This is a genomic window from Streptomyces sp. NPDC057307 (genome assembly GCF_042667665.1).
Lineage (GTDB): Bacteria > Actinomycetota > Actinomycetes > Streptomycetales > Streptomycetaceae > Streptomyces.
Genome location: NZ_JBHUZM010000005.1, coordinates 1 through 54,874 on the forward strand (window position 1 = coordinate 1; position 54,874 = coordinate 54,874).

The 54,874-nt window shown below is 71.2% G+C and carries 56 protein-coding genes (1 of these 56 cut by a window edge); 24 read left to right on the forward strand and 32 right to left on the reverse strand.

Features of this window, described 5'->3' with window-relative positions; genetic code table 11:
- Positions 1-39: 39 nt before the first annotated feature.
- The 7 genes from ACFUN8_RS03140 to ACFUN8_RS03170 all read right to left on the reverse strand — a co-directional run bounded on the left by ACFUN8_RS03140 (position 40) and on the right by ACFUN8_RS03170 (position 7,577).
- Positions 40-1,797 (reverse strand): DoxX family membrane protein, encoded by a 1,758-nt coding sequence (locus ACFUN8_RS03140; protein ID WP_383630575.1) that lies wholly within the window; start codon positions 1,795-1,797, stop codon positions 40-42.
- Between the two features lie 209 nt (positions 1,798-2,006).
- Positions 2,007-2,957: a 23S rRNA (guanosine(2251)-2'-O)-methyltransferase RlmB gene (gene rlmB / locus ACFUN8_RS03145; protein WP_383630577.1), complete on the reverse strand. Its 951-nt coding sequence runs from the start codon at positions 2,955-2,957 to the stop codon at positions 2,007-2,009.
- A gap of 158 nt (positions 2,958-3,115) precedes the next feature.
- A complete protein-coding gene (gene cysS / locus ACFUN8_RS03150) occupies positions 3,116-4,537 on the reverse strand; it encodes a cysteine--tRNA ligase (protein WP_383630579.1) in 1,422 nt (473 codons plus the stop codon).
- A 221-nt stretch (positions 4,538-4,758) separates the two neighbouring features.
- Positions 4,759-5,166: a PPOX class F420-dependent oxidoreductase gene (locus ACFUN8_RS03155; protein WP_383630581.1), complete on the reverse strand. Its 408-nt coding sequence runs from the start codon at positions 5,164-5,166 to the stop codon at positions 4,759-4,761.
- A gap of 178 nt (positions 5,167-5,344) precedes the next feature.
- Positions 5,345-5,863, reverse strand: a complete 519-nt coding sequence (gene ispF / locus ACFUN8_RS03160) for a 2-C-methyl-D-erythritol 2,4-cyclodiphosphate synthase (RefSeq protein ID WP_383630583.1) — start codon at positions 5,861-5,863, stop codon at positions 5,345-5,347.
- Complete coding sequence (gene ispD, locus ACFUN8_RS03165; protein WP_383630585.1) at positions 5,853-6,599, reverse strand: 2-C-methyl-D-erythritol 4-phosphate cytidylyltransferase; 747 nt, start codon at positions 6,597-6,599, stop codon at positions 5,853-5,855. The genes ispF and ispD overlap by 11 nt, the downstream gene beginning before the upstream one ends.
- Positions 6,600-7,094: 495 nt before the next feature.
- On the reverse strand, positions 7,095-7,577 hold the full coding sequence (locus tag ACFUN8_RS03170) for a CarD family transcriptional regulator (protein WP_003953493.1): 483 nt from the start codon (positions 7,575-7,577) through the stop codon (positions 7,095-7,097).
- Between the two features lie 573 nt (positions 7,578-8,150).
- On the opposite strand from ACFUN8_RS03170, the gene ACFUN8_RS03175 reads away from it, so the two are divergent.
- The gene (locus ACFUN8_RS03175) at positions 8,151-8,888 is read left to right on the forward strand and encodes a DUF461 domain-containing protein (RefSeq protein WP_383630587.1); all 738 of its coding nucleotides are present in this window, start codon (positions 8,151-8,153) and stop codon (positions 8,886-8,888) included.
- A 149-nt stretch (positions 8,889-9,037) separates the two neighbouring features.
- Here the strand turns inward: ACFUN8_RS03175 and ACFUN8_RS03180 are convergent, their stop codons facing one another.
- Complete coding sequence (locus tag ACFUN8_RS03180) at positions 9,038-9,718, reverse strand: response regulator transcription factor (protein WP_189110519.1); 681 nt, start codon at positions 9,716-9,718, stop codon at positions 9,038-9,040.
- A complete protein-coding gene (locus tag ACFUN8_RS03185) occupies positions 9,715-10,977 on the reverse strand; it encodes a sensor histidine kinase (RefSeq protein WP_383630589.1) in 1,263 nt (420 codons plus the stop codon). The genes ACFUN8_RS03180 and ACFUN8_RS03185 overlap by 4 nt, the downstream gene beginning before the upstream one ends.
- 277 nt (positions 10,978-11,254) lie before the next feature.
- Between ACFUN8_RS03185 and phoU the strand changes: the two genes are divergently transcribed.
- Both phoU and ACFUN8_RS03195 read left to right on the forward strand, forming a co-directional pair.
- Positions 11,255-11,935 carry a phosphate signaling complex protein PhoU gene (phoU, locus tag ACFUN8_RS03190; RefSeq protein WP_383630591.1) on the forward strand — a complete coding sequence of 227 codons (681 nt, stop codon included), beginning with the start codon at positions 11,255-11,257 and terminating at the stop codon, positions 11,933-11,935.
- 244 nt (positions 11,936-12,179) lie between these two features.
- A complete protein-coding gene (locus ACFUN8_RS03195) occupies positions 12,180-12,329 on the forward strand; it encodes a hypothetical protein (protein ID WP_203233579.1) in 150 nt (49 codons plus the stop codon).
- A 115-nt stretch (positions 12,330-12,444) separates the two neighbouring features.
- Here the strand turns inward: ACFUN8_RS03195 and ACFUN8_RS03200 are convergent, their stop codons facing one another.
- The 3 genes from ACFUN8_RS03200 to ACFUN8_RS03210 all read right to left on the reverse strand — a co-directional run bounded on the left by ACFUN8_RS03200 (position 12,445) and on the right by ACFUN8_RS03210 (position 14,267).
- A complete protein-coding gene (locus ACFUN8_RS03200; protein ID WP_383630593.1) occupies positions 12,445-12,768 on the reverse strand; it encodes a hypothetical protein in 324 nt (107 codons plus the stop codon).
- Entirely contained in the window at positions 12,765-13,280 is a 516-nt protein-coding gene (locus ACFUN8_RS03205; protein WP_383630596.1) for a DUF6232 family protein, read from the reverse strand. The genes ACFUN8_RS03200 and ACFUN8_RS03205 overlap by 4 nt, the downstream gene beginning before the upstream one ends.
- Positions 13,281-13,505: 225 nt before the next feature.
- Positions 13,506-14,267 carry a phosphoglyceromutase gene (locus ACFUN8_RS03210; RefSeq protein ID WP_382561368.1) on the reverse strand — a complete coding sequence of 254 codons (762 nt, stop codon included), beginning with the start codon at positions 14,265-14,267 and terminating at the stop codon, positions 13,506-13,508.
- Between the two features lie 157 nt (positions 14,268-14,424).
- Between ACFUN8_RS03210 and ACFUN8_RS03215 the strand changes: the two genes are divergently transcribed.
- Positions 14,425-15,777 (forward strand): MDR family MFS transporter, encoded by a 1,353-nt coding sequence (locus ACFUN8_RS03215; protein ID WP_383630598.1) that lies wholly within the window; start codon positions 14,425-14,427, stop codon positions 15,775-15,777.
- Between the two features lie 26 nt (positions 15,778-15,803).
- Here ACFUN8_RS03215 and ACFUN8_RS03220 read toward each other — a convergent pair whose 3' ends face one another.
- The 3 genes from ACFUN8_RS03220 to mshA all read right to left on the reverse strand — a co-directional run bounded on the left by ACFUN8_RS03220 (position 15,804) and on the right by mshA (position 19,567).
- A complete protein-coding gene (locus ACFUN8_RS03220) occupies positions 15,804-17,504 on the reverse strand; it encodes a glycosyl hydrolase family 28-related protein (RefSeq protein ID WP_383630600.1) in 1,701 nt (566 codons plus the stop codon).
- A 100-nt stretch (positions 17,505-17,604) separates the two neighbouring features.
- Entirely contained in the window at positions 17,605-18,231 is a 627-nt protein-coding gene (locus tag ACFUN8_RS03225) for a YbjN domain-containing protein (protein WP_383630602.1), read from the reverse strand.
- The gene (gene mshA / locus ACFUN8_RS03230; protein WP_383630604.1) at positions 18,224-19,567 is read right to left on the reverse strand and encodes a D-inositol-3-phosphate glycosyltransferase; all 1,344 of its coding nucleotides are present in this window, start codon (positions 19,565-19,567) and stop codon (positions 18,224-18,226) included. The genes ACFUN8_RS03225 and mshA overlap by 8 nt, the downstream gene beginning before the upstream one ends.
- Before the next feature lie 261 nt (positions 19,568-19,828).
- On the opposite strand from mshA, the gene ACFUN8_RS03235 reads away from it, so the two are divergent.
- The 3 genes from ACFUN8_RS03235 (at position 19,829) to ACFUN8_RS03245 (ending at position 23,610) form a co-directional block, all read left to right on the forward strand.
- On the forward strand, positions 19,829-20,725 hold the full coding sequence (locus tag ACFUN8_RS03235; RefSeq protein ID WP_383630606.1) for a class I SAM-dependent methyltransferase: 897 nt from the start codon (positions 19,829-19,831) through the stop codon (positions 20,723-20,725).
- A 155-nt stretch (positions 20,726-20,880) separates the two neighbouring features.
- Positions 20,881-22,056: a C40 family peptidase gene (locus tag ACFUN8_RS03240; RefSeq protein ID WP_383630608.1), complete on the forward strand. Its 1,176-nt coding sequence runs from the start codon at positions 20,881-20,883 to the stop codon at positions 22,054-22,056.
- A 276-nt stretch (positions 22,057-22,332) separates the two neighbouring features.
- Positions 22,333-23,610, forward strand: coding sequence for a PP2C family protein-serine/threonine phosphatase (locus ACFUN8_RS03245; protein ID WP_383630611.1), 1,278 nt, complete (start codon positions 22,333-22,335; stop codon positions 23,608-23,610).
- 82 nt (positions 23,611-23,692) lie between these two features.
- Here the strand turns inward: ACFUN8_RS03245 and ACFUN8_RS03250 are convergent, their stop codons facing one another.
- From ACFUN8_RS03250 to ACFUN8_RS03265, 4 genes are all read right to left on the reverse strand, one after another.
- Positions 23,693-24,040: a DUF2516 family protein gene (locus tag ACFUN8_RS03250; RefSeq protein WP_383630928.1), complete on the reverse strand. Its 348-nt coding sequence runs from the start codon at positions 24,038-24,040 to the stop codon at positions 23,693-23,695.
- 139 nt (positions 24,041-24,179) lie between these two features.
- Positions 24,180-24,815, reverse strand: a complete 636-nt coding sequence (locus ACFUN8_RS03255) for a hypothetical protein (protein ID WP_383630614.1) — start codon at positions 24,813-24,815, stop codon at positions 24,180-24,182.
- Between the two features lie 17 nt (positions 24,816-24,832).
- Entirely contained in the window at positions 24,833-25,309 is a 477-nt protein-coding gene (locus ACFUN8_RS03260) for a helix-turn-helix domain-containing protein (protein WP_383630617.1), read from the reverse strand.
- A gap of 491 nt (positions 25,310-25,800) precedes the next feature.
- Entirely contained in the window at positions 25,801-26,658 is an 858-nt protein-coding gene (locus ACFUN8_RS03265; RefSeq protein ID WP_383630620.1) for a helix-turn-helix transcriptional regulator, read from the reverse strand.
- A gap of 85 nt (positions 26,659-26,743) precedes the next feature.
- On the opposite strand from ACFUN8_RS03265, the gene ACFUN8_RS03270 reads away from it, so the two are divergent.
- Together ACFUN8_RS03270 and ACFUN8_RS03275 are read left to right on the forward strand one after the other, a co-directional pair.
- A complete protein-coding gene (locus ACFUN8_RS03270) occupies positions 26,744-27,529 on the forward strand; it encodes an SDR family NAD(P)-dependent oxidoreductase (protein ID WP_383630623.1) in 786 nt (261 codons plus the stop codon).
- 185 nt (positions 27,530-27,714) lie between these two features.
- Positions 27,715-29,316 (forward strand): FAD-dependent monooxygenase, encoded by a 1,602-nt coding sequence (locus ACFUN8_RS03275; RefSeq protein ID WP_383630931.1) that lies wholly within the window; start codon positions 27,715-27,717, stop codon positions 29,314-29,316.
- Here the strand turns inward: ACFUN8_RS03275 and ACFUN8_RS03280 are convergent.
- Positions 29,282-30,859 carry an MFS transporter gene (locus ACFUN8_RS03280; protein ID WP_383630626.1) on the reverse strand — a complete coding sequence of 526 codons (1,578 nt, stop codon included), beginning with the start codon at positions 30,857-30,859 and terminating at the stop codon, positions 29,282-29,284. The genes ACFUN8_RS03275 and ACFUN8_RS03280 overlap by 35 nt on opposite strands.
- 133 nt (positions 30,860-30,992) lie before the next feature.
- Here ACFUN8_RS03280 and ACFUN8_RS03285 point away from each other — a divergent pair, with 133 nt between their 5' ends.
- Positions 30,993-31,607: a helix-turn-helix domain-containing protein gene (locus ACFUN8_RS03285; RefSeq protein ID WP_383630629.1), complete on the forward strand. Its 615-nt coding sequence runs from the start codon at positions 30,993-30,995 to the stop codon at positions 31,605-31,607.
- On the opposite strand, the gene ACFUN8_RS03290 is transcribed toward ACFUN8_RS03285, so the two are convergent.
- On the reverse strand, positions 31,604-32,650 hold the full coding sequence (locus ACFUN8_RS03290; protein ID WP_383630632.1) for an NAD(P)/FAD-dependent oxidoreductase: 1,047 nt from the start codon (positions 32,648-32,650) through the stop codon (positions 31,604-31,606). The two genes, ACFUN8_RS03285 and ACFUN8_RS03290, sit on opposite strands and share 4 nt — an antisense overlap.
- 92 nt (positions 32,651-32,742) lie before the next feature.
- On the opposite strand from ACFUN8_RS03290, the gene ACFUN8_RS03295 reads away from it, so the two are divergent.
- From ACFUN8_RS03295 to ACFUN8_RS03305, 3 genes are all read left to right on the forward strand, one after another.
- Positions 32,743-33,321, forward strand: a complete 579-nt coding sequence (locus ACFUN8_RS03295) for a helix-turn-helix domain-containing protein (RefSeq protein WP_383630635.1) — start codon at positions 32,743-32,745, stop codon at positions 33,319-33,321.
- Between the two features lie 168 nt (positions 33,322-33,489).
- The gene (locus ACFUN8_RS03300; RefSeq protein WP_383630638.1) at positions 33,490-34,386 is read left to right on the forward strand and encodes a class I SAM-dependent methyltransferase; all 897 of its coding nucleotides are present in this window, start codon (positions 33,490-33,492) and stop codon (positions 34,384-34,386) included.
- Positions 34,387-34,452: 66 nt separating this feature from the next.
- Positions 34,453-34,935 carry a DUF6228 family protein gene (locus ACFUN8_RS03305; RefSeq protein WP_383630641.1) on the forward strand — a complete coding sequence of 161 codons (483 nt, stop codon included), beginning with the start codon at positions 34,453-34,455 and terminating at the stop codon, positions 34,933-34,935.
- 47 nt (positions 34,936-34,982) lie between these two features.
- On the opposite strand, the gene ACFUN8_RS03310 is transcribed toward ACFUN8_RS03305, so the two are convergent.
- Together ACFUN8_RS03310 and ACFUN8_RS03315 are read right to left on the reverse strand one after the other, a co-directional pair.
- Positions 34,983-35,900: a slipin family protein gene (locus ACFUN8_RS03310; protein ID WP_383630644.1), complete on the reverse strand. Its 918-nt coding sequence runs from the start codon at positions 35,898-35,900 to the stop codon at positions 34,983-34,985.
- Positions 35,901-36,003: 103 nt separating this feature from the next.
- The gene (locus tag ACFUN8_RS03315) at positions 36,004-36,774 is read right to left on the reverse strand and encodes an SAM-dependent methyltransferase (RefSeq protein WP_383630646.1); all 771 of its coding nucleotides are present in this window, start codon (positions 36,772-36,774) and stop codon (positions 36,004-36,006) included.
- 140 nt (positions 36,775-36,914) lie between these two features.
- Here ACFUN8_RS03315 and ACFUN8_RS03320 point away from each other — a divergent pair, with 140 nt between their 5' ends.
- Complete coding sequence (locus ACFUN8_RS03320) at positions 36,915-37,481, forward strand: DUF2199 domain-containing protein (RefSeq protein WP_383630649.1); 567 nt, start codon at positions 36,915-36,917, stop codon at positions 37,479-37,481.
- Positions 37,482-37,485: 4 nt separating this feature from the next.
- Here the strand turns inward: ACFUN8_RS03320 and ACFUN8_RS03325 are convergent, their stop codons facing one another.
- Positions 37,486-37,836 (reverse strand): hypothetical protein, encoded by a 351-nt coding sequence (locus tag ACFUN8_RS03325; protein ID WP_383630652.1) that lies wholly within the window; start codon positions 37,834-37,836, stop codon positions 37,486-37,488.
- 15 nt (positions 37,837-37,851) lie between these two features.
- Here ACFUN8_RS03325 and ACFUN8_RS03330 point away from each other — a divergent pair, with 15 nt between their 5' ends.
- A complete protein-coding gene (locus tag ACFUN8_RS03330) occupies positions 37,852-38,181 on the forward strand; it encodes a hypothetical protein (protein WP_383630655.1) in 330 nt (109 codons plus the stop codon).
- Positions 38,182-38,274: 93 nt separating this feature from the next.
- The gene (locus ACFUN8_RS03335; RefSeq protein ID WP_383630658.1) at positions 38,275-39,405 is read left to right on the forward strand and encodes a DUF4037 domain-containing protein; all 1,131 of its coding nucleotides are present in this window, start codon (positions 38,275-38,277) and stop codon (positions 39,403-39,405) included.
- Here the strand turns inward: ACFUN8_RS03335 and ACFUN8_RS03340 are convergent.
- Positions 39,395-40,666 carry an epoxide hydrolase family protein gene (locus ACFUN8_RS03340; RefSeq protein WP_383630661.1) on the reverse strand — a complete coding sequence of 424 codons (1,272 nt, stop codon included), beginning with the start codon at positions 40,664-40,666 and terminating at the stop codon, positions 39,395-39,397. The two genes, ACFUN8_RS03335 and ACFUN8_RS03340, sit on opposite strands and share 11 nt — an antisense overlap.
- A gap of 71 nt (positions 40,667-40,737) precedes the next feature.
- Between ACFUN8_RS03340 and ACFUN8_RS03345 the strand changes: the two genes are divergently transcribed.
- Both ACFUN8_RS03345 and ACFUN8_RS03350 read left to right on the forward strand, forming a co-directional pair.
- The gene (locus ACFUN8_RS03345; RefSeq protein ID WP_383630664.1) at positions 40,738-41,619 is read left to right on the forward strand and encodes a polysaccharide deacetylase family protein; all 882 of its coding nucleotides are present in this window, start codon (positions 40,738-40,740) and stop codon (positions 41,617-41,619) included.
- 43 nt (positions 41,620-41,662) lie between these two features.
- Positions 41,663-42,445: a GNAT family N-acetyltransferase gene (locus ACFUN8_RS03350; protein WP_383630667.1), complete on the forward strand. Its 783-nt coding sequence runs from the start codon at positions 41,663-41,665 to the stop codon at positions 42,443-42,445.
- Here the strand turns inward: ACFUN8_RS03350 and ACFUN8_RS03355 are convergent.
- Positions 42,424-42,942, reverse strand: a complete 519-nt coding sequence (locus ACFUN8_RS03355) for a GNAT family N-acetyltransferase (RefSeq protein WP_383630670.1) — start codon at positions 42,940-42,942, stop codon at positions 42,424-42,426. The genes ACFUN8_RS03350 and ACFUN8_RS03355 overlap by 22 nt on opposite strands.
- Positions 42,943-43,080: 138 nt before the next feature.
- On the opposite strand from ACFUN8_RS03355, the gene ACFUN8_RS03360 reads away from it, so the two are divergent.
- Complete coding sequence (locus ACFUN8_RS03360; protein ID WP_383630673.1) at positions 43,081-43,506, forward strand: cytidine deaminase family protein; 426 nt, start codon at positions 43,081-43,083, stop codon at positions 43,504-43,506.
- On the forward strand, positions 43,506-44,432 hold the full coding sequence (locus tag ACFUN8_RS03365; protein WP_383630934.1) for an aminoglycoside phosphotransferase family protein: 927 nt from the start codon (positions 43,506-43,508) through the stop codon (positions 44,430-44,432). Before ACFUN8_RS03360 ends, ACFUN8_RS03365 begins: the two co-directional genes overlap by 1 nt.
- A 28-nt stretch (positions 44,433-44,460) precedes the next feature.
- Here the strand turns inward: ACFUN8_RS03365 and ACFUN8_RS03370 are convergent, their stop codons facing one another.
- Both ACFUN8_RS03370 and ACFUN8_RS03375 read right to left on the reverse strand, forming a co-directional pair.
- Positions 44,461-46,527: a HelD family protein gene (locus tag ACFUN8_RS03370; protein WP_383630676.1), complete on the reverse strand. Its 2,067-nt coding sequence runs from the start codon at positions 46,525-46,527 to the stop codon at positions 44,461-44,463.
- Between the two features lie 43 nt (positions 46,528-46,570).
- Positions 46,571-47,278 (reverse strand): TetR/AcrR family transcriptional regulator, encoded by a 708-nt coding sequence (locus tag ACFUN8_RS03375; RefSeq protein ID WP_383630679.1) that lies wholly within the window; start codon positions 47,276-47,278, stop codon positions 46,571-46,573.
- Positions 47,279-47,378: 100 nt separating this feature from the next.
- On the opposite strand from ACFUN8_RS03375, the gene ACFUN8_RS03380 reads away from it, so the two are divergent.
- Both ACFUN8_RS03380 and ACFUN8_RS03385 read left to right on the forward strand, forming a co-directional pair.
- Positions 47,379-47,867 carry a MarR family winged helix-turn-helix transcriptional regulator gene (locus tag ACFUN8_RS03380; RefSeq protein WP_383630682.1) on the forward strand — a complete coding sequence of 163 codons (489 nt, stop codon included), beginning with the start codon at positions 47,379-47,381 and terminating at the stop codon, positions 47,865-47,867.
- 125 nt (positions 47,868-47,992) lie between these two features.
- Complete coding sequence (locus ACFUN8_RS03385) at positions 47,993-49,486, forward strand: MFS transporter (RefSeq protein ID WP_383630685.1); 1,494 nt, start codon at positions 47,993-47,995, stop codon at positions 49,484-49,486.
- Here ACFUN8_RS03385 and ACFUN8_RS03390 read toward each other — a convergent pair.
- Genes ACFUN8_RS03390 through ACFUN8_RS03400 form a run of 3 tightly spaced genes read right to left on the reverse strand, consistent with a single transcriptional unit; the run spans position 49,467 to position 52,378 of the window.
- Positions 49,467-50,000 (reverse strand): GNAT family N-acetyltransferase, encoded by a 534-nt coding sequence (locus ACFUN8_RS03390; RefSeq protein WP_382561449.1) that lies wholly within the window; start codon positions 49,998-50,000, stop codon positions 49,467-49,469. The two genes, ACFUN8_RS03385 and ACFUN8_RS03390, sit on opposite strands and share 20 nt — an antisense overlap.
- 21 nt (positions 50,001-50,021) lie before the next feature.
- A complete protein-coding gene (locus tag ACFUN8_RS03395) occupies positions 50,022-51,560 on the reverse strand; it encodes a carboxylesterase/lipase family protein (protein WP_383630689.1) in 1,539 nt (512 codons plus the stop codon).
- Positions 51,557-52,378, reverse strand: coding sequence for a TetR/AcrR family transcriptional regulator (locus ACFUN8_RS03400; protein ID WP_383630692.1), 822 nt, complete (start codon positions 52,376-52,378; stop codon positions 51,557-51,559). The genes ACFUN8_RS03395 and ACFUN8_RS03400 overlap by 4 nt, the downstream gene beginning before the upstream one ends.
- A 122-nt stretch (positions 52,379-52,500) precedes the next feature.
- Here ACFUN8_RS03400 and ACFUN8_RS03405 point away from each other — a divergent pair, with 122 nt between their 5' ends.
- The gene (locus ACFUN8_RS03405) at positions 52,501-53,487 is read left to right on the forward strand and encodes an ATP-binding cassette domain-containing protein (protein WP_383630695.1); all 987 of its coding nucleotides are present in this window, start codon (positions 52,501-52,503) and stop codon (positions 53,485-53,487) included.
- Positions 53,488-53,497: 10 nt separating this feature from the next.
- Positions 53,498-54,268, forward strand: a complete 771-nt coding sequence (locus ACFUN8_RS03410) for an ABC transporter permease (RefSeq protein ID WP_383630937.1) — start codon at positions 53,498-53,500, stop codon at positions 54,266-54,268.
- A 3-nt stretch (positions 54,269-54,271) separates the two neighbouring features.
- Here ACFUN8_RS03410 and ACFUN8_RS03415 read toward each other — a convergent pair whose 3' ends face one another.
- Positions 54,272-54,874 carry the 3' portion of a phosphotransferase family protein gene (locus ACFUN8_RS03415; protein ID WP_383630698.1) on the reverse strand. The gene runs 1,581 nt beyond the window's last position, so the window shows 603 of its 2,184 coding nt (coding positions 1,582-2,184); its start codon lies beyond the right edge, outside the window; the stop codon is at positions 54,272-54,274.

Genomic DNA, 54,874 nt, shown 5'->3' on the forward strand with positions numbered 1-54,874 from the left:
GTCATGCGGGGTGGCCGCCCTCGTACGTGCTCCCGCGCGTCAGCCGAGCAGGCCGCCGATCGGGTTCTTGGCCCCGCCACCGCCGCCGGTGGACGAGCCGCCTCCGCCGCCCGTGGTGCCGCCGCCGTCGCCTCCGCCGGTCGTGCCGCCGCCCTGGCCGCCTCCGCCGCCCGTCGAACCACCGCTCGTCGCGGGGCCCTGGCTGCTCGACGGCGGGGGTGCCTGCTCCGACGTCTGCGGGGGTGCCTGGCCGGTGCCCTGGGACTGGCTGGGCCGGCCGCCCGTGCCGGTGCCGCCCGGCTTGCGGGCCGGGTCCTGGCCCGGCTTCGCCCGCTCGGCCGCCGGGCCGCTGGTCTGGCCGGCCGTCGGCGCCGTGCTGCCGCCGTTCTGCCGGGCCTCGCCGGTGGGCGTGCCGGATGCGCTGCTCTTGCCGGGCTTCTGCGGGAGCGGCGATCCGGGCAGCTGGTTGACCGGGTTGTTCGGTCCGGGGACGGTCACCATCTCCGTGGACCGTACGGCTCCGCCGAGCATGGAGCCGATCAGCAGCGTCAGACCGATGACGACGGTCGCGACGACCGCGCCCCGGCGCAGGACACGCCGCCGCAGGTCCCTCAGGGGAGAGCGCGGACCGAGCTTGCGCCAGGCCTCGCCCGCCAGTCGCCCGTCCATCGAGTAGACGGGGGCGCCCGCGATGATCAGCGGGGACCAGGCGGCCAGGTAGATGATGTCGGGCGCGTCGTACGCGGGGACGGTGCGCCAGCTGACGGTGAGGATCAGCGCGGCCGAGAGCAGCGCCCCGAAGGAGGCGGCGAGCCGCTGCCAGAGGCCGAGGACGGTGAGCACACCGGCGACGACCTGGAGGAACGCGACGCTGAGCCCGGCGCCGACGGGGTGCGAGAGCGCGAAGTCGCGCAGGGGTTCGGCGAGGGCCCACGGCTGCAGCGAGGTGAGCCAGGCGACCATGGAGCCGCGCTTGCCGCCGTCGAAGTAGACGGGGTCGCAGAGCTTGCCCATGCCGGCGTAGATGGAGATGAGACCGAGGAAGACGCGGAGCGGCAGCAGCACCACTCCGAGGTTCATACGGCGGCCGGGGTAGTAGGCGTGCCGTACGGCGGCCTCGGAGGCCGCGATGTCGTAGCGCCCCTCGCGCCGGTCGCCGTCGTAGCCGCGGCCGTCGCCGTCCCGGTCGAAGTCGCGCTCGTACTCGCGGTCGTCACGGTCGTCGTGTCCGCCGCGGTGGCGTGCGCCGCCCGCGCCGTACGGGTCGGCGGGGTCGCCGTACGTGTCGTACTCCGGGGCGTCGTACGCGCCCACGGCCTGCCGCATGGGCGGCAGCAGCGGGGTGTCGGACCCCGCGCCGCCGGCGCGCTGCGGTACGCGGGGCGTCGGCATGGTGTCGTCGCCCAGGTCGATCCGCGGGATGACCTGGGTGGAGCCGCCGGCCCCCGTGTCGTACGGGCCGCCCGGCGCTTCGGCGAGGGCCGCGCCCGCCGCTCGCGCGGAGGAGTTCCGTACGGCCTGGAGGAGCCCGGTGGCTCCGAGGTCGCCCGGTTCCGACCTGCCGCTCCAGACGACGGGGGCCCGGCGGCGTGCCGCACCTCCGCCGCCGCTCATCGCGGGGATCCGCGCGGTGTCCGCCGTGGCGCGTGCGGGGCTGGGGCGCTGGCTCGATGCGAGCTTCACCCGAAAGCTGGCGTGGTTCACGATGACCTGCGCGGGATCGCAGTCCACCTTGACCATGCTCAGCGGGGGCTGTTCTTCGAACCCGGGCCGGGGCGTTCTGGTGTCCACACTCATCTAACCGAGTGACTTGTGTTTAGGACACTGCCTTGACGGCCGGTAAATGTCCGAGACCCGTCAAGAGTGCGGGGATGGGCACATCTGTACGGAGATCACGCCATCCGGCCCACCGCGGTGCCCACCACGCCACGCACCTCCGCACCGGCCGCCACGCGCGCCACCGACCGAAGCCGGGCCGCCCACGCCCGGCCCGGCCGCCCGGCCGCTCAGGCGCGCCGGCGGGCCGCCTCGTACAGCACCACTCCCGCGGCGACACCCGCGTTCAGCGATTCGGCGCCGCCCGGCATCGGGATCCGCACCCGGTAGTCGCACGTCTCGCCGACCAGCCGGGACAGGCCCTTGCCCTCGCTGCCGACCACGATCACGACGGGGCCGCCGAGCGCGGGGAGGTCGCCGACCTCGGTCTCGCCGTCGGCGGCGAGACCGACGACGGTCAGGCCCGCCTTCTGGTAACTCTCCAGCGCGCGCGTCAGGTTGGTGGCGCGGGCCACCGGCGTACGGGCGGCGGTGCCGGCCGAGGTCTTCCACGCGCCGGCGGTCATTCCGGCGGCACGCCGCTCGGGCACGACGACGCCGTGACCGCCGAAGGCGGTGACGGAGCGGACGACGGCGCCCAGGTTGCGCGGGTCGGTGATGCCGTCGAGCGCGACGATCAGCGGGTCCTCGCCCTCGTCGAAGGCGGCGGCGGCCAGGTCCTCGGGGTGCGCGTACTCGTACGGCGGGACCTGGAGCACCATGCCCTGGTGGTTGAGGCCGTTCGTCATACGGTCCAGCTCGGGCCGGGGAGCTTCCATCAGATGGATGCCACCGCGGTCGGCGGCGAGCTGAAGGGCCTCGCGCACGCGCTCGTCGTTCTCGATGTACTGCTGTACGTAGAGCATCGTCGCCGGTACGCCGTCGCGCAGCGCCTCGAAGACCGGGTTACGGCCGACGACCATCTCGCTGGTGCCCTTGCCGCCGCGGCGGGCGACCTGGCGGCGCGCGGTCAGCTTGGCCTTGGCGTTGGAGACGCGGTTCTGCACATGACCCTTGCGGGCGGACGCGGGCGGCGTCGGGCCCTTGCCCTCCAGGCCGCGGCGTCGCTTGCCACCGCTGCCGACCTGCGCGCCCTTCTTGTTGGACGTGCGGCGGTTCCTGCGTTGGCTGTTCCCGGCCATGACCTACCTGTTTCGTTGCTTTCGTCGGTTCGTGAGAACTTCACTTCGTTCACGCGAGTGTGCCGCCCGGCGGCCGGACAGCACAATCGGGGCCCCGGCCGGGGCCCCACGGCAGTGCGCGCGCCCGCCTCCTCAGGAGGTCGCGGCGGCTGTTTCGTTCAGCGCGGGCCCAGCGTCCACCGCGGGCCGGCCGGGCCGTCCTCGATGACGAGTCCGGACTGCTGGAGCTGGTCGCGGATGGCGTCCGCCGTGGCCCAGTCCTTGCGGCCGCGCGCCGCCTCGCGCTGGTCGAGCACCAGCCGTACGAGGGTGTCGACGACCCCGTTGAGGCTGTTGCCCTCGCCGTCGGGGCCGCCCTCGCCGGCGCCCGCTCCCGTCCAGTGTGCGTCCAGCGGGTCCAGACCGAGAACACCGAGCATCGCGCGGACCTCGGCGAGACGGGCGACCGCCGCTTCCTTGTCGTCGGCGGCGAGCGCCGAGTTCCCCTGCCGGACCGTGGTGTGGATGATCGCGAGGGCCCCCGGGACGCCGAGGTCGTCGTCCATGGCCTCGGCGAAGGCGGGCGGCACCTCGCCGGCCGGCTCGACGGTGTGCCCGGCCAGCTCGATGACACGCTGGACGAAGCCCTCGATCCGCGCGAAGGCGGACTCGGCCTCGTGCAGGGCCTCCTCGCTGTACTCGATCATCGAGCGGTAGTGCGGGGTGCCGAGGTAGTAGCGCAGGACGATGGGCCGCCACTTCTTGACCATCTCGCTCACGAGGACCGAGTTGCCGAGCGACTTGGACATCTTCTCGCCGCTCATGGTGACCCAGGCGTTGTGCACCCAGTACTCGGCGAAGTCGTCGCCGTACGCCTTGGCCTGCGCGATCTCGTTCTCGTGGTGCGGGAAGACCAGGTCGAGGCCGCCGCCGTGGATGTCGAAGGTGCTGCCGAGGTACTTGTGCGCCATGGCGGAGCACTCCAGGTGCCAGCCGGGCCGGCCGGGGCCCCAGGGGGTCTCCCAGTACGGCTCGCCGGGCTTGACGGCCTTCCACATCGCGAAGTCGCGCTGGTCGCGCTTGCCGGTCTCGCCCTCGCCGGAGGGCTGGCGCAGATCGTCGATGTCCTGGTTGGAGAGCTGGAGGTACTCCGGGAAGGACCGCACGTCGAAGTAGACGTTGCCGTCGCTCGCGTAGGCGTGGCCGCGCTCGATGAGGACGCGCATCATCTCGATCATCTCGGGGATGTGCCCGGTGGCGCGCGGCTCGTACGTGGGCGGCAGGCAGCCCAGGACGTCGTAGCCGGCGTTGAAGGCGCGCTCGTTCTCGTACCCGATGGCCCACCAGGGGCGGTTCTGGACGGCCGACTTCGCGATGATCTTGTCGTCGATGTCGGTGACGTTCCGTACGAAGGTCACGTCGTAGCCGCGGTAGGCGAACCAGCGCCGCAGGATGTCGAAGTTGAGCCCCGACCTGATGTGCCCGATGTGCGGTGCGGCCTGCACGGTGGCGCCACAGAGGTAGATCGAGACACAGCCCGGAATGAGCGGGGTGAAGTCACGGATCTGCCGGGCGCCGGTGTCGTACAGCCGAATGGTCACGCGACAAGGGTAGTGCTCCGGAGACAGTGCCCCGGGCCCCTTGGAGCCACGGGACACCGAAGCGTGACGTTGGGCGCGCCGGACGGCCCTCGTCAGAGGGTTTCGGAGGGCCGTCGGACAACTGTCCGGGCGCTGTCCGGCATCGGACAGCGGCCGGACACGGCGCGGGCGGCGGCGGACGCGGCACGGGCGGCGCGGGTGCCGGGCCGCGTCCGGTGGCGTCAGATGCGGCCGACGACCTTGCGCGGTGTGATGCGGATGACGACGCGCTCGCCCTCCCCCGCCCCCTTCGGGTTGAAGTCGGCGTACAGCTTGCCGGTGTACTTGATGGACAGTTCGTCGATGAGTTCCTGTCCGCCCTCCGTACTGAGGGTGGCCGAGCCGCGGATCTCGGCGTACCGGTACGGGTCGTCGAAGGGCTGGAGCATGACCGTCACCCTCGGGTCGCGGCTCAGGTTCTCCGCCTTGCGGCGGCCGACGGCCGTCGAGATGAGGATGTCGTTGCCGTCGCGCTTCACCCATACCGGCGAGACCTGCGGGCTGCCGTCGGGCTGGATTGTGGCGATGGCGACGAAGACGGTGCCGTCGAGGAACTGCTTCAGCTCGTCGGAGAGAACAGCGACTGCCATGGATGGTGCCTTCCTGAGGAGGGGGTGCACTGCGGTACGCGTACCCGGCGATGTTTCCTCAACCGGCTTCGGCCCGGCGGTATTTCGGGCCACGCCGGTCGCGGGGAAGCTCATGGCGGAAGCCCGCCGGACAAGCTCGTGGGAGCAGCAGCCGGGGAAGCCCTGTCGGGGACGTACCTCAGCGTTCGCGTACGAGCAGCGCCGTGGCGATCGCCGCCAGACCCTCGCCCCGTCCGGTCAGCCCCAGTCCGTCGGTGGTCGTGCCGGACACGGAGACGGGCGCGCCCACGGCTTCCGACAGCGCCTTCATGGCTTCGGCGCGCCGCTTGCCGACCTTCGGCCGTACGCCGATGACCTGGACGGCGACGTTGCCGATGGCGAAGCCCTCGGCGCGGACGATCCTGGCCGCCTCCTTGAGGAGGGTGACGCCGGAGGCTCCCGACCACTCGGGCCGCGAGGTCCCGAAGTGCGCGCCGAGGTCGCCGACGCCGGCCGCGGAGAACAGCGCGTCGCAGGCGGCGTGGGCGGCGACGTCGCCGTCGGAGTGCCCGGCGAGGCCGTAGCCGCCGTTCTCGGGGCCGTCCCACAGCAGGCCGGCGCACCACAGCTCACGCCCGGCCTCGAAGGCATGCACGTCCGTACCGATGCCGATGAGCGGCAGTCCGGCGTGCGCGGGTCCGGTGGACTCAGAATCCATCGTTGGCCCTCCTGCGGGCGAGTACGGCCTCGGCGAGCACCAGGTCCAGCGGCCGGGTCACCTTGAACGCCTCCTCGTGGCCGGGCACGACCACGACGGGCTGACCGAGCTGTTCGACGAGCCCGGCGTCGTCCGTGGCGCCCTGGCCGGCGAGCGGCACGCTCAGATGCGCGCGTACGAGCGTGTCCCGGTCGAAGCCCTGCGGGGTCTGTACGGCGCGCAGCCTGGCCCGCTCGGGCGTGGCGACGACCGGCTCGGGCTGGTCCTTCCCGCCCGGCTCGACCTCTTTGACGGTGTCGGCGAGCGGCAGGGCGGGGACGACGGCGGGCGCTCCGGCCCGTACGGCGTCGACCACCGCGTCCACCGTGTCGACCGGCACGAGCGGCCGGGCCGCGTCGTGGACGAGAACGGTGGTGATGTCCTCCGGCAGGGCCTCCAGCCCGCGCCGTACGGACTCCTGGCGGGTCTCGCCGCCGGGCACCACGAGGTAGTCGGTGCGTACGGGCAGTGAGTGCTCGCCGAGGAGAAGCTTCACCGCCGCGGTGTCTTCGGGCGGGGCCACCACGACCACGAGGGAGACCGCGCGGGAGGCCGCCATGGCCCGTACCGCGTGGACCAGCATCGGGGTGCCGCCCAGGGTGCGGAGCGCCTTGGGGGCGCCGGGGCCGAGCCGTATGCCACGGCCCGCCGCGGGGATCACGGCGGCGGTGCGGTGTCGGCTCGATTCGTCTGACATCGGTTGCACTCCGGCAGGTTTGTTTCCTCGGCCGACATGGGTATGGCCTCAAGCGTGCCGGGCGCGGCACCTTGACCGGACCCTTCCGTGACACTGGTCGAGACCAGCTGCGCCAGCTGCCCCGGGCCCGGCACACCAGGATCTCGCCAGGATCGGGCGGGGAATTCGGTTGGTGTGACGGGGTGTCACAGCCGAACAGATCTTAAGGGCCAGAGAGGCCCGTTAAGAGATTCCGGTTGTGAGGTTCACCAGAGGTGACCGAGCTGAGGTTCTCCGGGCATGCCGCAGTACCCGGCGACGCAGCATGGGAATCACTACTGGTCAGCGGGCACCGCGGCATTGATGCAATTCGCGCGTGTCCTCGTGCGTGGCTTGTTTCGCGCCGCGCCTGTTTCACGCCGCCTGGTTCACGCCCGGCTGCTGATCGGTCCAGATGCGCGGATGTCGCGCACATCGACCGTGTAGGACAGCCGGGACGTCCGGGTCAGGACCCGGTCAGGACGCGAGAACCTCGTCGAGCAGAGCCTCGGCCTTGTCCTCGTTCGTGTTCTCCGCGAGAGCCAGCTCGCTCACCAGAATCTGGCGCGCCTTGGCGAGCATGCGCTTCTCACCTGCGGAGAGTCCACGCTCTCGTTCCCGACGCCAGAGGTCACGGACCACTTCGGCGACCTTGATGACATCGCCGGAGGCGAGCTTCTCAAGATTTGCCTTGTAGCGCCGGGACCAGTTCGTCGGCTCTTCTGCGTACGGAGCCCTCAGTACCTCGAAGACCCGGTCCAGCCCATCCTGACCGACCACATCGCGCACTCCGACGAACTCCGCATTGTCCGCCGGGACACGAACCGTCAGGTCGCCCTGGGCGACCTTGAGCACCAAGTAGGTCTTGTCCACGCCTTTGATCTGACGAGTTTCGATAGCCTCGATCAGCGCGGCCCCGTGATGGGGATAGACCACGGTGTCGCCAACCTTGAACGTCATGTGACAGGTACCCCTTCCGTGGCTATCCAGGGTAACACGGGAACGGCCTGTTCTGAATGGCGTTTTCGCAGGTCAGGGCGCATCTCGGGGCTTGACAACAGCAATAGGAACGTGCTGCGAGCGGCTTCCGGAAGCGGGTATTCGCAGGTGGGAGCCGCTGCGAAGCCGGACGGAAACACGCGTGTCACACCGTCCCGAACCCCATCCTGATGGGGTGAACCTCCGCATTTGTCGGGTTCCAGGAGCCGAACTTCCCATGCTCCGTTCGGATGTCGGTCACGCGTACGGACGGAAGTGCGAACCCAATCCGAATTTGATCACCGGAGCCCTCGCGGCTCTATGCGGAGCTATTCGTAAGGAATGTGTGTCGGGTCGGGGAATTGATCACCGGAGTTATGTGAACGGCGTACTAAACATGCCGTCGACACTCACTTCCGCCCTCCGCCAAGTCGGGCGGGCGCAGTTGAGGGCGGGTCGGGTGCGAAGGCACGACGGGGGCTCGGTAACCTGAGCCCGCTGAACCATCGTTAGCCGTCCTCAGCCCGCCCGTACGTCCAAGGAGTTGCCGCCACCGTGAGCCGCAGCCTTCGACGCGGCACCCTCGCCGCGTCTGCCATCGCGTTCTCGATCGCCTCACTCGCCGCGTGCGGTGCCGGCAACGACGCGCAGACGCTCGGCGTCCGACCTGACAACGCCGCGACCTCGATCGGCGACATCACCGTCCAGAACGCCACGGTCGTCACCCAGCCGAAGGCCGGCGCCGAGGGCCCCGCCGCCATCACGGCGAAGCTCTTCAACAACGGCAGCAGCCGCCAGACGCTCGACGCGATCACCCTGCCGGACAGCGGCACGACGGTGAAGATCACCCCGGCCAAGGGCAAGGGCCCGGTCACGGTGCCCGCCAACGGCTCCGTCCTGATCGGCGGCGAGGGCAACGCCTCCGCCGTGGTCGACGGTGGCGGCGAGGCCGCGCGGAACGGCGACGCCCAGCGGGTCGTGTTCCAGTTCAGCGACACCGGCGACGTCGAGCTCGACGCCTTCGTGGTGCCGGCGACCGGCCCCTTCACCGACTTCGGGCCGAGCGCGCTGCCCACGCCGTCGACCAGTCCGTCGGGGAAGCCGAGCGGATCCCCGTCGGGCACCGCCGACGAGGAGACCGGGGAGACCGGGACACCCGGCGGCGACGCCGAGGGCACTCCCGGGGGCACCGCCGAAGAGGGCACCGCCGAAGGCGCGGACCAGGGCACCGACGAGGGCGACGCGTCCACGCCGACGGACGCCGCCTCCGCGTCCTCGGACACCGAGCACTGAGCACCGAGCCACTACCGCGCTGCTGAGCCGCTGAGCACCACCGCGCCGCCGAGACCGGCGGTCCGCGGTCGGCGGCCGTACGTGTGAGGGCGCCGCACCGGGATTCCGGTGCGGCGCCCTCGTACACACGGCGAATGCGATTCCGCGGTTTACGGCTCGAACTTGTAGCCGAGACCGCGCACCGTCACCAGATACCGCGGCGCGCCCGGATCCGGCTCGATCTTGGCGCGCAGCCGCTTGACGTGGACGTCGAGGGTCTTGGTGTCCCCCACGTAGTCCGCGCCCCAGACCCGGTCGATCAGCTGCATACGAGTCAGTACCCGGCCCGCGTTGCGCAGCAGCATCTCCAGGAGGTCGAACTCCTTGAGCGGCAGGTCGACCTTGCCGCCGGAGACCGTCACGACGTGGCGGTCCACGTCCATCCGGACCGGACCCGCCTCCAGCGCGGCCGGCGCGACCTCCTCCGGCTCGCCCCTGCGGCGCAGCACCGCGCGGATGCGCGCCACCAGCTCCCGCGAGGAGAAGGGCTTGGTCACATAGTCGTCGGCTCCTATTTCCAGGCCGACGACCTTGTCGATCTCGCTGTCCTTGGCGGTCACCATGATGACCGGGACGTTGGACTTTCCGCGCAGTTGCCGGCACACCTCGGTGCCGGGCAGACCGGGCAGCATCAGGTCGAGGAGGACGAGATCGGCGCCGTTGCGTTCGAACTCGTCGAGCCCCGCGGGCCCGGTGGTCGCGATGGCGACCTCGAAGCCTTCCTTGCGGAGCATGTAGGAAAGAGCGTCGCTGAAGGATTCCTCATCCTCGACGACGAGCACTCGGGTCACGGAAGGACCTCCGGGGCAGGGATCTCAGTCGATTGGTCAAGATCGTTGACGTCGTGATGAAAGCGGCGCTGGGCGACTTCGTCCGGGCCGGTGGGTGTGCGGTCCCGTCCGGCGCCCGCCTCGGGGAGCCTCAGGGTGAAGGTGGAGCCCTGGCCTTCGGAGCTCCACATCGTGACCTCCCCGCCGTGCGAGGCGGCCACGTGCTTGACGATGGCCAGGCCGAGGCCCGTACCACCGGTGGCCCGGGAACGGGCCGGGTCGACACGGTAGAACCGCTCGAAGACGCGCTCGCGGTCCTTCTCGGAGATGCCGATCCCCTGGTCGGTGACGGCTATCTCGATCAGATCCCCGCCGGGTGCGGCCACGTGCCGGGCCGCGATGCCCACACGGGTGCGGGCCGGGGAGTAGTTGACGGCGTTCTCGACGAGATTGCCGAGGGCGGCGGCCAGCTGGCCGCGGTTACCCCAGACTCGCAGATCGGCGGCGCCACCGGCGGCCATGGTGATCTGCTTCGTGGTGGCGGCGTGCCGGGACCTGTCGATGGCCTCGGCGACCAGTTCCTCCACCCGTACCGACTCGGCGTCCTCCAGCGGGTCGTCGTTCTGCACCCGCGAGAGGTCGATGAGTTCCTGTACGAGATTGGTGAGCCGGGTCGCCTCGATCTGCATACGGCCGGCGAAGCGGGTGACCGCCTCGGGGTCGTCGGAGGCGTCCATGACGGCTTCCGAGAGCAGGGAGAGCGCCCCGGTGGGGGTCTTCAGTTCATGGCTGACGTTCGCCACGAAGTCACGCCTGACCGCTTCGATCCTGCGCGCCTCCGTGAGGTCCTCGACCAGGAGCAGCACGAGACGGGAGCCGAGCGGTGCCACCCGGGCGGAGACGGCCAGGGCCTCGCCGCGGCCGGTGCCGCGCCGGGGCAGATCCAGCTCCACCTGGCGTATCTCACCGTCGCGGCGGGTGTCGCGTGCCATGTGCAGCATCGGGTCGACGGCCAGTTTGCCGCCCCTGACCAGGCCCAGCGCGTACGCGGCGGAGCTGGCCTTGACCACCGAGTCGCTCTCGTCGAGCACGACGGCGGAGGAGCGGAGAACGGAGAGCACGGTGTCGACGCCGGGTGGAAGCCCGGCCTCCGTATGCAGTGAGCTACGGGTGGGCCTGGCCTGGTCGCGCTCGCTCCAGCGGAACGCCAGCATGGCGATGACGCCGGTACAGGCCCCGGCGATCGCTGCCAATGCGGCGACTGCCGCGTTCACGTCCATGCATCCAGGTTATGCGTGGTAGGGGACACTCTCCCAGCCGTACAGGTGTCTCCTCGAACACTCGTCGCCCAGAGTTCACCGTGGAGAAAGTACCGGTTCACTTGGGAGGGAGCATCCGGACTCCTGGCGGGCCGAACGTGGGAGCGTGGGGGTGCGGCAGCCCCCGACCCCTGGCGGTCAGTCGGCGTCCGTGCGACGAGGACAGTGCTGTTCGGGGGCCTTTCGACGTACTCGGACACCCCGGACCACCAGCAGGAAAACCCAGAGAGGGACACCCATGCGGGACGCGTACCACGAGGAACTTGACTCGATCGGCGAGGGCCTGGTCGAGATGGCCCGACTGGTCGGGTCGGCGATCGGGCGCGCCACCACGTCCATGCTCGACGCGGACCTGAAGCTCGCCGAGAGCGTGATCGCCGGCGACCAGAAGGTCGACGACCTCCAGCACGACCTGGAGGCCAGGGCCATCGCACTGCTGGCGCGCCAGCAGCCGGTCGCCACGGATCTGCGGATCGTGGTGACGTCGCTGCGGATGAGCGCGGACCTGGAGCGCTCGGGCGACCTGGCGCAGCACGTCGCCAAGCTGGCGCGGCTCCGCTTCCCGCTCAACGCCGTGCCGCACGACCTGCACGCGACCATCCTGGAGATGGGGCAGCTCGCGCAGCGGCTGATGGCGAAGGCGGCCGAGGTCATCATCACCAAGGACGTCGATCTGGCGCTGCAGCTGGAGCAGGACGACGACGAGATGGACCTGCTGCACCGCACGCTGTTCCAGCACCTGATGGACGACCGCTGGAAGCACGGCATCGAGACGGCGGTGGACGTGACGCTGCTCGGCCGGTACTACGAGCGGTTCGCCGACCACGCGGTGTCGGTGGCCAAGCGTGTCGTGTACCTGGTGACAGGTGAGCACGCGGACGAGATCCAGCAGGCGGAGGCGCCGGTCGAAGGGGCCTGACGGCCGGCCGCACCGGCTTCGCGGTTGACTCGGCCGGCTTGACGGGCGGCCTGTCGGTTGCCTTGTCGGCCGGGCTGTCGGCCGGCTCGACGATCTGCCTGTCGGCCGGGGGCGCAGGGGGGCGTATCGGGGTGGCATTGGGGGGCGCCTGCGCGCATGCGCCGTTGATGCGCCCGCCACCCGGGGGATGCAATGGGCGCAGACGCCACCCCGTACGCCCGTGCACCCCTTCGAGGAGGAACCCATGGCCGAGTCCCCCATGACCGATACCCAGCAGGAAGCACCTGTCGAGCGGGTGCGGCTGCCGATCCTCGGCGCCTGCGGCTGCGGCTCGGGCTGCGGCTGCGGCTGCCAGTCGGGTGCGCCGTGCGCCTGCGGGGGCAGCTGCGGCTGACACGGACAAGGGCCCGGTCCGGTGGTGGACCTCCACCCGGACCGGGCCCTGCTACGTACGGCCCCGGTTACGTACGACGGCCGCTCACGTACGACGGGCTCCGCCCGCCGTACCGCTACTGCGTGAAGGCCGCCGCGACCCGCTGCACCGCCTCGACCACCGGGACGCCCACCCCGCCGACCATCGTCGCCACTCCGGCGATCCCGGCCAGTGCCCGGCGGAAACGGCCCTCGTCCCCGTCGCTCGCGGTGAGCTCGTTCAGGGATTCGTCGATCACGGCGCGGTCCGCGGGATTCACCTGTCCCCGCAGAATCTGCACCGCCGCGATCATTTCGCGGAAAGCCACCTGCGGGTCGGCCGGCGACGAATTCTTGATCATGCCGATATTGCCGTCGCCGTGCTGCTCGACGGAGTCCCCGTAGTAGTTGTTCGTGCTCAAGTCGTCGCCTGCTTCCCCACGTTGCGGTCCCCGATCTGCTTGATCACATCACCGTGATAGTGCTTCACGTTGTAGCTGAACGCCGCCTCGGCATTGTCGATCGCGTTCATGATGTCGTGCACGATTCGGATGACCAGATCCTTGTCGTCACTGGTCAGTGCGTGATTCGGCGATCCCGCGGTCTCGATCACCAACGAGTAGAGCGTGGGCGTCGACAGGACGCGGACGAGCATGAACAGCTTGTAGGCGAGGACGGCGACGACGACCGCGATCATCACGAGCCTGATGTCCGAGGTGTCATCACCGCCAAGGCTCAACGCCGCCCAGCCGATCGCGCCCAGAACTCCCCATTTGAGAACGGATTTGACGAAGGCCCATACCGCGGCCCTGCGATTGACGAACGTCTCCAGGGTCGACGCGCGTGCGATGTTCTGCAGCGGATAGGCCTGACTGCCCACCCACAACACACGTCGGCTCACTTGAACTTGGATGTCTTCGCTCTTGTACGACACCGTGCGTACCCCCCTGCGATGGAGATCCAGGATCCTCCACCGGGGCCCTCTCCGCCAGGAAATCGCATTACTCCTCGGCACGTATTTTCACTGGTCGTGGCGGTGCGCCGACCTTTGGGACAGGAGTTGACGCAAGTGACCACAGGGAATACGAAAAGGGGAACACGAAGCCCCCTGCCGCGCGGAGAATCCGGGCGGCAGGGGGCTGTGACGACAGATGAATTCTTACTTCTTCTTGCCCTGGTTCTTCACGGCCTCGATCGCCGCCGCAGCCGCGTCCGGGTCCAGGTAGGTACCGCCCGTCTTGACCGGGCGGAAGTCGGCGTCCAGTTCGTAGGCGAGCGGGATGCCCGTGGGGATGTTGAGACCCGCGATGTCCGCGTCCGAGACGCCGTCCAGGTGCTTCACCAGCGCGCGCAGGCTGTTGCCGTGCGCGGCGACCAGGACGGTGCGGCCGGTCAGCAGGTCCGGGACGATGCTGTCGTACCAGTACGGCAGCATGCGGACGACGACGTCCTTGAGGCACTCGGTGCGCGGGCGCAGCTCCGGCGGGATCGTCGCGTAGCGCGGGTCGTCGCTCTGGGAGAACTCGGTGCCGTCCTCCAGCTCCGGCGGCGGGGTGTCGTACGAGCGGCGCCAGAGCATGAACTGCTCCTCGCCGAACTCGGCGAGCGTCTGCGCCTTGTCCTTGCCCTGGAGCGCGCCGTAGTGCCGCTCGTTCAGGCGCCAGGAGCGGCGGACGGGGATCCAGGAGCGGTCGGCGGACTCCAGCGCCAGCGTGGCGGTGCGGATCGCGCGCTTCTGCAGGGAGGTGTGCAGGACGTCGGGCAGCAGACCGGCATCCTTCAGCAGCTCACCGCCGCGCACGGCCTCCTTCTCGCCCTTGTCCGTGAGATTGACGTCCACCCAGCCGGTGAACAGGTTCTTCGCGTTCCATTCGCTCTCGCCGTGGCGGAGGAGGATCAACTTGTACGGTGCGTCGGCCATGGGCCCGAGCCTAATCGAACGTTTCCGATTGACGCCTGCCGTCAATTGACTGGTGGCTGAGGGACGCGCATACGTAAGTTGCGGTTGACCAGTCGGCCACTTACACCGCCGGACCGGCCCCCACGGGCCGGCCCGCGGCACCTCGGGGGAATGACGCATGTCCATCGCCGGACTGAGACGCGCCGCGGTCGAGAGCGTCGGACGGAGTGTCTCGGGGCTGCCCCGGGAGTTCTGGTGGCTGTGGACGAGCACGCTGGTCAACCGGCTCGGCGCCTTCGTCGCCACCTTCATGGTGCTGTACCTGACCATGGAGCGCGGCTACTCGGCGTCGTACGCCGGTCTCGTCGCCTCGCTCCACGGCCTCGGCGGTGTCGTCTCCTCGGTCGGCGCGGGCGTGATGACCGACCGGCTCGGGCGGCGGCCCACGCTGCTGATCGCGCAGTCGTCGACGGCTGCGTCGGTCGCGCTGCTCGGCTTCATGCAGGATCCGGCCGCCATCGCGGGCGTCGCGTTCCTCGTCGGGATGACCTCCAACGCCTCGCGCCCCGCCGTCCAGGCGATGATGGCGGACATCGTGAAGCCCGAGGACCGGGTGCGGGCGTTCTCGCTCAACTACTGGGCGATCAACCTGGGGTTCGCGATCTCGTCGGTCGCGGCGGGCTTCATCGCCGAGTTCAGCTATCTCGCCGGCTTCCTGGGCGAGGCGGCGATGACGCTGGCCTGCGCCGTACTGATCTTCCTCAAGGTGCCCGAGTCCCGGCCCGAACGCGTCCTGGTGGACGGGAAGAGCGAGCCGGAGGTCGGGATGCGGACGGTCCTGCGGGACGGCCGCTTCATGAGTGTGGTCGGGCTGTCGTTCCTGGTCGCGCTGATCTTCCAGCAGGGGTTCGTGGGCCTGCCGGTCGCGATGGGCACGGACGGCTTCAGCAGCTCCGACTTCGGGATGATCATCGCGTTCAACGGTGTGCTGATCGTGGCGCTCCAGATCCCCGTCACCCGTTTCATCGAGCACCGTGACACCCGCAGGCTGCTGATCCTCTCCTCGGCGCTGGCGGGGTACGGCTTCGGCCTGACGGCCTTCGCCGGATCGCTCGCCGTCTACGCGCTGGCGGTGTGCGTGTGGACGTTCGCCGAGATCATCAACGCCCCGACGCAGACCAGCATCGTGGTCCGGCTCTCACCGGTCCACGGGCGGGGCCGCTACCAGGGCATGTACACGATGTCGTGGGCGGTGGCCGGTCTGGTCGCCCCGCTGATGTCGGGCTTCCTGATCGACCACTACGGCGCCGACTGGCTGTGGGGCATCTGCGCGGTGCTGGGGACGGTGGCCGCGGGCGGGTACTGGCTGCTGATGCGGGGGCTTCCCAAGGAGGGCGTGGACGTCGGGTTCGACCGCGACCGCGACCCCGGCGCCGACTCGCGTACGGAGCCGGTGCCGACGTCGAGGCCGGAGACGGGGCCGGGGCCGGGGCCGGGGCTGGAGGAGGTCGCGAAGTCACCCGTCCCGTAGGTGATCCCGGGTCCGCGCGGGGGCGTTCAGCGCAGCTTGAGCCCGCGCTGCGCCTCGTACAGATTGCTCGGCCGCAGATCCCGCGGCGTGCCGTACGCCTCCAGCCGGGTGTTCAACTCGCCCTTGAAGTCCGGGACATCGATCTGTCCGAACTCGCGCACCTCGCTGATGCCGGCCGTCACGCTGTACGGCGCGATCCCGTCGATCTTGACCAGACCGGCCCGCTCGTTCTGGACGGTGACGTTCCAGTGGGTGAACCGCGCCCCGTACAGCGGTCCCGCGGACGCGTCGCCGCCGTGCGTCCCGTTGTTGTCGAGCGTGATCTCCGTACGGAGGTTGGCGAACGGCAGCCCCCGGTGGGTGTCGAAGGTGCCCATCTCCATCACGCCCCGCGACCAGACGTTGTAGCTGGAGAGGCCCTCGACGTTGATGCCGTGCAGTTGGGTGCCCGCGGGGGCCGGGACGGTCCGCGCGCCGATGAAGAAGTCCTCGATGAGGTTGTCGTGCGAAGCCTCGCGGCAGAAGTACGGATGGTGCGAGCCGCGCCCCTCCACGCGGGTACGGCGCAGCGTGCAGGCGGAGGCGGCGACGAGGCCGAAGCTGTTGTCGCAGTGCCGGACGGTGACATCGTCGGCCCAGCAGTCGTACGCGCACTGGAAGGTGACGCCGTTGTGGCCCTTGTCCAGGAGGTGCACCGACTGCGGCGTCTCGACCGCTTCGAGCGTCAGACCCTCCACACCGGAGCCGGTGAGCGGTGTGACGAGCGTGGTGATCATGGTGTTCCACTCGGGGCGGATGTCCACCGGGAGCGGTCGTTCCAGGGTGACTTGGCGTCCTCTTACAGAGGTGACGCGCACGGGCCACTCGTACGGCACGTAACTCAGCAGCTTCGACTTGTCGGACCAGTCGTACGCCTCCGTCGCCGGGCCGCCGCCCGACATGTGCTCCAGGAGCGTGTGGTCGGCGTCGTCGGCGACCCGGAAGAGGACGATCTCGCCGCGTTCGATCCTCGACGCGTCCTCGACGGTCACGGTCAGATCGCCGCGCCGGGCGGGCGCGACGGCGGTGAGGGGCTCGAACTCCGTGCGCTCGTTGCCCGTCCAGCCCTCCAGGGGCCACTTCTTCGCCTTGACGGCCTCGATGAGCGAGTTGAGCCGCCCTTCCGGGGCGAGCCAGATGAGGCCGCCCGCCCAGGACCAGCTCGACTTGTCGCCGCCGAACCGGCTGCCGTACGGGCCGATCAGCTCGGTGAGGTTCTTCATCGCGTACAGCTTGGTGCGCTTGCTGCCCGCGCCGCGCAGCACCACGTTGCTGTGGGAGATACGGATGATGTCGTCGATGCGGTAGGTGCCCGCCGGGACGAGGACCGTGCCGCCGCCGCGCCTGCCCGCGTCGGCGATCGCGCGGTTGATGGCGGGGGCCGCGTCGGCGGAGCCGTCGCTCTTGGCGCCGTACGCGCGGACGTCGGCGACCACGCGGGGGCGCGGGAAGCGGTCGGCTCCGGCGCGCTGGCCGGCCCGGCCGACGTAAGGGATCTGGGGGTGGGTGAGCGGCGACTCGGTGAACTCACGCCAGAGCGGGGAGATACGTGGGGCGCGGGGCGACCGGGGCGCTCGCGGCACGGCCGCAGAGGCGGAACCGCTCGCGGCACCGGCCGCCGCCACGGCGATGGCGCTGGTGAGCAGAGCCCGTCTGCTGATGGTCCGTCGAACGTTCCCCACACTCATCAACCTCCACATATATGAACTCAGTTCAGGTCTGCGGTCATCGTGAGCATGCCATGGCGCGAGGGAGCGAGGGAAGAGTCGTGCAGAGGATGCCGGGCGGTCAGCTCGACGGGCGTTCGGGGCGCCGCGTCAGGTGCGTGAAGGCGTCGAGATTGCGTGTGGACTCGCCACGGGAGACCCGCCACGCGTACTCCTTGCGGATCGCGCTCGCGAACCCCAGCTCCAGCAGCGTGTTGAAGGATCCGTCGGCCTCTTCCAGTACGGATCCGAGGAGCCGGTCCAGCTCGTCCTCACCGACGGCGGAGAGCGGCAGTTTGCCGGAGAGGTAGATGTCGCCGAGCCGGTCGACCGCGTACGCCACCCCGTACAGCTTGAGATTGCGCTCCAGCAGCCAGCGGTGGACGGCCCCCTCGTTCTCGTCCGGGTGCCTGACGACGAAGGCGTTGACGGAGAGGGAGTGCCGGCCGACGCGCAGGGAGCAGGTCGTGGAGAGCTTGCGGGTGCCGGGGAGCGTGACGACGAAGGAGCCGGGCTCCGGGCTCTCCCACTCCAGACCGGAGTCGAGCGCGGCGGCCTTCAGGCTCTGTTCCACGAGGTGGGTGGCGTGGGCGGTGTCGGTGGTGCCGCCGGGCTGAGCGGTGTGGGCGGTGCCGGTGGCATGGGCGGCCTGAGCGGTGCCGCGTGCCTTGGCGGTGCCGCCTGCCTCAGCTCGCGCTTCGTCAGCCATGGTGCGAGCGTACGCGACCCCGGTGATCATGCACGGCGGCCGTGTAGACGTCCGCCGTCGCCGACGCCGCCGTGTCCCAGCCGAAGGACTGCGCGTGTCGCGAGGCCGCCAGCCCCATCCGGTCCACCAGCTCGGGCCGGTCGACGAAGCGGGCGAGCGCCTGGGCGTACGCCTCCGGCTCGTGGCCGGGGATCAGAAAGCCGGTCTGGCCGTTGCGTACGGCCACCGGGAGACCGCCCACGGCGGCCGCGACCACCGGGGTCCCCGCCGCCTGCGCCTCTATGGCGACAAGGCCGAAGGACTCGCTGTACGACGGCATGACCAGCACCGACGCCGCGCGGAACCAGTCGGCGAGCGCCTCCTGGCCGACCGGCGGGCAGAACCGTACGACATCGGCGATACCGAGCCTGGCCGCGAGCTTGTGCAGTCCCTCGGGCTTGGCCAGACCGCTGCCGCTCGGGCCGCCCACCACCGGGACGACCATCTTCTTACGGAGGCCCGGACATCGCTCCAGCAGGACGGCCGCCGCGCGCAGCAGGACGTCCGGGGCCTTGAGCGGCTGGATACGGCCGGCGAAGAGCGGCACGAAGGCGTCCTGCGGCAGCCCCAGGCGGGCGCGGGCGGCCGCGCGGCCGTCGGCCGGGCGGAAGACGTCCAGGTTCACGCCGGGGTGGACGACGGCGACCTTCGCGGGGTCCGCCTCGTAGAAGCGGACGAGTTCGTCGGCCTCCTCGGAGGTGTTCGCGATCAGCCGGTCGGCGGCGCGCACGATCTGCGTCTCGCCTATGACGCGGGCCGACGGCTCGGGGGTGTCGCCCTCGGCCAGCGAGGCGTTCTTGACCTTGGCCATCGTGTGCATGGCGTGGACGAGGGGCGCGCCCCACCGCTCGGCGGCGAGCCAGCCGACATGGCCGGAGAGCCAGTAGTGGGAGTGGACGAGGTCGTAGTATCCGGCGCGCTGCCCCGCCCATGCCTGCATCACGCCGTGCGTGAAGGCGCAGAGCTGCGCGGGCAGCTCCTCCTTGGCCAGGCCCTCGTACGGACCGGCGTCCACGTGCCGTACGAGCACACCCGGCGCCAGCTCCACGCTGGGGGGCAGCCCGCCGGTGGTCGAGCGGGTGAAGATCTCGACCTCGATGTCGATGGCGGCCAGGCGCTTGGCCAGCTCGACGATGTACACGTTCATGCCGCCCGCGTCGCCCGTTCCCGGCTGGTGCAGCGGGGAGGTGTGGACGCTGAGCATGGCCACGCGCCGCGGTTTGCGGGGGTGGCCGGGGATCCGGAGCCGGGGTGGTGACACCAGGGTGCCGGCAAGCCTGGACACGTACTGGCTCACGTCGACTGACCTCTCGCTCGGAGCATGACTAGGGGAGGGTGTGGGGACCCTCTGGGACGCGGCAACGCCGGAACGCGCCCTTTCATTTCCGGCTTTGCCGAATCGTTGCCGTTGGCGGCTCAACCCTTGGGGCGGGTTCCGGCAGTCGGCGGGCGGCCGCGGGAGCCGTGGGGGCGGCTCCGGCAGCCGCGGGGGGCGGTCGCCGGGCGGCACCGCCCGCCGCCGTTCGTCACCGTCCGGCGCGTCGTTAGGCTCACCGGCATGCCCGCGCGCCCGCCCTCCCCGCCCCGCCGCCCCGTGGGCACGGTCACGCGCGGTACGACCAACCCGAACCGGCTGCGCCGCATGGACCGCTGGATCGCCGCCGTACACGGGCCGGTACTGCGCCGCTCGGCCGACCCCGTCGCCGTCGACCTCGGGTACGGCGCCGCGCCCTGGACGGCCGTCGAACTGCTGCGGCGGCTGCGCGCGGCCGAGCCGCGCACCGAGGTGGTCGGCGTCGAGATCGAGCCCGCGCGGGTCGCGGCGGCGCTTCCGTACGAGGAGGACGGGCTCAGCTTCGTACACGGCGGTTTCGAGATCCCGCTGCCCCCGGACCCGCACTCGGCGGACCCGGGCTCGGCGGACCCGGGCTCCGACGGCCGCAGGCCGCTGCTGATCCGGGCGGCGAACGTCCTGCGGCAGTACGACGAGAGCGAGGTCGCGGCGGTGTGGACCCGGCTCCGCGCCCGGCTCGCGCCCGGCGGCCTGCTGGTCGAGGGCACGTGCGACGAGATCGGGCGGCGCCATGTCTGGGTCGCCCTCGGTACGGAGGGTCCGCGCACGGTCACCTTCGCGACCCGGCTCGGCTCGCTCGACCGTCCTTCGGACCTGGCGGAGCGGCTGCCCAAGGCGTTGATCCACCGCAACGTGCCGGGCGAGCCGGTGCACGCGTTCCTGCGGGACTTCGACCGGGCGTGGGCGGCGGCAGCCCCGTACGCCTCGCTCGGCGCCCGGCAGCGGTGGATCAGGACCGTGGAGGATCTGTCGGCGGACTGGCCGCTCGCCGGCCCGGCGGCGGGCGGCGGGCGGAGCAGATGGCGGCAGGGTGAAGTGACGGTGGAGTGGAGGGCTCTGGCGCCGAACTCCGGCGAAACGGATGCGTTCAAGGGAACGTGAGCGGCGGGTCGTTCGTCCCTGACGGGTAGACGCGGCCGTGTGAACAGGCACTGCCCCCTGTCGTTCCGGGGGTGGGCATGGCACGATCGCGTCGGCGGAGAACAGTTACTGACAGTAAGTCAGCTGTATTCGTCCGAAGTCCGGAGGGGGAGCTTGTGAACCGACGCCGCTGTGTCACAGCCGCGATCACGGTCGTCTGCGCTCTGTCGGTGCTCACGTCACCGGCGTTGCTGAACCAGGCGTACGCAGCTCCCGCGTCCCCAGCCTCCCCCGCGTCCCCGGCTTCTCCCTCGTCCCCGTCGTCCCCCGCCTCGCCGAGTGACCCGCCGGTGGCGCCCCGGCCGTTCGACCGCACCCTCCCGCCGGGGGCGGACGGCAAGTCCTCCGGCGCGGACGACTCGAAGCTCGAAGCGGTGCGGCGGAAGATCGACGGGCTGTACGGCCAGGCCACCTCGGCCACCGACGCGTACAACCTCGCCGAGGAGCGCGCCGACAACCAGTCGGCCGAACTGGTCAGGCTGTCCAGCGAGATCGTCAACGGCCAGGTCCGGATCGACCGGCTCAAGCGCCAGGCCGGCGCCGCGGCCCGCGCGCAGTACCGCGCGGGCGGACTGCCGCCCGAGGCCCAACTGCTGCTCACCGACGACCCTCAGCTCTTCCTCGACGGCGCGGGCCGCGTCCAGCGGGGCCAGAAGGCGACCAAGGACCTCCTGGGCCAAATGACCAAGGCGCAGGACGACTTGACCTCGTACACGAAGAAGGCCGGCGCCGAGTGGACCAAGCTCGAAGCCAGCCGGGTCAAGCAGGCGAAGGCGAAGAAGGAGATCAACGAGAAGATAAAGGCCGCCAAGAAGATCGAGGCGGGGCTGGAGAAGGAAGAGCGCGACCGGCTGCTGATGCTGGAGCAGCAGGATCTGGCCAAGGCGCAGGAAGCCTGGCTGGGTTCGGGCGCGCTCAAGGACATCAACGGCGAGGCGAGCGCCCAGGGCAAGAAGGCGATCGCGTACGCGACGGCGCAGATCGGCAAGCCGTACGTGTGGGGCGCCGAGGGCCCGGCGTCGTTCGACTGCTCGGGGCTGACCTCCGAGGCGTGGCGGGCGGCCGGCAAGGTCATCCCACGCACCTCGCAGGAACAGTGGAGGCTGCTCCCCCGTGTCCCCGTCTCGGAGATGCGGCCCGGCGACCTGATCATCTACCACCAGGACGCGAGCCATGTCGGTATGTACGTGGGTGACGGCTCCATCGTCCACGCGCCGCGGCCGGGCCGGCAGGTGACGCTGACGGGGGCGGGCTCGATGCTGATCCTCGGGGTGGTCAGGCCGGACAAGTAGGACGCGGCACGCCGGACCGGACACGTAGGGCCGGACAAGTAGACCGGTAGAGGGCCCCTCCGCTCCACGTGATGTTTGTCATGGCCGTTCCGGCCCCTTCGGCGGGCCGATCGTGCCGGATGCGTGGCGGGAAGCGGCATATGACGCGGGATCTTCTCCGTACGGCGTTCCGTACGCCATTCCTTTCGGGCGCCGGCTACCGCTAGGGTCCCGGTCGGTGGGGCGTCGATCGGCGTTTCACCGTGCCCTCGGGGGGAGGGAAGGACTCACAGACCGATGGCCGTACCTGTACCGGTGCCGCGACAGCGCACCGGCTCGACAGTCGAGAGTGCGCCCGCCCCGGAGACCTCCGGCGGAGGCGGCGACCTCACGCTCCTCGTCATCGAGGACGATCCCGCGGGCACCTTCAGCGCACCGGAACTTCCCGACGCGGCGGGCACCCGGGTCCGTATCCGTACCGCGCGCAACCTCACCGAGGCCGAGCGGCTGCTCACCGACGACATCCAGTGCATCCTCGTGGACCTGGCGCTGCCGGGCCGGTACGACGACGACCGCGACGGCCTGGCGCCGCTGAAGCATGTGCTGCGGCTCGCGCCCCGCCACGCCGTTCTCGCGCTGACCGCCGAAGGCGACAGCGAGCGGGCCGCGGCGGCGGTGCGTGTGGGCGCGCAGGACTATCTCTTCCGCGACGAGCTGGACAGCCGGCTGCTGAGCCGCGCCATCCGCTACGCCGTGGAGCGCAAGCGCGCGGACGTCGCGCAGCGCCAGCTCACCGAGTCCCGGCTGCGGGCGCAGGAGAACGCCCGGCTGGAGCGCGGGCTGCTGCCCACACCGCTCCTCCAGGGGTCGAACCTGCGTTTCGCCTCCAGATACCGGCCCGGCCGCTCCCGTGCGCTGCTCGGCGGCGATTTCTACGACACGGTCCGTACGCCCGACGGCACGGTCCATGTGATGATCGGCGACGTCTGCGGCCATGGTCCGGACGAGGCCGCGCTGGGTGTGGAACTCCGGATCGCCTGGCGGGCGTTGACCTTCGCCGGGCTGTCCGGGGACGTTCTGCTCTCGACGCTCCAGAAGGTCCTGGAGCACGAGCGGGAGAGCGAGGAGATCTTCGCGACGCTCTGCACGGTCGACATCGCGCCCGACGGCCGGCGGGCGGGGCTCTGTCTGGCCGGCCACCCGTCCCCGCTGGTCGTCCGCGCCGACCGGGCGCCCGAGCTGCTGCCGTACGACGAGGGCGGCCCGGCGCTCGGCCTGCTGCCGCGCGCCCGCTGGCCGCGCCGTGAGGTCGAGCTGGGTGAGGCGTGGAGTCTGATGATGTACACCGACGGGCTGATAGAGGGCCGTGTCGGGGCCGGTACGAAGCAGCGGCTCGGCCAGGAGGGCATGGTCGAGATGATCACCGGCCTGCGGGCGCGGGGTCTGGGCGGCGAGGAGCTGCTGGAGGCCGCGGTGGCTCAGGTGCGGGAGCTGAACGGCGGCGAGCTGACGGACGACGTGGCCGTACTGCTGCTGGACCGCGGGCGGGTGGCGGAGCGGGCGCCGGCCGCCTGAGATCCGGGCGGCCGTCCTTCACGGCATCGCCGCGCCCCGGTCGGCTCGGCGCGCCCTGCCCGGTCGGCTCGGCCCGGTCGGCTCAACGACCGCCGTTGTACGGCCCGTACGGTCCGTCGCTGCTGGAGCCACCGCTGCGGCCACCACGGCCACCACCGCCGCCGACCTGCTTGATCGCGGGGCGCACGTCGACGAAGTACACGATGATCGCGATCAGCCCGATGATCGGCAGGAAGGACAGCAGCGGGAAGATCAGGCTCACCACGAGGGCGATGCCGAGAATGATCAGCCAGAACGGCTTGGTCTGCTTGTCCGCGGCGCGGAATGCGTCCTCACGCCGGATGAACGCGTCGACCAGCGCGAAGGCGCCGAACACGGTCAGCGGGATGCTCAGCAGAGCCACAAGCCCGTCGAAGCCGGCCATCAACACGTTGCCCACCGCCCGTTTCTGTCCGAATCGTGTGCCGTCAAGGTACCCGTACAACGGTCCGGACACCGCTGTGGTGCCCGGACCGTTGTATTGGCGATGTACGACTCGCTCGTCCTGCCGGCGCGTCGACCGACTCGTCCTACTTGCTCGCGGGCGGCGTGGCCTTCTTGGCCGCGGCCGGCTTGCGGGTGGCGGTCGTCTTGCGCGCGGCGGGCTTGGCACCGGTGGCCTTGGCCTCCGGCTTCGCCTTGGCGGGCGCGGGCTTCGCGGGGGCCGGCTTGGCCGTCGACTTGGCGGGGGCCGGCTTGGCGGCCTGCTTCGTCTCGGGCTCGACGGCGATGGCGATCTCCGTCATCTCGTCGGCGGCCTCGCCCCGCCAGGTCCGTACGGACTGCTCGCCGCGCTCGGCGACCTTCTCGTACGTCTCCCGGGCCTTCACCGCGTACTCCGCGGCCACGCCCACGCTCCGCAGCGCGAGGTCCTGAGCGGTCTCGCCGAGCTTCTTCAGATCGGTGTCGAGCGACCCGAGCACCTCGGTGACCTTGGACTGAACGGTCGTCTGCGCTTCCTTGGCCTGCGAGGTGACCTTGGACTGGACGATCTTGGGATCGGTGTTGCGTACCGCGTCGATACGGCCCGGGGCCTCCGCGCGGAGCTGCTCGATCAGCCCGGGAACCTTCTTGGCCTGCTCGACGGCGAGATCCGCCGTACCGGCCGCGAAGTAGAGGGGGGTCGGGTCGCTGAACGTCTTGCGCAGGTCATCGGCGATGGCCATGACTGTGTTCCTCCGGATCAGTGTGAGGGTGGGGTGACAGCACCGCCGCCGGCCGTACCGGACGTGTCCCCGTCGGCGTCCCCGCTACCGGTACCGGCGCCCTTACCGGCCGATTCCGCGGTCACCGACGCTTCCGTGTTCGTCGTCCCGAGCCCGTTCTCCTTACGGAAGGACTCGTAGATCTGCAGGAGCACCTGCTTCTGCCGCTCGTTGATCGACGGGTCCGCGAGGATGACGGCACGCGTCTCCAACTCCTCGCGCTCCCGCTCGTCGAGCATCCCGGCCTGCACGTACAGCGTCTCGGCGGAGATCCGCAGCGCCTTGGCGAGCTGCTGCAGGATGTCCGCGCTCGGCTTGCGCAGACCGCGTTCGATCTGGCTGAGATACGGATTGGACACCCCGGCGGCCTCGGAGAGCTGCCGCAACGACAGCTGCGCGTTGCGCCGCTGCTCGCGCAGATACTCACCGAGATTGCCGACGTTGAGTGATGCCATGACTCCAGGCTGCCCCGTCTTGCTAACTATTGCAAGCACCCGCTTGCAAAAGTGTTCCACGCAACAGGGTGACTGGGCGCTGACCAGGGTGAAGTCCGCCGGGACACGTCGGTCGGCATCTGGCCGCGCCGGTCGGCACCGTTCGCCGAGCACGGCAAGGCAGGTGGCCACGCCACGTATATGCTCGCCGCCGTGCGCCCGGCGGACTTCGGCGGGCTCCGGCGGACTTCAACCCGGGTTGCACCCCTGGGTTGAGGGAGTTCGGGGCGCGTCGGCAGATGCTCGGACACATGACAACGACCGACTGGTTCATCGACATCGCACTCCTGCTCATCGTGGTTCGCCAGATGCGCGAGGAGCCGCTGACCACCCGCACCATCCTGCTCCCGCTCGGCATGTTCCTGGCCGCCCCACCGCCGGGCGTTCGGCCCGGCACGAGCACGCGAGCCCGGCGCCCGGCGCCCGGCGCCCGGCGCCCGGCACGGACAACTTCAGTGCGAACCGCCCGCGTTGACGCTCTCGACCCCCAGTACGTTCAGCAGGGCCAGAGCCTCGGCGTCCCGGGATCCCGGCGGCGCGCTGTAGAGCACGAGGTGCTGGTCGCTGTCCGTGAGCGCGAGCGAGTCGCAGTCGACGGTGATCTCCCCGACGACCGGGTGCCGGAACGTCTTCGTGAGCATCGGCGCGGCGTGTACGTCGTGCCGCTCCCAGAGCCGGGCGAACTCCGGGCTGCCGTCGCGGAGTTCGTCGACGAGTCCGGTGACCTCGGGGTCGGACGGGTACCGGGCGAGGGTGGACCGGAGCCCCATGACGACGTGGTGCCGGAACTCCGTGGTGTCGGACACCCCGTACAGCGGCGCACCGGCGCGCGCCGGTGCGAGGAACGCGCGGCGCGCGAGATTGCGGTCCTCCGGGGTGAGTTCGGCGAAGTTCTCCATCAGCGCGGCCGCGAGGTCGTTCCACGCGAGCACCTCGAACGCGGCGGAGGTCACGAAAGCGGCCGTCTGCGGCAGCCGTTCAAGGAGCGCGAGGATGCTGGGGCGGACATCGCGCCGGTGCAGTCCGTTACGGCTCGGGGCGGTGCCCGCGAGGACGTGGAGGTGGTCGGACTCGGCGTCCGAGAGCCGCAGCGCGCCGCCGATCCCGGCGAGTACCTCGCCCGACGGGCGCGGCGCCCTGCCCTGCTCAAGGCGCACGTAGTACTCCGTGGAGATGTGCGCGAGGACCGCCACCTCCTCACGGCGGAGACCCGGTGTCCGGCGTCGCGGGCCCGAGGGAAGGCCGACGTCCTCGGGCCTGAGCCGCTCGCGGCGGCTACGGAGGAACGCTCCCAGCTCCTGCTTGTCCATACCTCCAGTGTGCGCGCCGCGCGGCGGCGGATCCTGGTACCGGCTGTGCCTGTATCGGGATCCGGGCGGCCGCGACGCTGTGGATATGACGAACAGCATCCGCACCACCCCCATCGGCCTGCTCACGGGCAAGGTCGTGTTCATCACCGGCGCCAGCCGAGGCATCGGGGCGGCCGCCGCCCGGCTCTTCGCCGCCGAGGGCGCCGCCGTCGTGCTCGCCGCCCGCAGCACCGACGCCCTCGACCGCGTCGTCGCCGGGATCCGCGCCGACGGAGGCGTCGCCGACGCCGTAACCCTGGACCTCGCCGACGGTACGAGCATCCGCGCGGCGGTCGGCCGCGTCGGGGAGCTGCACGGCCGGCTCGACGGCGCCTTCAACAACGGCGCGGCCATCCAGCAGCGGCCCGGTCCGCTCGACACCACGAGCGACGAGGACATCGACGAGCAGTTCGCCGTGAACTTCCGCGCGCACTGGACCGCCATGAACGCCGAGGCGGCGCTCATGCGCCGGGGCGGTGGCGGGGCGATCGTCAACACGTCGAGCATCGGCAGCCGCCGCGCGAACCCGGAACTCCCCGCGTACGGCGCGATGAAGCGCGCGCTCAACAGCATCACCGAGACCGCCGCGGTGAGCTGGGCCCGTAACGGTATCCGGGTGAACGGCATCACCCCCGGCGGCACCGCGACCGAGATGATCGACGCGTGGGAGGCGGCGTCCCCGGGCATTGTGGAGCGCTTGAAACCGGCCATCCCGCTCGGCCGGATGGCGGAGCCCCGCGAGGTCGCCGAGGCGGCCGCGTGGCTGCTCAGCGACCGGGCCTCGATGGTGACGGGCGCGATGGTCCCGGTGGACGGCGGCGCCGGCGCCTGAGGGCACGCGCCCGGTCGGGCGGGCCCTACTCCGTGGCGGCTGATTCCGGCGCGCCGCCCGGCCGCGGAGCGCGGCCGGGGTCGGGCTGGTGGAGGCTTCGGGGGCTTGATCGGTGAGTGGGGCGGTGGCGCTCGGTGTGAAACTTGACACGAACACCGTTCGAGCATAGAACGGTGTTCGTGACGATGAATGTGGAGCAGGAGACGGATGTGACCGTGGTCGGCGCCGGGCCGGTGGGCCTTGTGCTCGCCGCGGAGCTGGCCCTGTCCGGGGCGACGGTGCAGGTGCTGGAGCGACGGGCCGAGCCGGACGAGGCGATGAAGGCGCAGTCGATCAACGTGCCGACCGCCGAGGCGCTCGACCGTCGCGGCCTGCTGCCCGCCGCCGAGCAGGTGCAGCGCGAGACGCTGGAGCGGATCGGGTCGTTCACCCGCGCGGCCGGTGACAGACCGGGCGGCGAGACGCGGTTCACCGGGCACTTCGCGGGCATGGCCCTCGACCCCGACCTCGTCGACTGGACCGATCCCGACCTCGCCACGCACGCCGCCGCCGACGGGGCGCGGATGGTGCCGCAGCCCCAGCTGGAGGCGCTGCTCGCCGAGCACGTCGAGCGACTGGGCGTCCGGGTACGTCGCGGGGTGGAGGTCAACGCGCTCGACGACACCGGCGACGGGGTGCTCGTCGGCACCACCGCCGGCCCGGTCCGCACCGGGTGGCTGGTCGGGTGCGACGGCGGGCACAGCGCCGTACGCCGCCTCGCGGGCATCGGCTTCCCCGGCACCGACCCCGAACTCACCGGCTACCAGGCTGTCGTCGACATCGCCGACCCCTCGCTGCTCGCCGACGGGTGGGTGTGGACGCCCCGGGGGGTGTACCGCTGCGGGCCACAGCCCGGCCGGGTGACGACCGTGGAGTTCAACAGCCCTCCAGCCGACCGCTCGACGCCGGTCACCCTCGAAGACCTGCAGAGCACCCTGCGCCGGATCTCGGGCACCGACGTCACACTGACCGCGCTGCGCGCCACCCCGACCCGCTGGACCGACAACACCCGCCAGGCCGCGACCTATTGGTCGGGACGGGTACTCCTGGCTGGCGACGCCGCGCACGTGCACCCGCCGTTCGGCGGCCAGGGGCTCAACCTCGGTGTCGGCGACGCGATGAACCTCGGCTGGAAGCTCGGTGCCGTGATCACCGGACGGGCACCCGACGGGCTGCTCGACACGTACGACGCCGAGCGCCGTCCCGTAGGCGCCTGGGTGCTGGACTGGACGCGGTCCCAGATCGGGGTGCTGCGCGGGGACGCCAAGTCGGCCGCGCTCAGGGAGGTCGTCGCGGATCTGCTGAGCACGCGGGACGGCACGACGTACGCGGTCAAGAAGCTCGCCGGCGTCACGCAGCGCGTGGACCTGCCCGGCGACCACCCGCTGGTCGGCCGATACGTCCCCGACCTGTGGCTGAAGGACGGCTCCCGCCTGGTCGACCACGGCCACGGCGGCGGGTTCCTGCTGCTCGACCGCACGCCGGACGGCGCGTTCGTCCGCCTCGCCGCGGACTGGGCCGGGCGCGTGAGCGGCGTGACCCACGTGGGCGGCGTGACCGACGTGACCGACCCGAGGGGGCCGGCGGACGAACAGACCGCGCCGACTGGGGTGTTGGTACGCCCTGACGGGGTGGTCGCCTGGGCCGGCGACTCCGCGACCGGCGACACCGCCGCCGTCACCGGCCTCGAAGCCGCCCTGCGCCGGTGGACCTTCACACCGTCGGACTTCGCCGGGGGCCGCGCGTGAGGATGTAGACGAACAGGAGGGCCATGACGGCGACGCCCGCCCACATGGCCTGCTGCCAGCCGTCGACGAACGACTCCCGCGCTGCCCGGATCAGGGCCTGTGCGTGCGGGCCGCCGCCCGCCTTGTCCGCGACCTCGATGGCGTTGGCGATGCCTTCGCGGGCGATGCCCGTGGTGTCGGCGGTGGCCTCGGGTACGGCTTCGAGTCGGCTGTCGATGGCGCCTCGGTAGCCGGAGGACAGGAGCGCCCCGAGTAGGGCGACGCCGAGCGCGGTCCCGAACTCCCTGGTGACGTCGTTGAGCGCGGACGCGACGCCCTGACGCTCCCGGGGCAGGGCCCCGGTGATCGCCTCGGTCGCCGGGGTCATCGTCAGGCCCATGCCGATTCCCATGGCGAGCATGCCGGGCAGGACGGAGAGGTAGCCGCCGCCGACGGAGACGAGGGTGGCCATGAGGGCCAGGCCCGCGCCGCCCAGGAGGATTCCGAAGGCCATCGTGGAGCGGCTGCCGACGCGTTCGGCCACGCGGGGCGCGAGCCCGGAGGTCACCATCATCAGTACGGCCATGGGCATGAGCGCCAGCGTGGACAGGAGGCCGGACCAGCCGAGCACGGCCTGGAGGAACGGGAACAGGACGACGAAGATGCCGGCCTGGACACCGAAGACCGCGAGAAGTGCCACGGAGCCGCCGGCCAGGCCGCGTTCGCGGAACAGGCGTACGTCGAGGAGTGGAGCGGGCCCGCGCAGTTCCCACGCCACGAAGCCGACGGCCGCGAGGACGCCGGTCAGCAGGCTGAGCAGGGTCACGGGTGCGGTCCAGCCCCGCTCGGGTCCTTCCTGGAGGACGAAGATGAGCCCGACCACGGCGACGACCGAGGTCAGCGCGCCGACGGTGTCGAAGGAGTGCTCGGAGTGCTCGCGCGAGTCGGGAACGGTTCGCAGCGTCATGACGAGAGCGACGAGCACGAGCGCGACGGGAAGGAGAAAGAGCCACCGCCAACTCGCCACATCCACCAGGGCGGCCGACAGGAACATGCCCAAAATGCCGCCACCGCCCGCGACACCCGTCCATACGCCGATCGCCCGACCGCGTTCCTCCGCCGGGAAGGTGGAGGTGATGACGGCGAGGGTGACGGGCATGATCATCGCCGCGCCCACTCCGCTGAGGACACGCGCGGCGAGCATGATCTCGGCCGATGCGGCGAGGGCGGCGACTGCGCCGGCGACCCCGAAGATGACCAGGCCGGCGATCAGTACCGGCTTACGGCCCCACCGGTCGCCGACCGCACCGAGCGGCAGGAGCAGCGCGGCCAGGCTGAGGGTGTAGCTGTTGATGATCCACAGGATCGTGGGCTGTGAGGCGTCGAACGCGACGGCCATGTCCGGCTGGGCGACGTTGAGGCCCGATACGGACGCGATGACGGCCATCAGGGCTACGCAGACCGTGATCAGGACGGCGCGCCGTCGACGTGGGTCGTCAATGCCCCCATCGACTCCCTCGGCGCTTATCTGCGCGGGCGGTTTCGTAGGCCGGTTCGTACTCATGGGGGCGGACCTTTCAGGTCACTGAAGCGCGACGTGGGAGACGTAAGGCGGGATCTGGGCGATCGTGGCGAGGGCCGGGGCAGATACGCAAAGTTGTTTGCTGATCCGCAAACCGGCGGACACACTGACGCGCATGGATGACGACGAAGTGGACCGCACGCTCGACGCCGTCGGCCCCCGGCTGAAGCAACTGCGCCTCGCCCGCGACATGACGCTGACCGGCCTCGCGGAGGCGACCGGCATCTCGGTCAGTACGTTGTCGAGACTTGAGGCGGGCCTGCGGCGCCCCACGCTCGAACAGCTCCTGCCGCTCGCCCGCGTCCACGGCGCCACCATCGACGAGCTGGTCGACGCGCCCCGTACCGGGAACCCCCGCGTCAACCTCCGCCCCATCGCCTGCGGAGACGGATCAACCGTGCTGCCCCTGACCCGCAGGCCCGGCGGCATCCAGGCGTACAAGTTCGTCCTGCCCGCTCCCGCGGCGGGAAGCGGCGTGGAGCCCGTCCTGCGCACCCACGAGGGCTACGACTGGATCTACGTCCTCAACGGCACGCTCCGCCTGCTGCTCGGCGAGCACGATCTCGTACTCAAGCCGGGCGAGGCGGCCGAGTTCGACACCCGTACACCGCACTGGTTCGGCGCGACCAGCTCCGGCCCCGTCGAGTTCCTGAGCCTGGTCGGCAAGCAGGGCGAGCGCGCGCATGTGCGCGCGGCGCCGAGGGCCGGCGGTGCTCCGGACAGGGTCTAAGACGTGACTTGCCGCGCGGCGGTGAGGGCCGCGTCCGTGTCGGCGGTGGCCAGGTCGGCGTTGATGTGCGCGCCGGCCAGGGCGCCCGCGGCGGCGGAGGCGCCGACCTGGGCGGTCGGGTCGGTGGCGTTGCCGGCCACCCAGACGCCCCGCACCGGCGTGGTCCCGGCCGGGCCGGTGACGAAGTGGCGGCCCATGCCGCCCGGCAGGTCCTCCATCGGCAACTCCAGCCCGGCCAGTCCTTCGGTACGGGCCCGCATGACGGTCGCCACCGCGACGACGCGGCGGGGCACGAGCTGCCCGTCGGTCAGCCGTACGCCCGCGATGCCGCCGTCCCGGGTGGACTCGACCGCCGCGACAGGGGTGTCGACGACACGGATGCCGCGAGCGGCGAAACGTGCCCGGGTCTCCTCGTCCGGGTCGGTGCCGCGGGTGAAGTAGACCAGGTCGTCGGTCAACTGCCGGAACAGCAGGGCGTGGTGGACGGAGGCCGGGCCGACGGCCAGGATCCCGATCGGTTCGTCGCGCACCTCCCAGCCGTGGCAGTACGGGCAGTGCACCACGCCGTGTCCCCAGTGCTCGGCCAGCCCCGGAATGTCGGGCAGTACGTCGCGCAGTCCGGTGGCGACCAGCAGCCGGCGCGCCCGCAGGGCGCTGCCGTCGGCGAGCGTGACCGTGAAGCGCGGATCGCCCTCGGCGGTGGAGTCGGCGGACGGGTCGGCGGACGGATCGGCGGACGGATCGGTGGCCAGGTGGACGGGGACGGCGCTGATCACCTCGCCGGCCACCACCTCGCCGCCGTAGCCGCGCACCTCCTCGCGCCCCCGGCGCAGCAGGTCCGCCGGCGGGACGCCCTCCTGGCCGAGCAGGCCGTGCACGCCGTCGGCGGGCGCGTTGCGGGGCGTGCCGCCGTCGATCACGACGACGGAGCGGCGGGAGCGGGCGAGCATCAGCGCGCCGTTCAGGCCCGCGGCGCCGCCGCCGATCACGACGGCGTCAACGATCTTCTCGGTATCGGTATCGGTATCAGTCGTTACGGGCATGGCGTACGTCCCCTTGCGATGAGCGGGCCCCGAGCGGGCCCTCGTACGACCACACTAAGCACCGTTTGCGTATGAGGCATAGGATGTTGCCTATGACGCAAGATGATGGAGATCTCGACAGCCTGGTACGCAAACGAGTCCGCGCCCTGCGCGTGGCGCAGGGCCTGTCCCTGGACGAGCTGGCCACCCGCGCCCGCCTCAGCCCCTCCACACTGAGCCGGATCGAGAACGGTCAGCGCCGTCTCGCTCTCGACCAGCTCGTCACTCTCGCCCGCGCTCTGGACACCACTCTCGACCAACTGGTCGAGACGGCCACGGACGACGTCATCTCCAACCCGACGATCGACGCCGCCCATCAGCAGCTGCGCTGGCCCGTCCGGGCGGACCCGGGCATGAGCGTGGTACGTCAGCGCCTGACGGACCCCCCGCCGGACAACCCCTCCCGCATGCGCGCCCACCCGGGCCGAGAGTGGTTCGTCGTCCTCTCCGGCACCGCCGTACTGCTCCTGGGCAACCGGCGCTTCCGGGTGGAGACCAACCAGGCCGCCGAGTTCCCCACGATGCTCCCGCACGCCCTCGGCGCGGAAGGGGGACCGTGCGATCTCCTGGGCATCTTCGACCGCGACGCCCGGCGGGGCCACCAACGCGGCGACGACAGCCCGCCGCAGTGACGGACCGCGTTGACGGCGGCGTTGACGGCGGCGTCGACGGCCGAAGTGACCGCCGCGATGGCCCCCGCGGTGCCGTCCACTTGCGCGGCGAGCAGGTCAGGCGCCACCTTCTTGCCGTTCCCGACGGCGACCGGGCCGCACGCTCATGATCCTCATAGCGTGGCCGTCATGACACCCGCCTCGTACGACGCCCACCCCCACCCCCACCCCCACGCTCACGCTCACGCTCACGCCCCGAACGGCCACGGGGACCACGGGGACCACGACGACCAGTCGGAGATCCTCGACCTGGACGCCGAGGTGCTCGCCGAACACATCGCCTCCATCACCGCGTGGCTGCCCGTCAAGGCCGACCCCCGCCGCATCGTGGACCTGGGCTGCGGAACCGGCGCCGGCACCCTCGCCCTGCTCAAGCGCTTCCCCCAGGCCGAGGTGACCGCCGTCGACACCTCGACCAGCCATCTGAACCGGCTGCGGCACAAGGCCGAGGCCGCCGGTCTCGCCGATCGCGTACGCACCGTTCAGGCCGACCTCGACGGGGACTGGCCGAACCTCGGCACACCCGAACTCGTATGGGCGTCAGCCTCCATGCACCACATGGCCGACCCCGACCGCACCTTGCGCCAGGTCCACGACACGCTCGCCCCCGACGGGCTGTTCGCCGTCGTCGAACTGGCGAGCTTTCCGCGCTTCCTACCCGAAGGCGCCCCGGCGGACCGCCCCGGACTCGAAGAACGCTGCCACGCCGCGATCGACCACCACCACTCCGAGCACCTGCCCCACCGAGGCGCCGACTGGGGCCCCAAGCTGGCCGCCGCCGGCTTCACCGTCGAAGGCGAACGCACCATCACCGTCAACCTGGGCCCGCCCCACACCGAGGCCGTCGGCCGCTACGCGCTCAGCAGCCTGACCCGCATGCGGGGAGGCATCGCCGAGGATCTGGCCCCCGAAGACCTCGCCGCGCTCGACCGGTTGCTCGACACCGAAAGCCCCCACAGCATCGCGCGCCGCGACGACCTGACGGTCCGCACCGAGCGCACGGTGTGGGCGGCACGCCGTAGCTGAACACCGGTGTGCCACACGGCACATGGCCCGCCCGGACGGGTGGCCCCACCTGTGAAAAGGTGCCGTGTGACCTCTCCCGACGACGACGCCATCGACGAGCAGGCGGGCGTGACCATCCGCTGCCAGGACAACCCGTCCGTCGGTGTGCGGTTCTGCGATCGGTCCAGCTTCGACGAGGACTGCGTGCACTACGCCGTCGAGGCGTGGGCTCCGGGGCTGACCGCTCGCGTCGGCGAGGTGGTGGCCTGGGTCTGGGACAGCGATCTCGTGCCGTTCCTGGCCCGGTTGGCCGCCGACCACCGAGGCTGGGACGGCGAGCGGACCTGGCGTAACGACGACCGGGACCTGGCTGTCTCGGCCGTGTTCCGGTCCGGTGGGCATATCGGTCTGACCTGGACGCTGCGCCCGTGGCCCGACGCCGCCGGCGGCTGGCGTGCGTCGGTGACCACGTGGTTGGAGGCCGGGGAGCAGATGTCGTCCTTCGCCGCCGACGTCCGGCACTTCCTCGCACCGCCGGTGGCTGAGCCCCGGTCCGCCCCGCTCACCTGACGAGGACGGCCGGTTCGTCCAGGCGCGTCAGGGCGGGCACTGGTTGATCAGACGGTCTGCTTCTTCTGTTCCGGCTTCTCCTGTTCCGGCTTCTCCTCCTCCTGCTTCTTCGCTTCGGGAGTCGGAGCCGCCTGTGTCGAAGAAGCCTGTGCCGGAGCCGCCTGTACGGCGCCCGAGACCGCCTGCACAGCCTGCGCCGCCTCGGCGGGTGTGGCGCGTTCGAGGAAGCGGAGCAGTTCGACCGGGAAGGGCAGCACGAGCGTGGAGTTCTTCTCGGCGGCGACAGCCACCACGGTCTGCAGCAGCCTCAGTTGAAGCGCGGCCGGCTGCCCGGCCATCTGGCGGGCCGCCTCGGAGAGCTTCTTCGACGCCTGCAGTTCCGCATCCGCGTTGATCACCCGCGCGCGGCGCTCACGGTCCGCCTCGGCCTGGCGTGCCATCGACCGCTTCATGGTCTCCGGCAACGACACGTCCTTGATCTCGACGCGGTCGATCTGCACGCCCCAGCCGATGGACGGGCTGTCGATCATCAGCTCCAGGCCCTGGTTCAGCTTCTCGCGGTTCGAGAGAAGGTCGTCCAGATCGCTCTTGCCGATGATCGACCGCAACGACGTCTGCGCCATCTGCGACACCGCGAACCGGTAGTCCTCGACGCGGATCAGCGCGTCCGCCGCGTCGACGACCTTGAAGTAGATGACCGCGTCCACGCGCACGGTGACGTTGTCGCGCGTGATGCCGTCCTGCGCGGGGACAGGCATCGTCACGATCTGCATGTTGATCTTGTTCAGTCTGTCCACGAACGGGACGATCAGCGTGAACCCGGGCCCTCGGATGCCATCTCGCACCCGCCCCAGACGGAAGACCACGCCCCGCTCGTACTGCTTGACGACCCGCGCGGCCGCCAGCGCGTAGATCCCGCACGCGCAAATCACTGCTATGACCGCTATGACCAGTGCCTCGCCCATGATCAACCCCTGACGCCGAACCGAGGTGTCAATAACCACGGTATGCCTCAAATGCCCCGATGTGGAGAGCTTCGGAGCTTGGGGACGTTGGGAACGTGGGGAGCTAAGGCTTCCGTGCGACGAATCCCCACTGGTCCACGGGCTCGGGGTCCGGCTCGGTCGGGTTCCAGAGGGAGATGGGGCCGACAGGGGCGAGGAATTCGAGCCCGGCGCCGGTGGGCTCCAGCTGGGCCACCGTGCGGAGGTGGATCGGCGGGCCGCCGCCCGCCGCGTACGCCGCTGCCGCCGCCCGCATGTCCGGGGAGTCGTACGAGTCGCAGGTGGCGAGATAGCTGCCGGGCGCCATGGCGCGCATATAGCGCTGGGCGATCTCGCCCGCCTCGGTGGGGTTCTCGATGTGCCCGAGCATGGACAGCATCAGGACCGCGACGGGCCGGTCCAGGTCGAGGGTCCTGCGGGCTTCGTCGAGGATCTTCTGTACGTCGCGGACGTCACCGTCCACGTAGTCGACGGCGCCGTCGGGGGATCCGATGGCCATGAGCGCGCGGGCGTGTTCGATGACGGTCGGGTCGTTGTCGACGTACACGACGCGCGCGTCCTTCTCGATGGCCTGCGCCACCTCGTGCGTGTTCGGTTCGACGGGCAGCCCCGTGCCCAGGTCGAGGAATTGCGTGATGCCCGCCCGTGCGGTGTGGTCCACGACCCGCTCCAGGAAAGCGTGCGAAGCGCGAGCCGCCGCCGGGACGACAGGGAAACTGTGCCCGATCGCCTCGGCCAGCTCCCTGTCCGCCTCCGTGTAGACATGGCCCCCGCCCAGGCAGCACCAGGTGCCCGCCGACGACGGGCCTTTCGGCTGAAGGTCGCGCTCACTCATACAAGCCACTCTCTCCGCTCTCTCCGCCATCCGTTCCGCAGGCGCTCCGGGACTGGGCCGCCGAGGGCTGTGTCGTGACGTCCATGGCCCGATCGCGCTCCGATCCCTCACTGTCAGTGGCGGTCGGTACGCTCGCGGGCATGGTCAGTGAATTCGGCTTCACTTGCTCTTGCTGCGGGCAGCACCACTCCGAGCCCCCCATGAACTACTCCACCATGGCGCCCGACGTCTGGGACGAGAGCTGCGCCGACGACCCGGACAGCATGCTCTCCTCGGATCAGTGTGTCGTCAGAGCGCAGCATTATTTCGTCAAAGGTCTGATCGAGATACCCGTCATCGGCGGTGCCGAGTCCTTCTCCTGGGGTGTCTGGGTATCCCTGAGCGCGGACAACTTCGCGCGGGCGCTCAAGGTCTGGAACAGGCCGGGTCGTGAGTCCGAGGAGCCGTACTTCGGATGGCTGACCACCGAGCTGGGGCTGTACGCGCCCAGCACCATCAATCTGCGGACACACCTCCACACGCGTCCGCTCGGGCAGCGCCCCCTTGTCGAGCTGGAGCCGACCGACCATCCCCTGGCCGTCGAGCAGCGCACCGGGATCACGCCGGAGCGGATACGGGAGATCACCGAGGCCGTCCTGCACCCGGGCGGCCCGGACGGCTCGGGTGGCCCCGGCGGAGCCGGCAGCTCGGGCGCCTCCGGCAGCTGAAGCGTTACGCGTCGAGTACCGCCACTTCCACCTGCCCCAGGCGATCCTCGTCCGCGATGATGTCGATCTCGGTGACCCTGCCGTCGTCCGCGATCGTGAACGCGAGGACCAGAAAGAGCCGTCCGCCCGGAGCCATCACCAGTCCGGGCGACCCGTTCACCAGCGCGGGCCGGGTGAACCGGACACGTTCCGCGGCCATGGACGCGCCCTTCGCCACATTCCGCGCGCCACGGAGCACGATCGGCACGCGAGTGGGGCCCGCCGCGCGGTCGGCGCGGAGGATCACGTCCGAGTCGAGCAGCGCGACCAGCGCCTCGAAGTCCCCGCCCCGGGAGGCCGCGAGGAACGCATCCACGACCTGATCCTCACCATGACGCGCACGATGGCGAAACTGCCGGTGCTCCCATCCCCCGGCGGGCTGCGGATGCAGCCGGTCGACTCCCGCGACGTGGCGGCCCGGCTGGTGGAGCTGACCCTCGGCGAACCGGCCGGCCGGGTGGCCGACCTGACCGGGCCGAAGCTGTACGGGCTGAGCGAGCTGAGCCGCGGCTACCTCCGGGCGCGCGGCAAGCGCCGGCCGACGATGCCGGTCCGTGTGCCGGGCAAGATCGGCCGCGCGTACCGTGCCGGGGACAATCTGACCCTCGACGGGGCCGAGTCGGAAAGCGGACCTGGGAGGACTTCCTCGCGGAGCGGGTGACCAAGGGCGGTCACTGAGCCGGGGGTGGGACGGGGCCCGCACAGGGGGCCATATTGCGTGGCCGACGTCCGTTCCGTCCGGCACAGTGAGCCCGTGCACCCCCACCCCCGCCCCGACTTCATCCCCGGCCTCGACCTCTCACGCATCCTGTACGAGGAGGCGGTACGGCCCGTCCTCGACAGCGCGTATCCGGGGCTGCGCCACGCGGCCGCGCGCGTCGGCTCGGGCTCCGAGGTGCTCGGGTTCGACTCGGCCCGGTCCGCCGACCACGAGTGGGGGCCGCGCCTGAATCTGTTCCTCGCGCCGGAGGAGGCCGCCGAGCACGGGGCGGAGCTGCGCCGGCTGCTCGCGGTACGGCTGCCGAAGCACGTACGCGGCTGGCCCACGCACTTCCGTCGCCATGACCCCGAAGTCCCCATCGGCTTGATGGAGTTGACGGAGGGAGAGGTCGACCACCGGGTCTCGGTCGACGATGTCGGCAACTGGCTGCGGACCGAGCTGGGGGTGGCGGCGGCGGAGCCGTCCGTACGCGACTGGCTCGCCATGCCGCAGCAGCGCCTCGCGGAGGTCACCGGCGGCGCCGTGTTCCACGACGGACTCGACACACACGGCCTCGGCGGCACGCTGGGCGCGGCGCGGGCCCGGCTGGCCTGGTACCCCGATCAGGTGTGGCGCTATCTGCTGGCCTGTCAGTGGCAGCGGATCTCCCAGGAGGAGGCTTTCGTCGGCCGTTGCGCCGAGGCCGGGGACGACCTCGGGTCGGCGGTCGTCGCGGGGCGGCTGGTGCGTGATCTGATGCGGCTGTGCCTGCTGTTGGGGCGGACGTACGCCCCGTACAGCAAGTGGCTCGGCAGCGCCTTCGGACGGCTCGCCGTCGCCGAGGAGCTGACGCCGTCGCTGGCGGGCGCCCTGGCGGCGACGGAGTATCCGGTACGCGAGCGGCATCTCTGCGACGCGTACGAGTTCGTGGCCACGCTCCAGAACAGCACCGGTCTCGCGGACCCGGTGGACCCGGCGCGCCGGCCGTACCACGACAGACCGTTCCAGGTGCTGCACGCCGAACGCTTCGCCCGGGCACTGGCGGCGACCGTCACCCACCCCGAGCTGCGCGGCCTGCCGCTCACCGGCGGAGTGGATCAGTGGGCGGACAGTACGGACTTCCTCGGCCTGACCGGCCCCCGGCGCGCCACGGTCGACGCCCTCGCCCGCACCGTCACGCGATGACCTTGCGGAAGAACTCCCGTACGTCCGCCACCAGCAGCTCCGGCACCTCCAGCGCCGCGAAATGGCCGCCCCGGTCGTACGAGGTCCAGCGCGTGATGTTGTTCGTCAGGTCCGCGATGTGGCGCAGTGGGATGAAGTTGTCGTGCGCGAAGTCGGCCAGCGCGGTCGGGACCATGGACGGGTCGGGCGGCGAACCCCAGTACGGGGCGTGCGCCCGCTCGTAGTAGATGCGGGCGGACGAGCCGATGGTGCCGGTCAGCCAGTACAGCATCACGTTCGTGAGCAGTCGGTCGCGGTCGATGGCACCGTACGGGCGACCGTCCGCCGTGTCGGCCCACTCGTGGAACTTCTCGGCGATCCAGGCCAGTTGACCGACCGGCGAGTCCGTCAGGCCGTACGCCAGCGTCTGCGGGCGCGTCGACTGGATGTCGGCGTACCCCTGACGGTCCCGGGCGAACTCCCGCCCCCGCTCCCACGACGCCCACGTACGCCGGCGCTCCTCGGGGCTCAGCGGGGCCAGTTCCGCCTCGGTCGGCTCATGCGTCTGGCCGCCGCCCGGCAGCAGATTGAGGTGTACGCCGACGACGTTGCCGGGCCGGATACGGCCCAGCTCACGGGAGACGGCCGCTCCCCAGTCGCCGCCCTGGGTGCCGTACCGCTCGTACCCCAGCCGCTCCATCAGTACGGCGAACGCCCCGGCCACGCGCCGGAACTCCCAGCCCTGCTCCCGTGTGGGACCGGAGAGCCCGAAGCCGGGGATGCTCGGCAGCACCAGGTGGAACGCGTCGGCCGGGTCGCCGCCGTGCGCGCGAGGATCGGTGAGCGGGCCCGCCACGTCCGCGAACTCGACCGGCGAGCCCGGCCAGCCGTGCGTCATGATCAGCGGCGTCGCGTCCGGTTCCGGCGACCGGATGTGGGCGAAGTGGATGTTCGCGCCGTCGATCGTGGTGGTGAACTGCGGCCACCGGTTCAGCTCCGCCTCGGCCGCCCGCCAGTCGTACGTGTGCCGCCAGTGGTGCGCCAGCTCGCGGACGTGGTCGAGCGGGATGCCGTACGCCCAGCCCGCCCCCGGCAGTTCGTCGGGCCAGCGGGCGCGGTCGAGACGGTCGTGCAGATCGTCCAGGTCCCCCTGCGGGACGTCGATACGGAACGGGCTGACGGAGGAAGGGCGGGAGAGGTCTTGGCCGGACGGATCGGACAGGTCGGACGGGTCGCGGCCGGACGGGGCGCGGTCGGACGGATCGGGCAGGTCGGGGCTCATGGTCACGCATCGTATTTCCGGCCGCCCGCACAGCCGCACCCATTTTCGGCTTGACCCTCACACTGATGTCAATGTCTGAATCTGTGGCCATGGACAACGAACTCTTCGGCTACAGCCCGATCACCGAACGTCCCGCCATCCACTGGCCGAACGACGCCCGCATCGCCTTCTACGTGGGGCTCAACGTCGAGCACTACCAGGTCGACCGCCCCTCCACGAGCATCTTCGCGGGCACCGCCGGCCTGGCGCCCGACCCCTTGAACTACGGCTGGCGCGACTACGGCCCCCGGGTCGGTATCTGGCGGCTGATCGACAGCCTCGACCGGCACCACGTACGGGCGAGCGTGATGCTCAACTCCGACGTCGGCACCCGCTACCCGCAGATCGTCCGAGCGGGCCGCGACCGGGACTGGGCATGGATCGCGCACGGCAGGAACAACTCCATCTTCCAGGCCGACATGACGGTCGACGAGGAGCGCGCCTATCTCACCGAGGTGGTCGACACCATCGAGCGGGACACCGGCCGGCGCCCGCGCGGCTGGCTGGGTCCCGCGCTCACCGAGACGTTCCAAACCCCGGCGCTGCTGGCCGAGTTGGGCCTGAGCTATCTGCTGGACTGGTCGAACGACGACCAGCCGTACCGGCTCAACGTGCCCGGCCTGCTGAGCGTCCCGTACTCCATCGAGGTCAACGACATCAGTCTGTTCGTCGGCAAGAGCCTCAGCGGTCCGGACTTCGTGCGGATCGTCAAGGACCAGCTGGAGCAGTTGTATGAGGACGCGGCGGACAGCGGGCGGGTGATGTCGCTGGTGCTGCATCCGTTCGTCATCAACCAGCCGTTCCGGCACAAGTATCTCGACCAGGCGCTGGAGCACATCGCGAACCACCCGGGCGTCTGGCTGACGACGAGCGACGAGATCGCCGAGCACTACGCGGCCCACGCGGGGGGCTGAAGTCGGTCGCGCCGGGACGGCGTTCCGGCCTACCGTTCTCGGCATGGACCGGAAGACCGACGCGCCTTCGGCGGTGACCCACGCACGCGCCCTGTGGACCGAACTCGCAGGTGTGCCGGTCGAGTTCACCTCCCCCGCGGGCGTCGTGGTCGCGCCCGACTCGCTGCTCTGTCCGCCAGGCTGGGCCGGGATCGTACGGATCGGCGACGCCGCCGTCATCACCGCGCCGGACGCGCGGCGCGCCGAGGCGATGGGCGAGGCGGCACGGCGGCTGTCGTACGAGGAACTGGTCGACCCGGTCCGGCTCGGCGTGGCACTCGGCGGTACGGCTCCGCTGCTCGACGTGCTGGGGCCCGCCGCGCTCGGCTATCTGGAGCGGGGCCGGGACTCGTTCGTACCCGCGAAGGCGCGTCCCGAGGAGGTGACGGGCGGCACCGTCGAGCGGGCGGCGAACGGCACGAGCGCGCTCGACGCGCTGCTGGCCACGGTCGGGAAGGACGACGCGGACGAGGCCGGTCTGGACGAGATCACCTCACCGGCGTTCCTGCTCCGCGAGGGCAGACGCGGCGGTAGAGGTGAGGGCGGTGACGTGGTCGCGGCGGCCGGTTACGCGGCCTGGCCACGGTCGGTCGCCCACCTGTGCGTGCTGGTCGCCCCGCACCACCGGGGCCGGGGCCTGGCGACGATCGTGGCGTCGGCGGCGGTGTCGCACGCGCTCGACGCCGGTCTGCTGCCGCAGTGGCGGGCCCGGCCGTACTCCTCGCGGCGAGTGGCGGCGGCGCTCGGTTTCCGGGAGCTGGGCGCTCAGCTCAGCGTGCGGATATAGGTCGTTCCGGGGCGGTCGCTCAGCTCGATCTTGCCGGTGGTCACGAATCCCGTACGCTCCAGCACCGCGCGCGAGGCGGTGTTGTCGTCGGTCGTCTTCGCGCGAAGTTCCGTCAGCCCGTACGTCTCGGCGGCCAGCACACAGATCCGCCGGACGGCGTCCGTCGCCAGGCCCTTGCCGGCCGCCTTCTCGGCGATCCGGTATCCCAGTTCGGCCGAACCGTCCGCCACGTCGACGAGGTTGACGCGTCCGACCACCTCGCCCGTCGTACCGGCCGTCGTCTCCCCTGCCGTACCGCCGTCGCCGTTCACCAGCACATGGAAGTAGCACAGCCCGGTGGCCTGTTCGGCGAGAAGGTCCGCGTGCCGTTCGTCGAAACCGGTGAAGTACGCGTCACCCCGGTCGGGAATCGAGGCGGCGAAGTAGGCCCGGTTCTCCTTCTCGAACGCGAGCAGCGCGGGGGCATGGTCGAGACGGAGCAGCTGAAGTTCGGGCATGTCCGCACGGTAGCGGGCGGCGGCCGGATCGGCCCGCGAGTATTCGGCTCGGGAGCTTCGGCTCGGAACGCACGTCGAGGGCCGTGCGGCGGCATATTCGGTGGGGTCGGCAGCCGCCCGCGAGTACCGTTCCGTCCCGTGACTGCTGACCTCGATCATGACCTGGATCATGGACCGGCCGAACTCGTCGACGCCGCGACCCGCCTCGTCGTGGCCCACGCCAAGGGCGACGACCACACCGTGGCCTGCGCCGCCCGCGACCGTGACGGCCGGATCGTCACCGGTATGAACGTGTACCACTTCACCGGCGGCCCCTGCGCCGAGCTGGTGACCATCGGCGCGGCCGCGGCCGTCGGCGCGTACGACCTGGTCACCGTCGTGGCGGTCGCGAGCGACGGGCGGGGGGTGCTGCCGCCGTGCGGGCGCTGCCGGCAGGTGCTGCTGGACTACTTCCCGCGGATCGAGGTCGTCGTGAGGACGGAGAACGGTCTGCGGGCCGTGCCGGTACGGGAGCTGCTGCCGTACGCCTACGAGGCCGCCGAGAACGGGACGGACCCCACATGATGCACGCCGACGAGGTGCCGACCGATATCGCTCTTGTACGCAGGCTGCTCGCCGCGCAGTTCCCGCACTGGGCCGGGCTGCCCGTCGAGCCCTTCCCGTCCAGCGGCACCGTCAACGCCGTGTACCGGCTCGGCGACGACATGACCGTACGGCTCCCCCGGATCGAGGGCGGCGTCGAAGACCTGGCGAAGGAACAGCGCTGGCTGCCGTGGCTCGCCCCGCAGCTCCCGGTCCCCGTCCCCGTCGTCCTCGGCGCGGGCACGCCCGCCGAGGGCTACCCCTGGCCGTGGTCGGTCTACCGCTGGCTCGACGGTGCCCACCCGGAGGCCGGGCACCTCACCGAACCCGGCCTGCTGGCAACGGACTTGGCCGACTTCGTCCTGGCGCTGCGCCGGATCGACGCCACGGACGGGCCGCCCGCCTACCGGACGGGGCCGCTGTCCGCGCACGACGACGGGGCGCGCGCCGCGATCGCCCGGCTCCGCGAGCTGGGCGGGCTCATCGACGCCGAGGCGGCGACGGCGGCGTGGGAGGTGTCGCTGCGAGCGCCCGTGTGGGACGGCCCGCCTGTCTGGCTCCACTCCGATCTGATGCCGGGAAATCTCCTGGTGGAGGGCGTCGACGGTGCCGGAAGTGCCGGCGGCGTCGGCGGCGGACGGCTCGGTGGCGTCATCGACTTCGGCACCGTGGGGGTGGGTGAACCCGCCTCCGACCTGATCCCCGCGTGGAATCTGCTCCCGGCCGGCGTACGGGACGACTTCCGTACCGCCCTGGACGCCGACGACGCGACCTGGGCGCGCGGGCGCGGCTGGGCGCTGCTGATGGCGCTCAACCAGCTCCCGTACTACCTCCACACGAACCCGCCCCTCGCGGCGAACGCACGCCATGTGATCGCCGAGGTCCTGGCCGATCACGCCATGTCCTAGGGGCGGGCCCGCCGCCGGCTCCGCACGCCTAGAACGGCAGCTCGGCGCTGTGCAGCACATGCAGCCGCGACACCGCCCGTGTGAGCACCACGTACAGCCGGTGCGCGCCGCGTCGTTCGGCGGCCGCGATCGTGGCCGGCTCGACAGCGACGACGTGGTCGTACTCCAGGCCCTTGGCGAGCGAGGCGGGCAACAGCGTGACGCGGGCGCCCAGTTCACCGGGGGCGGGGGCCGCGGGCGCCAGACCCGCCCCGGTCAGCGCCTCGCGCAGGCGCGCGATGTCGGGGTCGGCCGCGATGACGGCGATCGACCCCTCGTACGGCAGCGCCGCGCGTACCGCCTCGACCACGGCCGCGCCCATCCCCGCCGCCTCCGGCACCTTCTCGATGCGCAGTTCGCCGTCCGCGCGCAGGGACCGGGCGGGCGGCAGCTTCACCTCCAGGGTGCCGAGCAGCCGGTTCGTCAGCGAGACGATCGCGCCGGGTACCCGGAAGCCGACGGTCAGTTGAGCGATCGACGCGTCGGGCGCCCCCAGATGCGCGAGGTGTTCCCGCCAACTGCGGGCGGCCCACGGGGTGGTGCCCTGCGCCAGGTCGCCGAGCACGGTCAGCGAGCCGAATCCGGCGCGGCGGGCGATGGCGCGGCACTGCATCGGGGAGAGGTCCTGGGCCTCGTCCACCACGATGTGGCCGTAGCTGTCCTGGCGTTCGAGAAGCCCGGCCACCTCGTCCAGCAGGAGCAGATCGGCGGCGGACCACGGGGCCGTACGCGCGGAACGGGGCCGCGCCCAGGTCAGCGCGCGCCGCTCGGCCGGGTCGAGGATGCCGTCGGCGGCGACGGCGGGATCCGCCAGCAGCTCCGCGACGACCTCCTCCGGGCTCACCTTCGGCCAGACCTCGTCCACGAACGCGGAGACCGGCCGCGCGCGGGAGATCTTCTGGAGCCAGGCGTTGCTCTTGACGCCCGAGCGCCGTTCGGCCTGCTGCTGGATCAGCCGTACGGCGCGGGTGCGGACGCGCTCGCGGCCGATCGCGTACGGCGGCGCCTCCTGCCGTACGTCGGCGACGATCCGCTCCAGGTCGGCGACCGGCAGCCGCCAGCGGTACGAACCGTCCGGCACCTCAAGGGAGTTGGCGGGTGCGCGCACCCGCCCGTACAGCGCGCGGCGCAGCACGGCCGCCATCCGTACGTCGTGTTTGACGAGCGCGGCGGCCTCGTCGTCCTCGGCCCGGACCGGGTGGCGGGCGACCTCGTCCTCCACCGTCGACTGGCGGACGCCCGTCTCGCCGAGGGAGGGCAGCACCTCGGCGATGTAGGAGAGGAACGTGCGGTTCGGCCCGAGGATGAGCAGTCCGCCGCGCTTGATCCGGTCGGGGTGGGTGTAGAGGAGGTACGCGGCGCGGTGCAGGCCGACGGCGGTCTTGCCGGTGCCGGGGGCGCCCTGGACGCAGACGGAGACGGCGAGTTCGTCCCGTACGAGATCGTCCTGCTCGGGCTGGATGGTGGCGACGATGTCGCGCATGGGGCCGACGCGCGGACGCTCGATCTCACCGGCGAGGATCGCGCCGGGGGCCGAACCCGGGCCGGCCGCCGCACCGGTACCTCCGGCCGCCTGGAGGGATTCGTCCTCCAGGCCCGTCAGGTCCTCCGACACGCCCTTGCTCCACGGCGCCCAGCCGAACCGGCGGCGGACGGCCACGCCGCGCGGATCGGCGGCGCGGGCCTGGTAGAACGCCCGCGAGACCGGGGCCCGCCAGTCGATCACCAGGGGTGGGGACGCGGGGTGTTCGCTGATCCGGATGCGGCCGATGTGATAGCTCTGCCCGGCGTGATCGCCGGCGCCCGGCCCGAAGTCCAGGCGTCCGAAGAACAGCGGGCCGTCCGGAAGTTCGGCCAACTCCTTTGCCTGGCTGCGGAATTGGTAACCGAGGACTTCCGCGTCCGCCCCGGAGGCGGAGACGTCGGCGCCGGTGGCGACCCGTTCCTCGGCGCCGTCGATCATGCCCTTCAGGGCCGTACGGCAGCTGTCGTGGTAGGTCCGCTCTTCGCCGAGCGCGCGGCTCAGCTCATGGTCGAGAGGGTCGAGTGACGTCATTCCATCGAGAATAACGCAACCGAGTAACGTTTATTACCGAGATTCAGTTTGTGGGCGAGAGGAAGGTGAGCCCGTCCCGCAGCTGCCCGAACCCCAGCTCCGCCGCCGCCACCGCGTCCGGATACACCCCGTCGGCACTTTCGCCCGCCGCGATCCGCCGCCAGTTCTCCTCGGCGAGTACGCGCTGTACGGCGACGATCTGGCCGGCCGCGAGCCGCGCGGCGACCACCGGCGCCGCGACCACCGGCCCGCCCGGGCGGCGCGCCCTCGCCGACGCCCCTGTCAACGCGCTCGCCAGCACGGCCTCCGACCGGCCCTGATAGGCGTACGCCCGCGCGACCAGCGAGGGAGTCCCGTACAGCAGACCGTGGAAGGCGAGCACCCGTGGATCGTCGTTGAGCCCGGTCACCGGGTCCCGGCGGGCGAGCCCGTCCGCGAAGTGCCGGTGCAGCGCCTCCAGCGGCGCCCCCGCACCCGCACCCGCACCCGCGACCACCCGCGCCGCCTCGTCCTCGTGGTCGGCGAACCGGTGCAGGACCAGGTCCTCCTTGGCGGGGAAGTAGCGGAAGAGCGTCGGCTTCGAGACGTCGGCGGCAGCGGCGATCTCGGCCACCGACACCTTCTCGAAGCCTCTCTCCAGGAAGAGCGCGATCGCCGTCTCGGACAGCCGCTCGTACGTCTGCCGCTTCTTGCGCTCGCGCAGACCGTCCGCGGCACCCGCCGTCCCCGCCGCGCCCGTCGTCTCGTCCATGGGGATGAAGGGTACGCAGCACACCGAAGCCCGCATCTGAGCCCGCCCCAAATCCCCTTCCGGATAATCCGCCACGGACCGAATTGTTACGCTCGTGAGCATGACCGCCATGACACCCACCCGTACCGAACCGGACCTCTCCTACCTCCTCGACCACACCAGCCATGTCCTGCGCACCCGGATGTCGGCCGCGCTCGCCGAGATCGGGCTGACCGCGCGGATGCACTGCGTCCTGGTGCACGCCCTGGAGAAGGAGCGCACCCAGATCCAGCTCGCCGAGATCGGCGACATGGACAAGACCACGATGGTCGTCACCGTCGATGCCCTGGAGAAGGCCGGACTCGCCGAGCGCAAGCCGTCCAGCACGGACCGGCGCGCGCGGATCATCGCGGTCACGGAGGAGGGCGCGCGGCTCGCCGTGCGGAGCCAGGAGATCGTCGACGGCGTGCACCGGCAGGCGCTGTCAGCCTTCTCCGACGTCGAGCGCGAGACCTTCCTGCGCTTCATGAACGGGCTGGCCGAGGGGGAGTTGGCCGCTCCGTCCGAGACTCCGGGGACGGCGAGGCGGGCACGCCAGCGCGAGAAGTAGCCGTCGGCAGCACAGAAACCACCGAAGGCCAAGGAACTTCCGAGAGAGATAGTCTGCAACGGAACTATCCGTTAGAGTTCTTTCCTGTTGCCCCATCAAGGGCGATCCATCGACAGGAGAGACCCATGTCCGCAGACACAGGCGCAAACCCGGCACTCACCACCCCACCCCGGACCTCACGCCGCACCCGCGCACTCGCCCTCGGCGTCCTCGCCTCCGGCATGCTGATGATCGTCCTCGACGGCTCCATCGTCACCGTCGCGATGCCCGCCATCCAGGACGACCTGGGCTTCTCCCCCGCCGGTCTCAGCTGGGTCGTGAACGCCTACCTGATCGCCTTCGGCAGCCTGCTGCTCCTCGCGGGCCGGCTCGGCGACCTGCTGGGACGCAAGCGCATGTTCCTCGCGGGCACCGGTGTGTTCACCGCCGCCTCTCTCCTGGCGGGCGCCGCGACCTCCCCCGCCGTACTGATCGCGGCCCGCTTCCTGCAAGGCGTCGGCAGCGCGATGGCGGCGGCGGTCAGCCTCGGCATCCTCGTCACGCTGTTCACCGAGCACGGGGAACGGGCCAGGGCCATCGCCGTCTTCAGCTTCACCGGCGCGGCCGGGGCGTCCATCGGCCAGGTGGTGGGCGGGCTCCTCACCGACGCCCTGAGCTGGCACTGGATCTTCTTCATCAACCTGCCGATAGGGCTCGCCGCCCTCGCCCTCGCCGTCCGGGTACTGCCCGGCGACGTACTGCCCGCCGGCAGAGGTACGGGCAAGAGCACGGGCAGAGGCACGGGCAGAGGCCGCGGCCTCGCCGCCGGCGCCGACGTCATCGGCGCGCTGCTCATCACGGCCGGGCTGATGCTGGGCATCTACACGGTCGTCAAGGTCGAGCAGTACGACTGGGTCTCGGCCCACACCCTGGGTCTCGGCGCCGTCGCGCTCGCCCTGATCGGCGCGTTCGTCGCCCGCCAGGCGACCGCCGGGACCCCGCTCCTGCCGCTGCGGATCTTCCGTTCACGCAACGTCGTCGGGGCGAACGTCGTCCAGATGCTGATGGTCGCCGCGCTGTTCTCGTTCCAGATCATCCTGGCGCTGCACCTGCAGCGGGTGCTCGGCTACGACGCGGCCGAGACCGGCCTCGCGATGCTCCCGGCCGCGGTCGTCATCGGCGCCGTGTCGCTGGGGGTCTCCGCCCGCCTCAACGCCCGCTTCGGCGAGCGGAACGTCCTGCTGACCGGCCTCCTGCTGCTGATCACGCTCCTCGTACTGCTGAGCCGGGTGCCCGCGGACGCCGACTACGCGACCGATCTGCTGCCGCTGATGCTGCTGGCCGCCGGTTTCGGGCTCGCCCTGCCGGCGCTGACGTCGCTCGGGATGTCCGGCGCGGGGGAAGCGGACGCGGGGCTGGTGTCGGGGCTGTTCAACACGGCGCAGCAGATCGGTGGCGCGGTGGGTGTCGCCGTCCTGTCGACGCTGGCCGCCTCGCGGAGCGAGAGCCTGCTGGCGGACGGCGCGAGTGGGGCCGCGGCGCTGACCGGCGGCTACCACCTGGCCTTCGGTGTCGGGGCCGGACTGCTGGTCAGCGCGTTCGTGGTGGCGTTCGTGGTGCTCAGGCCTCGTACTCGGTGAGGTCGATGGAGTGGATGTTCAGCGCGAAGCCGTACTCCGGGTGCTTCGTCTCACGGTCGAGGACCAGGTCCAGCTTGCGCAGCACGTTCTCGGACTCGTCGTTGCCCATCCGGTTGACGGCGACGACCCGCTCCAGACCCCGGTCCTGGAGGGCGAACTCCAGCACGGCGTGGGCCGCCTCGGAGGCGTAACCCTGGCCCCAGAACTGGGCGCCGAGCCGCCAGCTGATCTCCACGTCGGGCAGCACCTCGGGCAGGTACTCGGGGACGGAGAGGCCGGCGAAGCCGATCATCTCTCCCGAGGCGAGCAGTTCGATCGCGAAGAGTCCGAAGCCCTCCTCGTCCCACTCCTCCTCCCAGCGCTCGATGTCCTCGGCCGTCTCGTCGAGGTCGCGGACCGAGCCGTCGCCGATCCAGCGCATGACCTGCGGGTCCGAGTTGATCTCGGCCATGGCGGCGAGGTCGTCGTCGGTCCAGCGGCGGAGGAGGAGGCGGGGCGTGCGGATCTCGGTCATGCGCCCCATCCTGTCAGGAGTTCAGGGATGCACGAGCGAGTAGTCGGCCGTACGCCACGCCGCACGGAAGCCGTCGTACGCACCCGGCGCACCTCCCTCGTCACCCGCGCCCCAGATCCGTACGGTGTCCGTCCCCCAGCCAGGCTCACCCGTCGCGGCGAAGTCCGCCCACGCCCGCACCATGCGGCGCGACAGCTCGTGGTCCTCGGCCGTCGGCGGGCCGCCGATGAGGAACGCGACCTCAGGGAGGTCGACGGTGCCGAAGGCGAACGGGACGTCGGCGCAATGCCAGGGGCGTACGACTCCGTCCGCCGTCACCGCTCCTTCTTCCGTCACGGCTCCCTCTTCCGTTACGACTCCGCCTGCCGTGCCGCGCTTCCTGGCGAAACGGGAGAGGTACGTCCTGCGGCCCGCGCCGGCGTGCCGCTCCGCGAGGCGGCTGCTGTACTCGCCGAAGGACATGTCGCCGTAGATCGCGAGGTACACGTCGAGCACCGGCGCGTCGGGCAGCAGCGCCCGATACGCCGGTACGAGATCGTCGGGCAGCCCGAAGTCCTTTGCGAACGTGGTCAGTTGACTCTCCGTCGTGATCTTCTTGCTGCTGCCGACCGCGTCCGGCAGCCAGTACTCCTCCGTCGTGTGGCAGACCAGCAGATCGACATCCGCGCGGTGCGCCGCACCGACGGCGAGGGGGTCGGCGGGCAGCAGGACCCCGTCGGCGACCGGACCGTAGAGCACCGGGTCGTAGTGGCGGGCGCCCGCCGACGGGTCGTCGCGGAAGGCGGCGACGACCCGGTCGGACGCGCGGACCAGGTCGGACGGCGACGCGGCCGTCAACCCGGCCGCCGTGGGCGGGACTTCGGCGGCCGCCGCGACGAGGCGTGTGGTGTCGGCGGCGAGTCGGGGCGAGTAGACCGGGCCGACCACGCTGTGGGCGATGGCGCGGTGGAACAGCCCGCGCGCCCGTTCCATCACCGTCAGACAGGCGATGGACGCCGCGCCCGACGACTGCCCGGCGACGGTGACGTTGGCGGGGTCGCCGCCGAAGGCCGCGATGTTGTCGCGTACCCACTCCAGGGCGGCGATCTGATCGAGCAGACCGCGGTTCGCCGGGAACTCGGAGCCGTCGGATGCCGGGATGTGGCCGAACCCCTCGAAGCCGAGCCGGTAGTTGAGGGTGACGACGACCAGTCCGGCGCGGACCAGCGCCGTACCGTCGAAGTCGGGCTGGGCGGACGAGCCGAAGGTGTAGGCGCCGCCGTGGATCCAGACGAGCACGGGCCGTTCACCGGCTGAGCTGCTCGTCCAGATGTTCAGGCTCAGCACGTCCTCGTCGCCGGGCGACCACGTCGGCGCGCCCGGCAGTTCGGCGGACTGCGGCGCGACCGGACCGAAGGCGACGCACTCCCGGATGCCCTGCCACGGGCGCGCGGGCCGGGGCGCCTTGAACCGGTCGGGGCCGAACGGCGGTGCGGCGTAAGGGATGCCGAGCACCGCGACGACGCCGGGGGCGGTTCTGCGGCCCCGTACCCGCCCGTTGACAGTCGAGAAGAGACTCACCCGGCCGTACTCCGTCCACCCACACCGCTGTCCCCGCCGCGCTCCCGCACCAGCAGGTCGATACCGTCCAGCATCCGTTCGAGTCCGAAGATGAACTCGTGGTCGGGGCTCTCCGGTTCGTCCGGGACGTCCATCACACCGGCCGCCAGCATCTCCGCGACGGACGGGTAGCGCGCCGGGTCGGCCAGCTTCTGCATCGTGCGCCCGTATCCGGCGAGTACGTCCTCCGCCGACCTGCCGCTCGCCGTCACGGCGGCGGCCAGGTCCGCCATCAGCGCCGCCTCGTTCCGCACATAGCCGTTGACCATCAGCATCACCGACAGCTTCTCGCCCCAGTCGAGCCGGGTCCCCTCCAGCGCGACCAGCCCCCACTCCCACCAGGCCACCATCCGGGGCGTGGCGGGCGGGCTGGAGACGGGGATACGGAGCGCCCACAGGTTCTCGTAGATGATCCGGCGCATCGCCCACGCCCAGTCCGCCATCGCCGTACGCCAGTCGGTGCCCGGTGCGGGCGGCGCCGGCGGGTCGCCGATGATCGCCTCCTGCATCAGCACGTACAGCTCGTCCTTGGCGGCCACGTACCGGTAGAGCGACATCGGGGAGACACCGAGCTTCTTGGCGACGCGGCCCATCGAGACGGCGGGCAGCCCCTCCGTGGCGGCGACGGTGACGGCCGTGTCGACGATCCGCGCCAGGCTGAGGCCGGGCTTGCGCCCCTTCGTCGGGCGCTCGCGCAGTCCCCAGGCGGCTTCGATGCTGGCAGGCAGCCCCGTACCGCCGTCGTCGCCGTCACTGCCGCCGCCGTTCTCGTCCGTCACGTCTCCGCCTTCCCCGCTCACACTCCCGCTTGACGCCATCCTAGTTATGCGTAACCCTTACACATCAAGCGTAAGGGTTACGCATAAATGTATCAACGACGCGCGACGGAGGAGCGACGCCCATGAGCCCACCCATGAGCCCGCCCATGCCCCCCAAGCAACGAGCGATCAGCGCCATCGGCCTGGAGAAGTCCTACGGGCGCGGCGACCAGCGGGTGAAGGTGCTCGACGGCATCGACCTGTCCGTCGAGCGCGGCACGGTCTTCTCCCTGCTCGGCCCGAACGGCGCGGGCAAGACGACCGCCGTACGGATCCTCGCCACGCTCGCCGACGCCGACGGCGGTACGGCGCGGGTGGCCGGTTACGACGTACGGACCCAGCGGCGCCAGGTGCGCCGGGCCGTCAGCCTGACCGGCCAGTTCGCGTCGGTCGACGAGAAGCAGACCGGCGAGGAGAACCTGCGCATGATGGCGCGCCTCGGCGGCCTGCCACGCGCGGCCGCGCGCCGCCGGGCCGCGGAGCTGCTGGAGCGGTTCGACCTCACGGCCGCGGGCCGGCGGCTCGTGGGCACGTACTCGGGCGGTATGCGGCGACGGCTCGACCTGGCCGCCGGGCTGGTCGGCAGGCCGGAGGTCATCTTCCTGGACGAGCCGACGACCGGGCTGGACCTGCGCAGCAGGCAAGAGCTGTGGCAGGTGGTGCGCGATCTGTCGGCGGAGGGCTCCACGGTCTTCCTCACCACCCAGTATCTGGAGGAGGCCGACCAGTTGTCGGACCGTATCGCCGTACTCGACGGCGGCCGGCTGGTCGCCGAGGGCACCGCGACGGAGCTGAAGGGCCGGGTCTCCGGGCACCGCCTCGACCTGGTGGCCGCCGACGCGGCGGCGTACGAGCGCCTCGCGCCGCTCGCCGTACAGCGGTCGCCCGACACACTGACGCTCGGCCTGCCGACGGACGGTACGGCGGCGCGCGTACGGGCGCTGCTGGACGAGATCGATCCGGAACGCCGGGACGTCGTCAGCTTCGCCGTGCACAGCGCGACGCTGGACGACGTGTTCATGGCCCTGACGGGCCGCGGGAAAACCATCGAGGAGCCGACCCGTGTCTGACGCCGCGACGATGTCCCCGGCGGGCCGGGCGCTGAACAACTCCCTTGTCATGACGGCGCGTTCGATCCGCCTCAGCACCCGCAACGTGGACGCGGTCTTCACCTCGCTGATGCTGCCGGTCATGCTGATGCTGATCTTCGTCTATCTCTTCGGCGGCGCGATCAGGACCGGTACGGGCGAGCCGTACGTCTCCTACGTCGTGCCCGGCGTCCTGCTGCTCTGCGCCGGTTTCGGCTCCTCCGGCACGGCGGTGAGCGTCAACGAGGACCTGAAGGGCGGCATCATCGACCGGCTGCGCTCCCTGGACGTCGGCGGCGCGTCGATCCTGGCCGGCCATGTCGCCGCGAGCACCGTCCGCAACGCCGTCTCGACGGTCCTGGTCCTCGGCGTGGCCCTCCTGATCGGCTTCCGCCCGTCCCCGACCCTCCCGGCCGCCCTGGCGGCGGCGGGCCTGCTGCTCGCCTTCATCGTGGCGATCTCCTGGCTGGCGGCGGTGGTGGGCCTGCTCACCAAGTCCCCCGAGGCGGCGGGCTCGTTCTCGTTCTTCATGATGTTCCTGACCTACCCGAGCAGCACGTTCGCCCCGATCGACACGATGCCGACCTGGATCCACGCCTTCGCCTACAACCAGCCGGTCACACCGGTGATCGAATCCCTCCGCGGCCTCCTCCTGGGCGAGCCGGTGGGCTCGGACCCATGGGTGGCGCTGGCGTGGTGCGCGGGGATTCTGCTGGGGGCGCTGGGGCTGTCGGGGCGGCTGTTTAGGAGACGGACGGCGTGAGACTCAGCCGCCGGCCCCGATCAGGTCACCGCCGGGCAGCGCCCGCGCGAGATACGGATGGGCGAGATGCCTGGCCCGCAGCCCCAGCGAGGCGGTGGCCCCGGAGAGCGTCAGGGAGTACGAGTCGACCGCCCTGCGCACGTTGGGCGCGTCGAGGCTCACGCCGGTGAGCAGCCGGTCCAGGTCGATGTAGGCGGAGCGGACGATCTCCATCCAGCGGTAGAACCGCCAGTCCTCCTCCCAGCCCTTGGTGTACGAGGAGTCCAGCTTTCTGTGCCACCGGCGGAACATCCGCTCTCTGATCTGCGGGCTGTGCGGGGTCAGATGGAGATGCCGGACGAGGTCGTAGAGAGGATCGCCGACCATCGCCATCTCCCAGTCGATGATCGTCAGGCTGTCGTGTGTCTCGTTCCTGATGAGATTCCAGGGGTTGAGGTCACCGTGCAGCAGCGCGGGGGTCCGATGGAGGACACACCTCCGCCCCAGAAGAAGCTCCCGCAGCCGGTCCGCGTTGGGCAGCCCGAGCACGGCTGCCAGCCGGAGCGACTCCCTGGGCAGGTCGGCGACCATCTCGATGAGCCGACTGCTGAGCCACTGGTAGAAGTC

Coding starts and splice junctions, on each gene's coding strand:
- ACFUN8_RS03140 (WP_383630575.1), bottom strand. CDS start 1,797: ATGAGTGTGGACACCAGAACGCCCCGGCCCGGGTTCGAAGAACAGCCC.
- rlmB (WP_383630577.1), bottom strand. CDS start 2,957: ATGGCCGGGAACAGCCAACGCAGGAACCGCCGCACGTCCAACAAGAAG.
- ACFUN8_RS03155 (WP_383630581.1), bottom strand. CDS start 5,166: ATGGCAGTCGCTGTTCTCTCCGACGAGCTGAAGCAGTTCCTCGACGGC.
- ispF (WP_383630583.1), bottom strand. CDS start 5,863: ATGGATTCTGAGTCCACCGGACCCGCGCACGCCGGACTGCCGCTCATC.
- ispD (WP_383630585.1), bottom strand. CDS start 6,599: ATGTCAGACGAATCGAGCCGACACCGCACCGCCGCCGTGATCCCCGCG.
- ACFUN8_RS03170 (WP_003953493.1), bottom strand. CDS start 7,577: ATGACGTTCAAGGTTGGCGACACCGTGGTCTATCCCCATCACGGGGCC.
- ACFUN8_RS03185 (WP_383630589.1), bottom strand. CDS start 10,977: ATGGACGTGAACGCGGCAGTCGCCGCATTGGCAGCGATCGCCGGGGCC.
- phoU (WP_383630591.1), top strand. CDS start 11,255: ATGCGGGACGCGTACCACGAGGAACTTGACTCGATCGGCGAGGGCCTG.
- ACFUN8_RS03195 (WP_203233579.1), top strand. CDS start 12,180: ATGGCCGAGTCCCCCATGACCGATACCCAGCAGGAAGCACCTGTCGAG.
- ACFUN8_RS03210 (WP_382561368.1), bottom strand. CDS start 14,267: ATGGCCGACGCACCGTACAAGTTGATCCTCCTCCGCCACGGCGAGAGC.
- ACFUN8_RS03215 (WP_383630598.1), top strand. CDS start 14,425: ATGTCCATCGCCGGACTGAGACGCGCCGCGGTCGAGAGCGTCGGACGG.
- ACFUN8_RS03220 (WP_383630600.1), bottom strand. CDS start 17,504: ATGAGTGTGGGGAACGTTCGACGGACCATCAGCAGACGGGCTCTGCTC.
- ACFUN8_RS03225 (WP_383630602.1), bottom strand. CDS start 18,231: ATGGCTGACGAAGCGCGAGCTGAGGCAGGCGGCACCGCCAAGGCACGC.
- ACFUN8_RS03235 (WP_383630606.1), top strand. CDS start 19,829: ATGCCCGCGCGCCCGCCCTCCCCGCCCCGCCGCCCCGTGGGCACGGTC.
- ACFUN8_RS03245 (WP_383630611.1), top strand. CDS start 22,333: ATGGCCGTACCTGTACCGGTGCCGCGACAGCGCACCGGCTCGACAGTC.
- ACFUN8_RS03255 (WP_383630614.1), bottom strand. CDS start 24,815: ATGGCCATCGCCGATGACCTGCGCAAGACGTTCAGCGACCCGACCCCC.
- ACFUN8_RS03260 (WP_383630617.1), bottom strand. CDS start 25,309: ATGGCATCACTCAACGTCGGCAATCTCGGTGAGTATCTGCGCGAGCAG.
- ACFUN8_RS03265 (WP_383630620.1), bottom strand. CDS start 26,658: ATGGACAAGCAGGAGCTGGGAGCGTTCCTCCGTAGCCGCCGCGAGCGG.
- ACFUN8_RS03270 (WP_383630623.1), top strand. CDS start 26,744: ATGACGAACAGCATCCGCACCACCCCCATCGGCCTGCTCACGGGCAAG.
- ACFUN8_RS03275 (WP_383630931.1), top strand. CDS start 27,715: ATGAATGTGGAGCAGGAGACGGATGTGACCGTGGTCGGCGCCGGGCCG.
- ACFUN8_RS03280 (WP_383630626.1), bottom strand. CDS start 30,859: ATGAGTACGAACCGGCCTACGAAACCGCCCGCGCAGATAAGCGCCGAG.
- ACFUN8_RS03285 (WP_383630629.1), top strand. CDS start 30,993: ATGGATGACGACGAAGTGGACCGCACGCTCGACGCCGTCGGCCCCCGG.
- ACFUN8_RS03290 (WP_383630632.1), bottom strand. CDS start 32,650: ATGCCCGTAACGACTGATACCGATACCGATACCGAGAAGATCGTTGAC.
- ACFUN8_RS03295 (WP_383630635.1), top strand. CDS start 32,743: ATGACGCAAGATGATGGAGATCTCGACAGCCTGGTACGCAAACGAGTC.
- ACFUN8_RS03300 (WP_383630638.1), top strand. CDS start 33,490: ATGACACCCGCCTCGTACGACGCCCACCCCCACCCCCACCCCCACGCT.
- ACFUN8_RS03310 (WP_383630644.1), bottom strand. CDS start 35,900: ATGGGCGAGGCACTGGTCATAGCGGTCATAGCAGTGATTTGCGCGTGC.
- ACFUN8_RS03315 (WP_383630646.1), bottom strand. CDS start 36,774: ATGAGTGAGCGCGACCTTCAGCCGAAAGGCCCGTCGTCGGCGGGCACC.
- ACFUN8_RS03320 (WP_383630649.1), top strand. CDS start 36,915: ATGGTCAGTGAATTCGGCTTCACTTGCTCTTGCTGCGGGCAGCACCAC.
- ACFUN8_RS03330 (WP_383630655.1), top strand. CDS start 37,852: ATGACGCGCACGATGGCGAAACTGCCGGTGCTCCCATCCCCCGGCGGG.
- ACFUN8_RS03340 (WP_383630661.1), bottom strand. CDS start 40,666: ATGAGCCCCGACCTGCCCGATCCGTCCGACCGCGCCCCGTCCGGCCGC.
- ACFUN8_RS03345 (WP_383630664.1), top strand. CDS start 40,738: ATGTCTGAATCTGTGGCCATGGACAACGAACTCTTCGGCTACAGCCCG.
- ACFUN8_RS03350 (WP_383630667.1), top strand. CDS start 41,663: ATGGACCGGAAGACCGACGCGCCTTCGGCGGTGACCCACGCACGCGCC.
- ACFUN8_RS03355 (WP_383630670.1), bottom strand. CDS start 42,942: ATGCCCGAACTTCAGCTGCTCCGTCTCGACCATGCCCCCGCGCTGCTC.
- ACFUN8_RS03365 (WP_383630934.1), top strand. CDS start 43,506: ATGCACGCCGACGAGGTGCCGACCGATATCGCTCTTGTACGCAGGCTG.
- ACFUN8_RS03370 (WP_383630676.1), bottom strand. CDS start 46,527: ATGACGTCACTCGACCCTCTCGACCATGAGCTGAGCCGCGCGCTCGGC.
- ACFUN8_RS03375 (WP_383630679.1), bottom strand. CDS start 47,278: ATGGACGAGACGACGGGCGCGGCGGGGACGGCGGGTGCCGCGGACGGT.
- ACFUN8_RS03380 (WP_383630682.1), top strand. CDS start 47,379: ATGACCGCCATGACACCCACCCGTACCGAACCGGACCTCTCCTACCTC.
- ACFUN8_RS03385 (WP_383630685.1), top strand. CDS start 47,993: ATGTCCGCAGACACAGGCGCAAACCCGGCACTCACCACCCCACCCCGG.
- ACFUN8_RS03390 (WP_382561449.1), bottom strand. CDS start 50,000: ATGACCGAGATCCGCACGCCCCGCCTCCTCCTCCGCCGCTGGACCGAC.
- ACFUN8_RS03405 (WP_383630695.1), top strand. CDS start 52,501: ATGAGCCCACCCATGAGCCCGCCCATGCCCCCCAAGCAACGAGCGATC.
- ACFUN8_RS03410 (WP_383630937.1), top strand. CDS start 53,498: ATGTCCCCGGCGGGCCGGGCGCTGAACAACTCCCTTGTCATGACGGCG.